The 57,671-nt window shown below is 74.1% G+C and carries 40 protein-coding genes, 1 other RNA gene and 4 pseudogenes (2 of these 45 running past the window's edge); 29 read left to right on the top strand and 16 right to left on the bottom strand.

All coding sequences use genetic code 11. The features are described 5' to 3' along the window. Together GL259_RS39330 and GL259_RS16165 are read right to left on the bottom strand one after the other, a co-directional pair. Positions 1-1,369: pseudogene (locus GL259_RS39330) on the bottom strand (glycosyltransferase) (it extends 235 nt beyond the left edge of the window). Positions 1,370-1,582: 213 nt separating this feature from the next. Beyond that, the gene (locus GL259_RS16165; RefSeq protein ID WP_159533399.1) at positions 1,583-2,251 is read right to left on the bottom strand and encodes a DUF4097 family beta strand repeat-containing protein; all 669 of its coding nucleotides are present in this window, start codon (positions 2,249-2,251) and stop codon (positions 1,583-1,585) included. 223 nt (positions 2,252-2,474) lie between these two features. On the opposite strand from GL259_RS16165, the gene GL259_RS16160 reads away from it, so the two are divergent. Next, complete coding sequence (locus GL259_RS16160) at positions 2,475-3,230, top strand: helix-turn-helix domain-containing protein (protein ID WP_159533397.1); 756 nt, start codon at positions 2,475-2,477, stop codon at positions 3,228-3,230. A gap of 181 nt (positions 3,231-3,411) precedes the next feature. Here the strand turns inward: GL259_RS16160 and GL259_RS16155 are convergent, their stop codons facing one another. Next, a complete protein-coding gene (locus tag GL259_RS16155) occupies positions 3,412-3,828 on the bottom strand; it encodes a MarR family transcriptional regulator (RefSeq protein WP_159538682.1) in 417 nt (138 codons plus the stop codon). A 241-nt stretch (positions 3,829-4,069) separates the two neighbouring features. On the opposite strand from GL259_RS16155, the gene GL259_RS16150 reads away from it, so the two are divergent. Then, positions 4,070-4,483 carry an organic hydroperoxide resistance protein gene (locus GL259_RS16150; RefSeq protein ID WP_159533395.1) on the top strand — a complete coding sequence of 138 codons (414 nt, stop codon included), beginning with the start codon at positions 4,070-4,072 and terminating at the stop codon, positions 4,481-4,483. 24 nt (positions 4,484-4,507) lie between these two features. Here the strand turns inward: GL259_RS16150 and GL259_RS16145 are convergent. From GL259_RS16145 to GL259_RS16105, 9 genes and pseudogenes are all read right to left on the bottom strand, one after another. Further along, positions 4,508-6,105: pseudogene (locus GL259_RS16145) on the bottom strand (hypothetical protein). 108 nt (positions 6,106-6,213) lie between these two features. After that, positions 6,214-7,482 carry a hypothetical protein gene (locus tag GL259_RS16140; RefSeq protein ID WP_159533393.1) on the bottom strand — a complete coding sequence of 423 codons (1,269 nt, stop codon included), beginning with the start codon at positions 7,480-7,482 and terminating at the stop codon, positions 6,214-6,216. Then, complete coding sequence (locus GL259_RS16135) at positions 7,479-9,779, bottom strand: bifunctional glycosyltransferase family 2 protein/CDP-glycerol:glycerophosphate glycerophosphotransferase (protein WP_243762313.1); 2,301 nt, start codon at positions 9,777-9,779, stop codon at positions 7,479-7,481. Before GL259_RS16135 ends, GL259_RS16140 begins: the two co-directional genes overlap by 4 nt. Positions 9,780-9,786: 7 nt before the next feature. After that, positions 9,787-11,997 carry a bifunctional glycosyltransferase family 2 protein/CDP-glycerol:glycerophosphate glycerophosphotransferase gene (locus tag GL259_RS16130; protein WP_159533391.1) on the bottom strand — a complete coding sequence of 737 codons (2,211 nt, stop codon included), beginning with the start codon at positions 11,995-11,997 and terminating at the stop codon, positions 9,787-9,789. 149 nt (positions 11,998-12,146) lie between these two features. After that, positions 12,147-14,417 (bottom strand): bifunctional glycosyltransferase family 2 protein/CDP-glycerol:glycerophosphate glycerophosphotransferase, encoded by a 2,271-nt coding sequence (locus tag GL259_RS16125; RefSeq protein ID WP_159533389.1) that lies wholly within the window; start codon positions 14,415-14,417, stop codon positions 12,147-12,149. 150 nt (positions 14,418-14,567) lie between these two features. Continuing rightward, positions 14,568-15,482: a carbohydrate ABC transporter permease gene (locus GL259_RS16120; protein ID WP_159533387.1), complete on the bottom strand. Its 915-nt coding sequence runs from the start codon at positions 15,480-15,482 to the stop codon at positions 14,568-14,570. Beyond that, positions 15,479-16,828: a sugar ABC transporter permease gene (locus tag GL259_RS16115; protein WP_166461505.1), complete on the bottom strand. Its 1,350-nt coding sequence runs from the start codon at positions 16,826-16,828 to the stop codon at positions 15,479-15,481. The genes GL259_RS16120 and GL259_RS16115 overlap by 4 nt, the downstream gene beginning before the upstream one ends. Positions 16,829-16,835: 7 nt before the next feature. Next, positions 16,836-18,257, bottom strand: coding sequence for an ABC transporter substrate-binding protein (locus tag GL259_RS16110; RefSeq protein ID WP_166461504.1), 1,422 nt, complete (start codon positions 18,255-18,257; stop codon positions 16,836-16,838). 290 nt (positions 18,258-18,547) lie between these two features. Next, positions 18,548-22,159, bottom strand: a complete 3,612-nt coding sequence (locus GL259_RS16105) for an FHA domain-containing protein (protein WP_159533385.1) — start codon at positions 22,157-22,159, stop codon at positions 18,548-18,550. A gap of 454 nt (positions 22,160-22,613) precedes the next feature. Here GL259_RS16105 and GL259_RS16100 point away from each other — a divergent pair. The 4 genes and pseudogenes from GL259_RS16100 (at position 22,614) to GL259_RS38740 (ending at position 27,874) form a co-directional block, all read left to right on the top strand. Next, positions 22,614-24,313 (top strand): annotated as a pseudogene (locus tag GL259_RS16100) (serine/threonine-protein kinase). Between the two features lie 158 nt (positions 24,314-24,471). After that, a complete protein-coding gene (locus GL259_RS16095) occupies positions 24,472-25,719 on the top strand; it encodes a serine/threonine-protein kinase (protein WP_159533383.1) in 1,248 nt (415 codons plus the stop codon). A gap of 68 nt (positions 25,720-25,787) precedes the next feature. Next, the gene (gene prfB / locus GL259_RS16090) at positions 25,788-26,894 is read left to right on the top strand and encodes a peptide chain release factor 2 (protein ID WP_159533381.1); all 1,107 of its coding nucleotides are present in this window, start codon (positions 25,788-25,790) and stop codon (positions 26,892-26,894) included. 308 nt (positions 26,895-27,202) lie between these two features. Then, entirely contained in the window at positions 27,203-27,874 is a 672-nt protein-coding gene (locus GL259_RS38740) for a hypothetical protein (protein WP_243762312.1), read from the top strand. A 95-nt stretch (positions 27,875-27,969) separates the two neighbouring features. On the opposite strand, the gene GL259_RS16075 is transcribed toward GL259_RS38740, so the two are convergent. Continuing rightward, the gene (locus GL259_RS16075; protein WP_159533375.1) at positions 27,970-28,161 is read right to left on the bottom strand and encodes a hypothetical protein; all 192 of its coding nucleotides are present in this window, start codon (positions 28,159-28,161) and stop codon (positions 27,970-27,972) included. Between the two features lie 254 nt (positions 28,162-28,415). Between GL259_RS16075 and ftsE the strand changes: the two genes are divergently transcribed. From ftsE to ssrA, 5 genes are all read left to right on the top strand, one after another. Further along, the gene (gene ftsE / locus GL259_RS16070) at positions 28,416-29,105 is read left to right on the top strand and encodes a cell division ATP-binding protein FtsE (protein ID WP_159533371.1); all 690 of its coding nucleotides are present in this window, start codon (positions 28,416-28,418) and stop codon (positions 29,103-29,105) included. Between the two features lie 52 nt (positions 29,106-29,157). Beyond that, positions 29,158-30,075, top strand: a complete 918-nt coding sequence (gene ftsX, locus GL259_RS16065; protein ID WP_159533369.1) for a permease-like cell division protein FtsX — start codon at positions 29,158-29,160, stop codon at positions 30,073-30,075. Positions 30,076-30,143: 68 nt separating this feature from the next. Continuing rightward, positions 30,144-31,304, top strand: coding sequence for a S41 family peptidase (locus GL259_RS16060; protein ID WP_159533367.1), 1,161 nt, complete (start codon positions 30,144-30,146; stop codon positions 31,302-31,304). A gap of 70 nt (positions 31,305-31,374) precedes the next feature. After that, positions 31,375-31,854, top strand: a complete 480-nt coding sequence (smpB, locus tag GL259_RS16055; RefSeq protein ID WP_159533365.1) for an SsrA-binding protein SmpB — start codon at positions 31,375-31,377, stop codon at positions 31,852-31,854. Positions 31,855-32,022: 168 nt separating this feature from the next. Then, positions 32,023-32,426, top strand: a transfer-messenger RNA (tmRNA) gene (gene ssrA, locus GL259_RS16050). A gap of 48 nt (positions 32,427-32,474) precedes the next feature. On the opposite strand, the gene GL259_RS16045 is transcribed toward ssrA, so the two are convergent. Together GL259_RS16045 and GL259_RS16040 are read right to left on the bottom strand one after the other, a co-directional pair. After that, on the bottom strand, positions 32,475-33,482 hold the full coding sequence (locus GL259_RS16045) for a LacI family DNA-binding transcriptional regulator (protein WP_159533363.1): 1,008 nt from the start codon (positions 33,480-33,482) through the stop codon (positions 32,475-32,477). 103 nt (positions 33,483-33,585) lie between these two features. After that, the gene (locus GL259_RS16040; RefSeq protein WP_159533361.1) at positions 33,586-34,932 is read right to left on the bottom strand and encodes an MFS transporter; all 1,347 of its coding nucleotides are present in this window, start codon (positions 34,930-34,932) and stop codon (positions 33,586-33,588) included. A gap of 83 nt (positions 34,933-35,015) precedes the next feature. On the opposite strand from GL259_RS16040, the gene GL259_RS16035 reads away from it, so the two are divergent. From GL259_RS16035 to GL259_RS15975, 13 genes and pseudogenes are all read left to right on the top strand, one after another. After that, positions 35,016-35,984: a LysR family transcriptional regulator gene (locus GL259_RS16035; RefSeq protein ID WP_159533359.1), complete on the top strand. Its 969-nt coding sequence runs from the start codon at positions 35,016-35,018 to the stop codon at positions 35,982-35,984. Positions 35,985-36,163: 179 nt separating this feature from the next. Continuing rightward, on the top strand, positions 36,164-37,525 hold the full coding sequence (locus GL259_RS16030) for a hypothetical protein (protein ID WP_243762631.1): 1,362 nt from the start codon (positions 36,164-36,166) through the stop codon (positions 37,523-37,525). Beyond that, a complete protein-coding gene (locus GL259_RS16025; RefSeq protein ID WP_159533355.1) occupies positions 37,525-39,726 on the top strand; it encodes a glycosyltransferase in 2,202 nt (733 codons plus the stop codon). The genes GL259_RS16030 and GL259_RS16025 overlap by 1 nt, the downstream gene beginning before the upstream one ends. Continuing rightward, positions 39,723-41,057: an acyltransferase gene (locus GL259_RS16020; protein WP_159533353.1), complete on the top strand. Its 1,335-nt coding sequence runs from the start codon at positions 39,723-39,725 to the stop codon at positions 41,055-41,057. Before GL259_RS16025 ends, GL259_RS16020 begins: the two co-directional genes overlap by 4 nt. 121 nt (positions 41,058-41,178) lie before the next feature. Continuing rightward, entirely contained in the window at positions 41,179-42,072 is an 894-nt protein-coding gene (locus GL259_RS16015) for a hypothetical protein (RefSeq protein WP_159533351.1), read from the top strand. Positions 42,073-42,281: 209 nt separating this feature from the next. Next, positions 42,282-43,666, top strand: a pseudogene (locus GL259_RS16010) (nitrate/nitrite transporter). 131 nt (positions 43,667-43,797) lie between these two features. Beyond that, positions 43,798-44,949 carry a uroporphyrinogen-III synthase gene (locus tag GL259_RS16005; RefSeq protein ID WP_159533349.1) on the top strand — a complete coding sequence of 384 codons (1,152 nt, stop codon included), beginning with the start codon at positions 43,798-43,800 and terminating at the stop codon, positions 44,947-44,949. Positions 44,950-45,102: 153 nt separating this feature from the next. Beyond that, the gene (locus GL259_RS16000) at positions 45,103-45,696 is read left to right on the top strand and encodes a CGNR zinc finger domain-containing protein (RefSeq protein WP_159533347.1); all 594 of its coding nucleotides are present in this window, start codon (positions 45,103-45,105) and stop codon (positions 45,694-45,696) included. A 301-nt stretch (positions 45,697-45,997) separates the two neighbouring features. Beyond that, on the top strand, positions 45,998-46,582 hold the full coding sequence (locus GL259_RS15995; RefSeq protein WP_159533345.1) for a sigma-70 family RNA polymerase sigma factor: 585 nt from the start codon (positions 45,998-46,000) through the stop codon (positions 46,580-46,582). A 74-nt stretch (positions 46,583-46,656) separates the two neighbouring features. Then, the gene (locus GL259_RS15990; RefSeq protein WP_279578624.1) at positions 46,657-47,421 is read left to right on the top strand and encodes a zf-HC2 domain-containing protein; all 765 of its coding nucleotides are present in this window, start codon (positions 46,657-46,659) and stop codon (positions 47,419-47,421) included. A gap of 60 nt (positions 47,422-47,481) precedes the next feature. Next, positions 47,482-49,779, top strand: coding sequence for a UvrD-helicase domain-containing protein (locus GL259_RS15985; RefSeq protein ID WP_159533341.1), 2,298 nt, complete (start codon positions 47,482-47,484; stop codon positions 49,777-49,779). A gap of 444 nt (positions 49,780-50,223) precedes the next feature. Continuing rightward, a complete protein-coding gene (locus tag GL259_RS15980) occupies positions 50,224-51,633 on the top strand; it encodes an NAD-dependent malic enzyme (protein ID WP_159533339.1) in 1,410 nt (469 codons plus the stop codon). 414 nt (positions 51,634-52,047) lie between these two features. Further along, positions 52,048-52,329, top strand: coding sequence for an HU family DNA-binding protein (locus tag GL259_RS15975; protein WP_003990598.1), 282 nt, complete (start codon positions 52,048-52,050; stop codon positions 52,327-52,329). A gap of 167 nt (positions 52,330-52,496) precedes the next feature. Here the strand turns inward: GL259_RS15975 and murA are convergent, their stop codons facing one another. Beyond that, a complete protein-coding gene (gene murA, locus GL259_RS15970; RefSeq protein WP_159533337.1) occupies positions 52,497-53,837 on the bottom strand; it encodes a UDP-N-acetylglucosamine 1-carboxyvinyltransferase in 1,341 nt (446 codons plus the stop codon). A 252-nt stretch (positions 53,838-54,089) separates the two neighbouring features. Between murA and GL259_RS15965 the strand changes: the two genes are divergently transcribed. From GL259_RS15965 to GL259_RS15945, 5 genes are all read left to right on the top strand, one after another. Beyond that, positions 54,090-54,662: a YqgE/AlgH family protein gene (locus GL259_RS15965; protein ID WP_166461503.1), complete on the top strand. Its 573-nt coding sequence runs from the start codon at positions 54,090-54,092 to the stop codon at positions 54,660-54,662. Between the two features lie 30 nt (positions 54,663-54,692). Continuing rightward, complete coding sequence (locus tag GL259_RS15960; RefSeq protein ID WP_159533333.1) at positions 54,693-54,974, top strand: DUF3039 domain-containing protein; 282 nt, start codon at positions 54,693-54,695, stop codon at positions 54,972-54,974. 223 nt (positions 54,975-55,197) lie between these two features. Further along, positions 55,198-56,490 carry an extracellular solute-binding protein gene (locus GL259_RS15955; protein ID WP_159533331.1) on the top strand — a complete coding sequence of 431 codons (1,293 nt, stop codon included), beginning with the start codon at positions 55,198-55,200 and terminating at the stop codon, positions 56,488-56,490. A 28-nt stretch (positions 56,491-56,518) separates the two neighbouring features. Next, a complete protein-coding gene (locus GL259_RS15950) occupies positions 56,519-57,451 on the top strand; it encodes a sugar ABC transporter permease (protein ID WP_243762574.1) in 933 nt (310 codons plus the stop codon). A 29-nt stretch (positions 57,452-57,480) separates the two neighbouring features. Beyond that, a protein-coding gene (locus tag GL259_RS15945; RefSeq protein WP_159538679.1) for a carbohydrate ABC transporter permease crosses the window boundary here: on the top strand, positions 57,481-57,671 show its beginning. Its footprint extends 655 nt past the window's final position; the window shows 191 of its 846 coding nt (coding positions 1-191); the start codon lies at positions 57,481-57,483; its stop codon lies off the right edge, out of view.

Raw genomic sequence — 57,671 nt, 5'->3', positions numbered from 1 at the left:
GTGCCCGTGCCGATCGCGGCCAGCCGGTCCGGCGGTACGGCCGTCTCCGCGGACCAGGTGCCCCCGGCGGACGCCCGCAGGGGAGCGTGCGGCGCAGGGCCGTGCCGCCCCGCTCGCGGTGCCGCCACTCCACCTCCACCGTCTCCGGTCCCGCCCCGGCCACCCGGCCGTACAGCTCGTGCAGGCGCAGCCGCAGCCCGAAGCCGCCCCGCGCGCGCGGGCGCAGTTCCGCGTCCACGGCGAGCGGCAGCAGGGACACGGGGCGGGTCAGCAGGGACTCCAGGGTGACCCCGGGCAGGTCGGCCGACCAGCAGGGCGTGCCGTCCCCGGCGCGGGCGTAGGGCGGGCACAGCCGGGCCGGGCGGGCCGCCAGGTCCCGCAGGCGGGGCAGGTCGCGCGGCTCCGGGGAGGCCAGCACGACCCGTCCGATCAGCCGGCCCGGTGCGGCCGGGTCGCGCGCCCAGTCGTCCGCGTCGAAGTCCGCGAGGAAGTCCCGGGTGTGCGTCCACCACTGCCGCCGGTGGTCCTCGTCGCGCAGCGGCAGCTCGCGCACGTACATGCGCAGCTCGTGGTCGAGGAACTTGGCCCGCGCCCCGCGCGCCAGCCGTTTCTGCCCGGCGTCCAGCAGGACGGCGTGGGCCGTGCGGCACGCGTGCGTGCGGGCCCGCCAGTTGTCGACGCCCGCGCGGTCCAGCGAGATCGACAGCCGCCGGGCGGACCGGCGGACGTGCCAGACGTACACCCGGTCCGGGACCAGGGCGACGCGCGGGGCGGCGGCCCACACGCGCGCGGTGAAGACGAGGTCCTCGTAGGGGAAGCGGCCCTCGGGGAAGCGGATGCCGTGCTCGCGCAGGAAGGCCGTGGCGTAGAGCTTGTTGACGCAGAGGGTGTCGTGGAGCAGGCGCGGGCGGTGCGCCGGGTGCGCGAGCACGGCGGGCGCGGCGTACAGGCCCGGCTCCCACGGCACCTCGCGCCCCGACGGCAGCTCCCGCCGTACGCACAGGCCGCCCGCGACCTGCGCGTCCGCCCCGGTCGCCGCGGTGAGCAGGGCGTCCACGGCGCCGGGCGGGAGCACGTCGTCGCTGTCCAGGAACATCACGTACGGCGAGGTCACCGCGGAGAGCCCGGTGTTGCGCGGGGTGCCGCAGCCGCCGCTGTTGACGGGGAGCCGGATCACCCGCAGGCGCGGTTCGCCGGCGGCCAGCCGGTCCAGCAGATCGGCGCTGCCGTCCGTCGAGCGGTCGTCGACGGCGACGACCTCGCGCACGGCCGGTCCCTGCCCGAGGGCCGAGCGCACGGCGTCGGTCACGTGGGCGGCGTCGTCGTGGCCGATGACCACGACGGAGACCCGGGGGTGAGGGGAGTGCATGGCGTCCTTGGGGCGTTATGGGTCGGTCATCGACCTTTTGCCCGCTTGAGGACGTTCCGTACACGTGGTGGCGGCTCCGGACTCCTCCTTCCGGCCCCGGCCCGGCCCCGGCCGTGAAGCAGTGGCCGGGGCCTCCTCCCGCTCGCCGTGGAGCCGCCGGACGGGCGCGGCCCGTTCACCGCGACGGCCGGGTCCGCCGTCACCGGTGCTCCTTCAGAGGCTGCGGGCGTCGATGTCGCCGTGGTCGGTGGTCGCCCGGATGTTCAGGCCGGCGGCGCCGTCGGTGTTCCTGAGCGCGTTGCGGATCCGGCCGTGACCGGTGCCGGCGTCCAGGGAGGCGGAGACCCCGGCGGCGGCGGTGACCGAGATGTCGCCGGAGCGGGTGCGGAGCACGACCGTGCCGCGCACGGCCTCGGCGACCCGGATGTCGCCCTGCTCGGTGCTGATCTCCGCGGAGCCGCCCAGGCGGCCGATCGAGACGTCGCCGTCGGAGGTGGTGACGCGGACGCCCGCGGTCTCATCGATCTTGATCGCGCCCTGCGCGCTCTCCAGGTCGACGTCGCCGAACCGTCCGACGCCCCGGAACTCGGCGCGGGACGACGTCACCTCGACCCGGGAGCCGGCGGGCAGCCGGACCGTGACCTCGACGGATCCGGAGGGGCCGAAGTACTGGTTCTTCGCCGCCGGGGCCTGGATCCGCAGGACGCCGTCGCCGTAGGCGACCTCAAGCTGCTCCGCCGCCTTCACGTCGCGCCCCTTCGAGGCGTCCGCGGGCAGGGCCTCGACCGTGGTGTCGGCCCGGTCGGCGGCGATGAGCTGCACGCGCCCCGCGGGGATGTCCAGGACGGCGGAGATCGGGGCGGGGGTGTCGAACTTCTGCATCGTGCTCTCCTTCTGCGCTCCTCGTTTCTGACATCGAAAACGCTACGTTGCCTTTCTGGATTCGACAACAAGCTTGTTGCATGCAGCTGGGATATATGCAGTTCAGAGGCGCATGATCGTTGCAATGGTCTGTTCTCAACGCAACGTCGGTCACCTCGTTCGTTGCATTGAGTGGAGGGCGAACGCTATGCTGGAGGTCAAGGGAGCCCGGAGGGAGACCGCGGTGCCGGGAGGCAGACTCACTCAGCAGGAACGCCGGCAGATCGCGCTGGGCCTGGCCGACGGCCTCGCCTACGCGGAGATCGGCAGGCGTCTCGACCGCCCCACCTCGACGATCACGCGCGAGGTGATGCGCAACGGCGGCCCCACCGCCTACCGCGCCGACCTGGCCCACCGCGCCACCGAGCAGCGCGCCCACCGGCGCAGGCCGGCCGCCCCCCGCGGGTCGCGGGCCCCGGCGCAGGACCACGGACGTGACGCCGGGGCCGTGCGCGCGTACGAGGAGGTGTTCACCACCCTCCTGATGCAGCAGGGCCTGCCCAAGATGATGTCCCGGGTGCTGACCTGCCTGTTGACCACCGACGCGGGCAGCCTGACCGCGTCCGAACTCGTCCGGCGCCTCCAGGTCAGCCCGGCGTCCGTCTCCAAGGCGGTCGCGTTCCTCGAGAGTCAGGGCCTGGTCCGCCGGGAACGCGACGAACGCCGCCGCGAGCGCTACCTCGTCGACGACGACGTCTGGTACCAGTCCATGATGGCCACCGCCCGCGGTGGCGCCCAGCTCGCCGAGACCGCACGGCAGGGCGTCGGCGTCCTCGGCCCGGGCACTCCGGCCGCCGCCCGCCTGGAGAACATCGCCCGTTTCGTCGACTTCGTCTCCGAGAGCATCACCCGCGCCGCGGAGCAGGCCCGCGAGATCCTCCACACGCGACCCGGAGCGACCCCGGGCGACGCGGCCGCGCCGCGTCCGGGCGGCGAGTAGACGGCCGTCCCGGCGGCCGCGTCCGGTGGCGCCCGCACCGGACCCGCCGATCCGGACCGGTCCCGTCGCGCACCCGCCGGACGGCCCCGTCCGTGCGGGGGCCGGTGAGGCCGGCGGGCCCCTCGCCGCGGCTCCCGGCCGACCGGGGGGCGGTGTCCGTCGGGGCGCGGGTGCGGGGTCCTTACGCGCCCTTGGCCGCGGCCGCGTCCAGGGCCGTGGTGAGCCGGTCGAGGCGGGTCCGCAGGGCCTGGATCTCGTCGATCCGGAAGCCGGTCGCGGCGACGATCCGCTGCGGCACCTCCAGGGCCCGCTCGCGCAGCGCGGCGCCCTCCTCGGTCGGCCGCACCTCCACCGAGCGCTCGTCGCGCGCACTGCGCTCCCGGCGCACCAGGCCGGCCGCCTCCAGCCGCTTGAGCAGCGGGGACAGCGTGCCGGAGTCGAGCCGCAGGTGCTCACCGAGCTTCTTCACGGGCAGGGCGCCGTGCTCCCACAGCACCAGCATCACCAGGTACTGCGGATAGGTGAGCCCGAGGTCCTTGAGGATCACCCGGTAGACGCCGTTGAAGGCCCGGGACGCGGCGTTCAGGGAGAAGCAGATCTGCTGGTCGAGGCGGAGCCAGTCGTCGGCGGAGCCCGGCGCGGCGGGGGCCGGCGAGCCCGGGGGCGCCGGGGCCGCGGGGGCGGGGCGGGAGTCGGTGTCATGCCTCCAGGGTAGCTCCAGGAGGCCATTCAGTTGTGCGCAATTGAATCGTGTGCTCTACTTGTGGTCGTGCGACGGCCGGAGCCACCACGGAACCGGCCGTCCCGTCCCACCATCCACCGAGAGGGAAGGTCTCCCCATGGACGCGCTCTACACCGCTGTCGCCACCGCCACCCACGGCCGCGAGGGCCGCGCCGTCACCTCCGACGGCAAGCTGGACGTCGGCCTGAGCGCCCCCGCGGAACTGGGCGGCGACGGCCGGGGCACCAACCCGGAGCAGCTGTTCGCGGCCGGTTACGCGGCCTGCTTCGGCAGCGCCCTCGGCCTGGTCGGCCGGGCGGCGAAGGTCGACGTCAGCGACGCCTCGGTGACCGCCGAGGTCGGCATCGGCAAGCAGGGCGAGGGCTTCGCGCTCGCGGTGACGCTGCGCATCGAGCTGCCCGAGGGCGTGGACGAGACGACCGGCCGCAAGCTGGTCGAGCAGGCCCACCAGGTCTGCCCCTATTCCAACGCCACCCGCGGCAACATCCCCGTCGACCTCGTCATCGAGTAACCGCCGGACGGCCCCGGCCGGGGCTCACCCCCCGATCCGCGCCAGCACCTCCCCCGTCCGCCGGCTCCAGGTCACCACCACCGCCTCCTCGGGCACCCGCTGCCGGGGCGTCAGCAGCAGCCAGCGCGCGTGGTACCGGCGGACGATCGCGGCGCGCCCGGCGCGGGTCGAACCGGGGCCGAGGTACGCCCGCACGTCGGCCAGCCGCCGCGCCCGCTCCCGTTCGTCCAGGGCCGCGTCGGGCCAGGCGGGCGCGGCCAGGTTCGGCCCGTACCCGGCGATCGCGTGCACGGCGTGGTAGCCGTCGGTGATCACCACCTCGCCGGGCCCGATGTGCCGCGCGGCCCACTCGTACGTCGGCCAGTCGGGCGGCTGCTCGAAGCCGACCGGGTCCACCGCGCGCGGCACCACCGCCCCGGCCTGCACGGTCAGGAACCCGGCGCAGGCCCCCGCCGCCGCGGCACCGCCCAGCGCGCGCCGCCACACCGGCCACGGCCGGGCCGCCGCCAGCTCCACCGCGAGCGCGAACTGCGGCGGCACCAGCGTCAGCCCGAGGATCCTGCCGTAGGTGTAGTGGCCGCTCACCCAGCCGTACGCCACCACCAGGCAGTCCAGCGCGAACATCAGCACCAGCGGATCGCGCCACGAGGCGCGCCGCGCCCGCAGCCACAGCGCCGGGAGCCCGAGCAGCGCCAGCCAGAACCGCCCGCCGAGGTCCAGGTACAGCCGCCGGTGCATCGCGTCGACGCTGTCGTCCCCGGCCAGCGCGAAGACGTCGAAGTACGGCCAGGACGCGGCGACCGCCACCGTCACCGCGCCCGTCAGCGCCCACCGCCCCACCACCGCCGGCCTCGCCCGGATCCCCGGACCCGCTCCGGCCGGGGGACCCCCGTCCCGCGCTGCCACCCGGCGACCAGCGCCACCGCGCCCAGCGCCGCCGCCACCGCGGTGATCGGGTGCACGAGCAGGACCAGCCCGTACAGCGCGCCCAGCGCCGCGTACCCGGACGGCGGGCGCAGCCCGCCCGGGCCGACGTACCGCACGGCCGCCGCGTCCCGGGCCCGCGCCCCCGTCAGCGCCCAGGCCCAGAAGGTGAGCCCGGCCGCGAACGCCGACGGGTACGGCAGGGTGCCCGTCATCGACATCAGACCCAGGTAGCCGCTCCACCACGCCCGCTCCGTGCCCCACAGCAACGTCATCGCGGCGAGCGCGAGCACCGGCGCCCAGGGACGCGGGGTCAGCACGCGGACGAAGCGGCCGATCCCGGTCAGCAGCACCAGCAGGTTCAGCGGCCCGGTGAGCCTGACCACCTCCCAGCCGCCCAGCCCGGTCAGCCGGGCGAACACGCCCTGCGCCAGGGCGAACGGCGAGTAGTAGGGGCTGCCCGCGCCCGGCAGGTCTGCCGTCGGGTGCCGGGGACGCAGCAGATCGGCCCTGAGGCGTTCGACGACCGCCGCGTGCTGCCCGGCGTCGCAGCACAGCGGCACGCGCCAGTACGCCAGCGACATCACGAGCCAGAACAGGAAGCCGAAGAGCTGGTACGGAGTGGGGCGCCAGGCGCCGCCGCCGCGCAGCGCCGTGGCACCGCCCACGGTCCGCCGGGTGAGGACTCCGGCGCTCATCGGAGGGCGGGGAGGAGGGGCGTCTGAGGCATTTGCCCTATGTTCCCGCCGGGGTCGGCGGCATGACCCGGCGTCACCTCATCGGGTGAGGCCGAACGGCCGGCCCCGTCAGCGTGCCGGCTCCAGCGGGGCCCCCTGCGCCGGCAGCGCCACCCGCCCCCGGACCACCGGCTCCAGCAGCTGCGGCACCCCCAGCACCGGCAGCAGCCACGCCAGCACGATCAGCCGGTCGCCCCAGATGTTGATGTCCGGGTGCCCGGCCTGGTTGAGGAACCCGGTGCCGGCGGCGGCGACCAGGAAGGCCCCGGACACCGGCCGTCGCCACGCCCCCCGGGCACCGGCCGCCACCCCCGCCAGCAGCACCGGCTCCCAGAACTGCCGCCGCAGCCACTCCGTCCAGAAGTTCCCCTGGAGCTGGAAGAACTCCGGCCACGGACGCTCCCGGTCGGGCCGGGCGAAGTGGTCGGTGAGCAGGTCCTGCACGCTCTCCGTCACCGACGGGTAGTGCAGCAGCCGGGCCAGCAGCACCGTGCCGAGCACGCCCGCGCACCCCACCCCGGCGAGCGCCGCCGCCGCGCGCCCCGGCGGCGGGCCCCGCCGCCGTCGCCGTACGGCGACCGCCGCGCCCGCGGCCGCCAGGCCCAGCCCGAGGAACAGCGCCTGCGAGTGCTTGACGGTGAACAGCGCGAGCAGCGCGCCGGCCGCGAGCGCGACGCCCGCCCGGACCCGCCGTCCCGTCAGGGCCAGCGCGCAGCCCCACAGCGCGGCCAGGGTGAGGGCCAGCAGCAGCCCCTCGGTCATCGGGCGCATCGCGGTCGTCCCGCACGGCAGGACGTAGAACAGCGCCTGCCCGGTGAGCGCGAGCGGCACGGGCACCGACAGGGTGCGCAGGACCAGGAAGGCGAGCACCCCGCCCGCGCACGCGACCACCACGCCCGCCGCCCACACGCCCCAGGTCACGCCGAGCAGCGTCACGAACGGCACCAGGAACACCGGATAGCCGGGCCGCACCTCGAAGATCCGCATGAAGCGCTCCGGCATGAACGGCACGGTGCGCCCGCCGGTCTGCCCGGCCGCCAGCCGGCCCTCCACCTGCCGCCACTCCCGGTCCCGGCACTCCCGCACCACGCGCGGGGCGGGATCCGGGGCGTGGAAGCGCACCACGTGCACGTTCTGCTCGCGGTGCGCGATCGACGCCCGGCCCGCGCAGACGTACTCGATGGTGGCGGACGCCGCCTCCCGCTTGCCCTCGCCGCTCAGGCTCAGGGCGTACGACAGGTAGTTCTTGGTGTCGGGGGTGTCCCGGCCGGTGACGTTCGCCAGTTGCAGCACCGCGAAGACCGCGGCCAGGAGCAGCACCCGGGAGCGCGGCGTCACGGGGACGCGGGCAGCACGTCGCGGCCGCCGGGCGAGGAGGGTCCCCCCTGCGCGGGGGGACGCCCCCGCCCGTGCGGAACCGGCAGCGGGGCGGAAGCCGGACGCGTGGGGGAGGGCACCCGGACCGGGCCCGCGGCCGGGGCGTCCTCCGGCATCGGCTCGCCCAGCATCACCGTGCGCACCACCCGCTCGGCGGCCCGGCCGTCGTCGAACGCGCAGAACCGCTCCCGGAAGGCGGACCGCAGCCGCGCCGCCTCCTCGTCCCGCCACGTCCCGGAGGCGAACAGCCACGCCAGCTCGCGGTAGGAGCGCGAGACGTGCCCCGGCGGCTCGGCCGTGACGTCGAAGTAGAACCCCCGGCTCGCCGCGACGGCGTCCCGGTCGTCGGCGTGGATCACGATCGGCCGGTCCAGGAGGGCGTAGTCGAACATGACCGACGAGTAGTCGGTGACCAGCACGTCGGCGGCGAGCATCACGTCCTGCACGTGCGGCTCGTCCGTCGCGTCGACCAGCACGCCCCGCCGGTGCAGCTCCGCGAGGCCCAGCCCGCGCGCCGGTCCGTCGGCCAGGGACGGGTGCAGGCGCACGACGAGGGTGTGGCCCGGGCCCAGGTCCGCGGCGAACCGGGCCAGGTCGATCCGCTCCACCAGCCCGCCCCGGCGGTAGTCGCGGCGGGCCGGCGCGTACAGCACCACCGTGTCCCCGTCCGGGACGCCGAGCCGGGCGCGGGCCGCCCGCCCCCGCCCGGGCCCGGCGCCGACCAGCACGTCGTTGCGCGGACTGCCGCTGCGCAGGGAGGTGAAGTGGCAGGGGAAGGCCCGCTCCCACACCAGCTCGGAGTGGAGGTTGGCGACCAGGCTGTAGTCCCAGCGGTCCGCCCGGCGCAGCATCTGCGGCACGTCGAAACCGAGCCGGGCGCCGGGCTTGTGCAGCAGGTCGGCGCCCGCGTACAGCAGCGGGGTGCCCAGGTGGGTGTGGACGTGCACGCTCCCCGGGCGTTTGACCAGCGCGCCGGACCAGTTGACGTTGTTGACGAAGTAGGTGGCCCGCTCGGTCACCCTGCGGTAGGCGGCGGAGTCCGGCAGCACGTACTCGACGTCCGGCTCCAGCCCGGCCGCCTGCTCCTCGTCGGCCAGCACCCACACGCCCCGGATGTGCGGGGCGAGTTCGCGCGCCGCGTGGAAGACGGCCGCCGGGTCGCCGAGCACGCCCCGGTGCGAGAACGCCGAGTACACGGCGAGGTCCGGGTCCAGCGGGCGGCGCGGGTGCAGCGCGGACCGGGCCCGGGCGGTGCGGGCCGACGCCGCGGTGCGCGCCTGCCGGGCCCGCCGCCCCAGCTCCCGGCCCGCCCGCCCGGCCTGCCGGCGCAGGACGTAACCGGCGTAGCTCCCCTCCAGCACCCGCAGCTCGGCCGGGATCCGGGCGCCCTCGGGCCGGTGCGCCCGGAACATCTCGGCCGTACGGCGGAAGAACTCGCCCCGGTCGGACGGGGGCAGGCGGTCCGGCTTGGCGAGGACGTCCAGACAGTGCTCGCCCATCTTGGCGTGCAGGAAGGGCCGCCAGTGCGCCAGCGCCGGGCGGGCGTCGACGAACCGGAAGACCCGCGCGTACTGCTCGTGGATGTCGAAGTGCCTGCGGCTGGTGGTGGACAGGATGCTGCCCCGGCGGCGCTGCCGGTAGTACAGGCAGATCCGGTCCAGGGTCGCGATGCGCTCCGCGCTGAGCAGCACCGGGAAGGTCCAGGGCGTGTCCTCGTAGTAGCCGGGCGGGAAGGCGAAGCCCTCCCGTTCGACGAAGTCGCGGCGGTAGACCTTGTTCCACACCACCATCAGCAGGTCGAGGATCTCCGGCCGCTCGGCGGCCGTGAAGGTGCCGTCGTCGGCCAGCAGGTGCGCCAGCACGTTGCGGCGGGTGCCGCCCCACCAGTGGGTGCGGGCGTAGTCGAAGACCAGCACGTCCGGGTCGCCCGTCTCGTCGAGGCGGTCGGCCAGCGCGCGCAGCGCGCCCGGGGTGAGGGTGTCGTCGCTGTCGAGGAAGAACAGGTAGTCGCCGCGGGCGTGCGGCATCCCGGCGTTGCGGGCGCGGCCCAGACCCACGTTCTCGGGCAGGTGCAGCACCCGGACGCGCTCGTCGCGGGCCGCGTACGCGTCGAGGATCGCCGGGCAGCCGTCCGGCGAGCGGTCGTCGACGGCGATCACCTCGAGGTCGCGGTACGACTGCCCGAGCACCGAGTCGAGGCACTCCTGCAGGTACCCCTGCACCTTGAAGACGGGGACGATGATGCTGAAGCGGGGCACTGCTTCGTCAGCTCCTCACCAGGGGGGCGGCCGCCGGGGCCGGGACACGTTCCGCGAGCGGGATCACGGGCGGGAGCGCCTCGGGCGGCTCGCCGAGCAGCACCCGGCGCACCACCCGCTCGGCGGCCCGCCCGTCGTCGAACGCGCAGAACCGCTCCCGGAACCTGGCCCGCAGCGCGGCCGACTCCGCGCCCGCCCAGGAACCGTCCCGGAACACCAGGGCCAGCTCCTCGGGCGTGCGGACCACCGGGCCGGGCGGCTCGGCCGTCAGGTCGAAGCAGACGCCCCGGGTCTCCCGGTAGACGTCCCAGTCGTCGGCGTACACGACGATCGGGCGGTCCAGGTTGGCGTAGTCGAACATGATCGACGAGTAGTCGGTGACCAGCGCGTCGGCGGCCAGGCACACGTCCTCCGAGGAGCGGTGCGCGGTCACGTCGATGACCCGGCTGCCCCGGCCGCCGGTGCGCGGCCCGCCCCGGTCGTAGAAGTAGTGGGCGCGCAGCAGGACGACGACGTCCTCGCCGGCCGCCTCGCAGAACGCCTCCAGGTCCAGGCCGGCCTCGAAACCGGTGCGGTGGTCGCGGTGGGTGGGGGCGTACAGCACGGCGGTGCTGCCCTCCGGCACGCCGAGCTCGGCGCGGATCCGGGCCACGTCCTCGGCGCCGGCCGTGCAGTACACGTCGTTGCGCGGATAGCCGTACTCCAGCTGCTCGTAGGAGCCGGGGAAGGCGCGCTCCCACACCCGGGTGGAGTGCGGGTTGGAGGAGAGGTTGTAGTCCCAGCGGTCCACCCGGCCCAGCAGCTTGGTGAAGCTGCCGGTCGCCGCGGCCACCACCGGGTACGTCGACTGGTCGACGCCCATGGTCTTCAGCGGGGTGCCGTGCTGGGTCTGGAGGTGGACGCTGCCGGGGCGCTTGACCACGCCCTCCGCGAAGTTGGCGTTGTTGACCAGGTACGTGGCGCGGGCCAGGACCTCCCAGGCGCGGCGGCTGCCGATGACGGCGTACTCGACGCCGTCCGGCAGGGTGTGCTCCCGGCCGGCCTCCACCAGGAACACCGACCGGATGTGCGGGGCGAGTTCACGGGCCCGGGCGTGGATCGCGGCCGGGTTGCAGGCGTAGCCGCGGCCCCAGTACGCGCAGTACACGGCGAGGTTCGGGTCGAGCGGCCGGCGCAGGTGCATCCGGTACAGCAGCCGGGTGCGCACGCCCCGGGGGCGCGGTACCGGCGCCACCGCCCGGGCCGCCGCGCGACGGGCGCCGCGCAGGGCGGTGAACGCCGCGTAGGAGCCGGCCGCCAGCAGCCGGTGCTGCACGCCGAGGCTGCCGCCCGGGGGCCGGTACCCGGCGGGGCGGTGGCGGCGGTGGAGCAGGCTCGCCCGGCGGAAGAACGCGCGGCGTCCCGCCGTCAGCCGCCGGGGATGGGCGGCCGTCTTCAGCACGGCGGCGAAGAGCTGGTCGAACAGCGGCCCCGACCGCTCGGCGGGCAGCCCCAGTTCGGCCGCGCGGACGAGCACCAGCTCGGTCTGGTCCAGCAGTTCGGCGTGGTGCGCGCCGGGGAGGTTCAGCCGGCTGCCCTGCCGGCGCAGCAGGTGCCGCACGACGACCGCGCGCAGCACCGCCACCCGCTCGGCGCTCAGCATCGCCAGGCCGCCCCAGCCGACGTCCGTGAAGTGGCCCTCGGGGAACGCCAGCCGGCGCTCGGTGACGAAGGCGCGGCGCCAGGCCGCGCTCCACGCCGGGAGCTGCACGCCGGTGAGGTGCGGGGCGCGGCCGGGGCGGAACGCGCCGTCCGGTGCCTTCGCCAGCAGCGGAGCGGCCGGGTTGCCCGGCTCGCCCTCCCACCAGGGCGTGCGCTCGTGCTCGAAGTACAGCACGTCCACCGGTCCGGTCCGGGCCAGGCGCGCGTCCAGGGCCGCCAGCGCGCCCGGGGCGAGGGTGTCGTCGCCGTCGAGGAACAGCAGGTACGACCCGGTCGCCCCGCGCATCCCGGTGTTGCGCGCCCCGGCCAGTCCGGCCGACGGCGGCGCGTGCACCGGGGCCACCCGGGAGTCCCGCTCGGCGTACCGGGCGGCGACGTCGGACGCGGGGGACGCGGGTGCGTCGCAGACGGGGATCAGCTCGAAGTCACCGAAGGACTGGGCGAGCACCGAGTCCAGCGCCTGGGCCAGCCGGCCTGCGACCCCGTGGGACGGGACGATGATGCTGAAGCGGGGCATGCTGCTCCTTCCGTAGGGGTTCTCGTGGCCCGCCGCCTCAGCGGGCGGGACGCCGTCCGGGCCGTCCCGTCGGCCGCCGGGCGGGCGGCCGGGTCGGAGTGGGCCGCGACGAGCCGGGGGACATGGTCACTCCCGAGGGGGAACGGCGGTCAGACGCGGTCGGTGACGGCCTGCGGGCCGCCGGGCTGCTGCTGCGGCACGGTCGCGAGCGGCGGCGGGGCCTCGGACGCGGCGGCGGCCGACGGCACCGGACGGCGTTCGTGCAGGGGGACGACCGGGGGCAGGCAGGTCTCCCCGAACACGACCCGGCGGGCCACCCGTTCGGCGGCGCGGCCGTCGTCGTGCGGGCAGAAACGGGCGCGGAACGCCGCGCGCCGCCGGTCGGAGTGGGAGCCGCGCCAGTGGCCGGTGGCGAAGATGTCGATCAGCTCCTCCTCGCTGCCCGCCACCGCGCCCGGCGGGAACGCCCGCAGGTCGACGTAGGTGCCGCGGGCCGCCTCGTACGCCTCCCGGTCGTCGGCGCACAGGACGATCGGCCGGTCCAGGCCCGCGTAGTCGAACATCAGCGGGGAGTAGTCGGTGACCAGGGCGTCCGAGGCCAGGCACAGGGACGTGACGCTCGGGTGCCCGGTGACGTCCAGGACCCGGCCCGAGGAACCCGCGGGCGGTCCGCCGAGCGGGTGCCGGGTGCGGGCCAGGACGACGAACCGCGGGCCCAGGCGGCGCGCGACGCGCTCCAGGTCGAGCAGCGGGCGCTGGGTGCGGCGGTAGTCGCGGTGGGCCGGCACGTACAGGACCGCCACCGCGCCCTCGGGGACGCCGAGCGCCTCCCGCAGCCCGGCCACGTCCGCGCCGGTCGCCGTGTGGAACCGGTCGGTGCACGGCCGGCCGTACTCCAGGGTGGTGTAGCGGCCGGGGTACGCCCGCTCCCAGACCAGGGTGGAGTGGCGGCTGGCGGAGACGACGTAGTCCCACCGGTCGACGTCCTCCAGGAGCCGCGCGAAGTCGGTGTCCCGGGCCGCCGCCGGGCGTTCCAGGAGGTCCAGGCCCGTGTGCCCGAGAGGGGTGCCGTCCTGCGTCCGGACGACGACCTGCCCCTTGCGCCTGACCGGACGGGGGCCGAGGCCGGTGTCGCCCACCAGGTACGCGGAGCGGGCGAGCGCGCTCCAGTGGGCGGCCGTGCCGGGGACCAGCGGGCGTGCGCCCGGCGGGACGGCGTGAGGGTGCCCGGGGCGCACCACCCAGGCGGTGCGCAGGTGCGGGGCGACGGCGCGGAACGCGGACTCCAGGGCGCCCGGGTCGCCGCCGTGGCCGTCGTCCCCGTGGGGGGTGAAGACGGCGTGGTCGGCGCGCAGCGGGAGCAGCCGCTGGACGCGGTAGTGCAGGAGCAGGGCGGCGGAGCGCAGGGCGCCCAGCAGCCTGCCGGAGAGCCGGACCGCCCCGCGGCGCAGGGCCGACGCCAGCCGCAGGGCCCGGTAGGTGCGGTGCAGGCCGAACCGGATCAGCGCGTGGTGGATCCGGGCGCGTGCGGGGACGGGCGCGCCGGGCGCGCGGTGGCGCCGGTAGTGGGAGCGGGCCCGGCGCAGGAAGGCGGCGTGCGTCCCGCGCGGCAGCCGGTCCCGCCGCGCGTGCACCGTCACGAGGTGGTCGACCATGCGGCGGAACAGCACCGGCCGCCAGCACGCCAGCCCGGGGTGCTCGTCGAGGTACGCGAACACCCGGTCGTACTGGTCGAAGACGTCGAAGTGCCGCTCGCTGGCGGTGCGCAGGATGCCGCCGGCCCGCCGCTGCCGGTAGTGCACGCACACCCGGTCCAGGGTCGCGATCGACCCCGCCGTCATCAGGACCGGGTACGTCCACGGGGTGTCCTCGTAGTAGCCGGGCGGGAAGACGAAGCCCGCGTGCTCCGTGAACTCCCGCCGGTAGGCCTTGTTCCAGGCCACCATCAGCAGGTTCAGCAGCCCCGGCCGGTCCGTCAGCCGGAACGGCGCCGGGCCCCGTTCGGTGAGCTCGGCGGCGGCCCGGTTGCGCACGGTCTCGCCCGACCAGTACGTGCGCGCGTAGTCGTAGACCAGGACGTCCGGGTCGCCGGTCTCCTCCAGCCGGCCGGCGATCGCCAGGAGCGCGTCGGGGGCGAGGGTGTCGTCGCCGTCCAGGAACACCAGGTAGTCGCCGGTCGCCCGCTCCATCCCGGCGTTGCGGGCCGGGCCGAGGCCCGTGTTCTCCGGCAGGTGCACGGCCCGCACGCGCGGGTCGCGGGCGGCGAACTCGTCGATCACCGCGCCGCACGCGTCCGGCGAGCAGTCGTCGACGGCGATCAGTTCGAGGTCGGCGTACGACTGGGACAGCACCGATTCCAGGCACTCGGGCAGATACGCCTGAACCTGGTACGCGGGGACAATGACACTGAACCTGGGCAAGGGGGCATCCATCGGTCGGTGCGGGCGTTCGGCCCGGCAACGGCCACTGGGCCGACTTGGTTACGCCGTGTGCGGCATCCGGGGGAATCCGGTCACCCGGAGGGGCGGACCCGCACCGGTCCGCCCCTCCCGCTCCCTCGCCGGTGCGGGCTACTTCACCGCGCCCGCCATCACGCCGGAGACGAACTGCCGCTGGAACGCGAAGAACACGACCAGCGGGACCACCATCGAGAGGAACGCGCCCGGCGCCAGCACGTCGATGTTGTTGCCGAACTGCCGTACCTGCGTCTGCAGGGCGACCGTGATCGGCTGGCTCCCGGCGTCCGAGAAGATCAGCGCGACCAGCAGGTCGTTCCACACCCACAGGAACTGGAAGATGCCGAGCGCGGCGATCGCCGGCCCGGCGAGCGGCATCACGACCCGGACGAACAGGCGCAGTTCACCGGCGCCGTCCAGCCGGGCCGCCTCCAGCAGCTCCCTGGGGATCTCCGCGAAGAAGTTCCGCAGCAGGAACACCGCGAACGGCAGGCCGAAGCCGACGTGGAAGAGGACCACCCCGGTCAGGGAGCCGAAGACGCCGAGGGCGCCGAAGAGTTCGGCGATCGGGATCAGCGCCACCTGCACCGGCACCACCAGCAGCCCCACCACGGCGAGGAACCACCAGTCCCGGCCGGGGAACTCCATCCAGGCGAAGGCGTAACCGGCCAGTGAGCCGATCACCACCACCAGGACGGTCGACGGCACCGTGATGTACACCGTGTTCAGCAGGGAGCTCGTGATGTCGCCGTTCTCCAGGAGCGTCTCGTAGGCGCCGAAGGTGAGCTGCGAGGGCTCGGTGAGCACCTTCCACCAGCCGCTCGCGGCCATGTCCTGCGGGGTGCGCAGGCTGGCCAGCAGCAGCCCGAGCGTCGGGACCAGCCAGAACACTCCGACGACGACCAGGAAGACGCGCACCAGGCCGCCGCCCGCCCGCGCGGTGAGCCTCGAGCCCAGCGGCCGTCCGGCCCTGACGGGGACGACGGGCGGTGCGCCCGCCTCGCTGACACCGCCGGCGTCCGCGCTCATCGCCGCACCTCCCGCCGCAGCCTGCGGATGTTGAACCACATCACCGGGACGACCAGCAGCAGCAGGAACACCGCGATGGCGCTGGCGATGCCCGGCTGGTCCGCCGCGAAGCCCTTGCGGTACAGCTCCAGCGCGAGGACGTTCGCGTCGTCCTGGGAGGAGCCCGGGGCGATGATGAAGACCAGGTCGAACACCTTCAGCACATTGATCATCAGGGTGACGGTGACGACCGCGAGGACGGGCGCGAGCAGGGGCACCGTGATCCGTCTGAACACCTGCCACTCGTTGGCGCCGTCCACCCGGGCGGCCTCCAGCAGCTCCCGGGGCATGCCCGCGAGCCCGGCCGCGATCAGCACCATCGCGAAGCCCGCCCACATCCAGATGTACGAGCCGATGATGGCGGGCGTGACCAGCGACGGGCCCAGCCAGTCCAGGCCGTTGTAGGGCTCCTCGAAGTTGCTCGCCGGGAGCCGCAGCCGCGCCCCGTCCGCCTTCGACGAGAAGGAGAAGGTGCCGTCGTCGCCCGCCGTGGCCGTCTCCACCACCTCGCCGTCCTTCACGGCCTCGATCCTCATCCCGGCGTAGCCCAGCTCCGAGGCGTCGACGCCGTTCAGCGTGCCGACGCCCTTGCCGCGGGTGAAGTCCTGCCAGGTGGTGCCGGTGATCCGGCCGTCCTCCGGCTCCGGCGGCGCCGCCCGCCGCGCGTCGTCCGGCATCAGGTCCGGGGCGACACCGACCAGCGGCAGCGTGACCGTGTCGCCCGCGCTCACCGTCGCCCTGGTGACGAACGCGCCCCCGTCCGCCGGCTCCAGCGGCGACTCGCGCCCCGGGTGCGCCTTCGGGAACGCCGAGGACTGGGCGAAGGTGTCGTGCACCCCCACCCACACCGCGTTCGCCACGCCCTTGTCCGGGTCCTGGTCGTACACCAGCCGGAAGATGATGCCCGCCGCGAGCATCGAGATCGCCATCGGCATGAAGACGACCAGCTTGAACGCCGTTCCCCAGCGCACCCGTTCGGTCAGCACCGCGAAGACCAGGCCGAGCGCGGTCGCGACGGTCGGCGCGAACACCACCCAGACGATGTTGTTCTTCAGGGCGGTGCGGATGCCGTCGTCGGTGAACAGGGCCCGGTAGTTGTCGAGTCCGGCGAAGCCGTCGCCGGACTGGTCGTAGAAGCTGCGGACGACGGAGTACCCGATCGGGTAGACCACGAGCGCACCGAGCAGGACGAGCGCGGGCAGCAGGAACAGCGCCGCGACGGTGGTGCGGGTGCCGGTGACGCTCCTGCGCGACTTGGGAGCGGCGGGGGCCGCCTCCGGGGGCCCCGCCGCCGTGTCCGACGCCATGGCCGGATCAGTCCCCGTACGCCGCGGCCGCGTCGGCCTCCAGCCTCTCCTGGGTCCCCGCGACGTCCCGCGGGTTCTTCAGGAAGTCCTGCAGCGCCTTCCACTCGCCCTTGCCGGGCGTGCCGCCGAAGACCTGCGGGGCCTGGTCGGACATGTCGAAGCGGAAGTCGTCCCCGGCGTCGACGAGCGCCTTGGCCATCTTCCGCTGCACCTCGTTGGGGTACGCCGAGTTCGGCACGTTCCTGTTCGGCGACAGGTAGCCGCCCAGCTTCGCCTGGACGCCCGCCGCGTCCGGGGAGGCGAGGAAGGTCACCAGCGCCTGCGCCGCCTTCGAGTCCTTCAGGATCACCGCCGCGTCGCCGCCGGACACCACGGGCGCGGTGTCGCCGACCGCCGGGAACGGGAACACCTTCGCGTCCGTGCCGACCTCCGCCTCGGTCTCGCCGATGTTGACCTGCACGAAGTCGCCCTCGTAGACCATGGCCGCCTTGGGCTGGTCGCCGCCGGTGAAGGTCTGCGTCACGGACTCGGGGAACGCCGTCTGCAGCGCGCCGCGCGCGCCGCCCGCGACGTAGTCCTTCCTGCCCCAGATCTCCGCCAGGGTGGTCAGCGCCTCCTCGACCGACGGATCGGTCCACTTGATCTCGTGCCGGGCGAGCCGGTCGTACTTCTCCGGGCCCGCCTGGGAGAGGTAGACGTTCTCGAACCAGTCGGTCAGCGTCCAGCCGTCGGCGCCGCCGACCGAGAAGGGGGTGACGCCGGAGTCGTACACCGTCTGCGCGGTGGTGAGCAGTTCGTCCCAGGTCTTGGGCTCGCTCGCGCCGGCGTTCTCGAAGACCTGGGTGTTGTACCAGATCAGCGACTTGTTGGCGGCCTTGTAGTAGACGCCGTACTGCTCGCCGTCGACCTTGCCGATGTCCTGCCAGCCCCGCGAGTAGTTCTCGGCCAGTTCCGCCCGCGCCTCGGCGCCCAGCGGCTTGGCCCACTTCTTGTCCACCGCCTGCTTGATGGCGCCGGGCTGCGGCAGCAGCGCCACGTCCGGCGGGGCACCGCCCGCGATCTTCGAGCCGAGGAAGTTGATGATGGGGTCCTGGGCGGGCACGAAGGTCACCTTGGCGCCGGTGCGCTTCTCGAACTCCGCGAGGACCTTCTTGAAGTTGGCCTGCTCGGCGCCGGTCCACACGGCGGCCACCTGGAGGCTCTCGCCGTCCAGCTCGGGGAGGGTGACGGTGGTGCCGGTGTCCTCGGCGCCACCGCCCTTGTCGTCGGTGCCGCCGTCGTCGTCGCCGCCTCCGCAGGCGGTGAGCGAGACCGCGAGCACACCCGCGGCGACGGCGGCTGCGGCTCTCGCGGTTCCGCGGGTGCGGGGAACCCGCGTGGAGCCGTCGGGCGACCTGCGTGTCCGGATGATCCTGCTCGTCCTGCGCATCACTGCCCCGTTCTTCGTACCTCGTCGAACGTCGAGCACTGTCCCGTGCGCTCTGGTCTACGCCCGGGGGATCGGGGAGGCAAGAGCGCGTCCGGCGTCAAGTCCGCGATTGTGATCGCTTCGTGACGCCGCGTCATGGGGCGGACGCGGCCGCTTCGGCGACGAGCGGACCGCGGCGCCGCGACCCGCGGCGAGAAGCACGGGACGTACGAGGGGCGCACACCGGGAACGGGTTCCACGGAAGGGCGGGCGACCCGGGCCGGAACCCCGGACCCCGGGCCGGGGGCGCGTCACAGCAGTGACGGCACCTCGGCCGCGGAGACCTGCCGGGCGGCGCGCTCCAGCGCGCTGGCGAGCAGGGCGAGGTCGGTCGGGCCGTTGCCCAGCTCCCGCACCTGGCGGCGGGCCGGGGGGTCGCCCATGCGGTGCCACTCCAGCGGCACGACCGTGGGGCGCAGGGTCGCCGTCCGCGGGATGCGGCCGGTCACCCGCCCGCCCTGGAACGCGGTCGTCCGGCCGTCCGGGTGGGCCAGCCGGCCGCGCCCCGGCGCCGGCGCGTCCGGGCCCGGGGGCGCGGGCGCGTCGAGCGTGACCCGCACCGTCGCCCGCCGCGCCGGCTCGGTCCGGGCCGTACGGGCGCACGGGCCGGTGGCCGCGACCAGGTGCACGCCCAGCCGCTCCCCGTCCCGCGCCACGGCCTCCAGCGCCCGCATCACCGATCCGGCGGCGGGCCGTCCCGGCGCGCCGAGCGCGGGGGAGACCAGCGCGTCCAGGTCGTCCACCACGACCACCAGCCGGGGCAGCGGCGGAGCGGCCTGCGCCTGGCGCCGGGCCGCTCCCGGCCGCAGCCGGAGCGTCGAACTGGGCGGGGACTCCAGGTCCCCGTCGTGCTCGCCCCCGGTGCCCGTCGCGCCGCGCCGCGCGGCCGTGCGCTGCGTGACCATCCGGTCCGACAGCTCGCGCCCGGTGTGCCACTCCGTGAAGTCGGACCGGCCGAGCAGCTCGGCGCGCCGCTTCAGCTCGGCGCTCAGCGACTGGGCGAACTCCCGCATGCGCACCGGGTCGTTGGCGGTGAGGTGGGTGGTGACGTGCGGGACGTCCGTGCACACGCGCAGGCCCTCGCCGGGTCCGTCGTCCGTCGCGGGGCCGCCCCGGCCGTCGACCAGCACGATGCTCAGCCGGTCGGGCCGCTCGGCGGCGGCCAGCGAGGCGACGACCGCGCGCAGCAGCTCGGTGCGGCCGCTGCCGGGCACCCCCTCGACCAGCAGATGCGGCCCGTCGGCGGCGAGATCGGCGACGACCGGGCCGCGCGGCCCGGCGCCCAGCACGGCGGTGACGCGGCCGCCGAGCGCCTGGGTGTCGTCGGCCGCGTCCGCCCAGCGGGCCATCAGGGAGGCGGGGGTGGCCCGGGCCAGGCCCAGTTCGTCCAGCAGCCGCGCCGACTGCGGCAGCGGCGCCGACACGCGCGCGTGGTGCTGTCCCGCGGTGCCGTCCGTGCGCAGCGGCGCGAGCGCCCGCGCGAACCGCTCGGCCCAGGCGGGGGAGACCGCGTCGACCGTGGCCACGGTGCCGTGGCCGACCGGGCCGGAGGGCGCCCGGGAGCCGGTCCGGGCCACCCGCACCAGCCGCAGGGCCGTCGCCACGTCGCCGCTGAGCAGGGCGACGGCACCGCACTCCCGGAACGCCGGCGCCACCGCGCACGCCGTCTCGTACGTCTCCGCCACCGGGGACGCCGGGGAGGCGGCGGCCGTCTCGGCGAGGCACACCAGGTGGATCCCGGCCCGCGGTCCCTCCACGGCCAGGCGCGCCAACGCCTCGCGCAGCTCGGTGCCCCCGGGGTCGCCGTCCACGACGACCACGGTGTACGGCCCCGCGAAGCCGCCCGCCGCGTCGGTGCCGCCGTCGCCGTCCCGGGCCCAGGAGGGGCGCCGGTCGGCCGGAGCGGGCTGCTCCGGCACGGCGGACCGCTCCGGCGCGAAGGGGGCCGCGTCCGCCCCGGCCGCGTGGCCGTGGTCCTCCAGCCGGCGCAGCAGTTCCCCGGTGCGGGCGGCGGCCTGTTCGGCGTCGTGCGCGAGGAGCAGGCGGCAGTCCTGGCCGTGCCCCGGGCGCACGTGCGGCAGCCAGCCCAGCCACGACCACTCGGCGGTGCGCTCCTCCAGGGGGCGGGAGCGGTCCGCGGCGATCAGGACGATCTCCAGGAAGTCGGGGGAGTGCAGCGCGGCGAGCTGGGCCAGCACCGCGCGGGCCAGCCCGGCGAGCCGTTCGCGCGGACCGGCCAGTCCCAGTGCGCCGACCTCGCGCAGTCCCGACGTCACCGGTACGGCGGGCAGCAGGCCGGAGCCGTCCGGCGCCGCCCGGTCGGCCGTACCGAGCCGCACCGCGAGCGCCTCGGGGTGGCCCGGCCCGCGCTCCCACAGCCGGGGGCCGGGGCCCAGCGCGGTCAGCAGCAGCGTGGCGGGGTCCGGCCAGGTCTCGGGGAGGGCGGGGGCGGCCGCACCGGGTCCGGGTGCGCCGCCGGCCGCCTCCTCGCCGTGGGTGTCCCGCGCGTCCGCCGGCTGCTCCTGCCGCCCGCCGGCCAGCCGCCGCGCCCAGGCGGTGAGCCCGCCCCGCCTGCGTCCCCCCGGGGGCTGGGGGAGGTCGGTGCCCCGCACGGGGGTGCCCTTGCGGGTGGCGGGGCGCGGAGCGGGGACGGTGCCGGCCGCGGGGCCGACGGCCGGCGCGGCGGGGACACCGCCGGCACCGGGTCCGGTGTGCGCGGCGCCGGGCATGTGGCCGGTGGCGGGTCCGGTGGTCGGGCCGGAGGGGCGGCCGGAGGCGCTGCCGGGCACCGGGCCGGTCGCCCCGCCGGCGCCCCGGCCCGGGGCGCCGCCACCGGCCGTCGCGTCCCCGGCGGGGCCGGGCTCCCCCGGGCCCCGGTGCGCGCCGGAGCGGCCCGCGTGGGTGTCCCCGTCCGCGGGCGGCTGCGAGACGCGGCGGCCCCGGGGCATGTGCGGTACGTCCCCCCGGGCGGCCGTGCGCACCGCGCGCCCCGCGGGACCCGGGCCCGTCCCACGGCTCTCGCTGTCCGGCGCCCCGCCCTGCCCCGGCACCCGCGGAGCCTCGCCCGCGCCGTCCCCGTGCCCGCTCCGGGCGGGCACGGCCCAGCCGGCGGGGCCGCGGGCGTGGTGGGTGGGAGCCGCCGGCGCCGCCACGCGCGCGCGGTCGTCCGCGCCGCCGGGCCGCGCCTGCCGGGGCGACGGCACGCGCACGTGCCCCTCGCCGTCCGGCGTCGCCCCCGCCGGCGCCGCCGGCCCCGCGGACGGGGTGAGCCGCAGGGCGGACTCCCCGATCCGCAGCAGCGCGCCCGGTGCGAAGCGCACCGGCCGGGTGCCCACCCGCCTGCCGTCCAGCGTCGTGCCGTTGGTGGAGCCGAGGTCGGCGACCGAGACCCGGCCGTCCGGGCCGACCGTCACCGCGCAGTGCAGCCGGGAGACGTCCGGGTCGTCGAGCGGCACGTCGGCGTCGGCGGAGCGGCCTATGCGGATCTCGCCGCCGTGCAGCAGGTGCACCCCGCCCGCGTCGGGACCGGCGACCACGTGGAGGCGGGTCGGGGCGTCGTCCAGCTCGGGATGCGGCTCCGGCTCGCCCGGGGCGCCCACGGCCAGCACCGCGCCGTCGATCAGCGGCGGCTCGCCGAGCGTGCAGCGCTGGGCGTCCAGCCGCCGGTCGCCGGCGTACAGCACCGGGGCGCCCGAGGAGCCGGACGAGCCGTCGCCGCCGGAGACCGCCGAGGCCAGCGCGGAGGCGACCGCGGCCAGGGCCGTGCCGGCGGGCGCCGTGACCAGCACGTCGCGGCTCGCGGCCCGGTCCCGCGCGGGGGAGGAGGGGCCCAGCGGGTCAACGACGGTCAGCCGGATCTGCATCGCCGTCAGCGATCCCTTCTGCGCGGGCGCCCGCGACACGGGGGACGAAGCCGCCCCGCGGTCCCCCTCCGCGGACTTCCCCCACCGCCACACGCGCACGTACGGCCAGTACTGGGAGGCATCCTCGCACCTGCCACCGACAACGCGCCCGCCGTCCGGCATCGAATGATCTTGATTGGTCGGCTCTGCCCGCAAAAATGCCTGACCAGTACGGAGCCGGTGATCGTTCCGGGGCCACTTGAGATCGGTCACGTCCGGCATCCGGCAACCAACGGACCGGGTCGAGCGTCTTTCCTTCGAACACGGACGGGCACCGGTGCGCGGCAGGGCCCGCGGGAGGAAGACGCCGAACTCGGCAAGCCGGTACAGCGCGCCGCGGCACTACAGTGGGTCGGAACATCCGTAGCACGGTGGACCACGGTCTACGCCAAGCAAGCAGCAGGGAGCGCATGACGTGCGGCCGGTAGGGAGCAAGTACCTGCTCGAGGAGCCGCTGGGACGCGGCGCCACGGGCACCGTCTGGCGCGCCCGCCAGCGGGAGACCGCGGGCGCCGAGGCGGCCGTGCCCGGACAGCCCGGCGAGACCGTCGCGATCAAGGTCCTCAAGGAGGAGCTCGCGAACGACGCGGACGTCGTGATGCGGTTCCTGCGCGAGCGCTCCGTCCTGCTGCGGCTGACCCACCCCAACATCGTCCGGGTCCGCGACCTGGTGGTCGAGGGCGATCTGCTGGCCCTGGTCATGGACCTCGTCGACGGTCCCGACCTGCACCGCCACCTGCGCGAGAACGGCCCCTTCACCCCGGTGGCCGCCGCGCTGCTGACCGCCCAGATCTCCGACGCGCTCGCCGCCAGCCACGCCGACGGCGTGGTGCACCGCGACCTGAAGCCGGCCAACGTCCTGCTCAAGCAGGAGGGCGGCGAGCTGCACCCGATGCTGACCGACTTCGGCATCGCCCGCCTCGCCGACTCCCCGGGCCTGACCCGCACCCACGAGTTCGTCGGCACGCCCGCGTACATCGCGCCCGAGTCCGCCGAGGGCCGCCCGCAGACCTCCGCCGTCGACGTCTACGGCGCCGGCATCCTGCTGTACGAGCTGGTCACCGGCCGCCCGCCGTTCGCCGGGAGCTCCGCCCTGGAGGTGCTGCACCAGCACCTGAGCGCCGAACCCCGCCGCCCCTCCACCGTCCCCGACCCGCTGTGGACGGTCATCGAGCGCTGCCTGCGCAAGAACCCCGACGAGCGGCCCAGCGCCGAGAACCTCGCGCGCGGCCTGCGCGTCGTCGCCGAGGGCATCGGCGTGCACGCGAACTCCGCGCAGATCTCCGCCGCCGAGAACGTCGGCGCGCTCCTGGCGCCCGACCCGGCCCCCGCGCCGGTGCCCGGCGCGTCCGGCGACGCCGACCCGACGCAGGTGCTGCCGCACGGCGCGGGCGCCCACGACCCCAACGGCGTGACCAGCGTCCTGCCGCACACCGGCGCCGCCGACCCCACCGCCGTCCTCCCCCACCGGGGTGCGGCCGACCCGACCGCCGTCATGCCGCCGGTGCCCCCGGCCAGGGCGGTCAGGGAGACCCGGGGCGGCCCGGACGGCCGGGTCCGGAGGACCCGCACCCCTGGCAGAACCAGCTGCGCGCGGCCCGCGACCGCAACGAGCAGACCCAGGTCCAGTACCTCGACCCCAGCCAGGACCCGCTGCGCCGCCGCCCCCAGCGGCAGGTCGCCCGGCCGCAGCAGCCGCAGCAGCCGCCGCAGCGGCGCCCGCAGGCCCAGCCCGGCCCCGGCCAGGGCTACCCGCAGCCGCAGCCGCCGCAGCGCTACGCCACGCCGCAGCCCCAGCAGCCGCAGCCGCAGCCGCCCCAGCGGTACGCGCCCCCCGCCCGGCCGGAGCCCCAGCAGCCCCGGCGCGAACCCCGGCCGCCGCGCCGGCGCAGCGCCAGCCCGATGAGGATCCCCGGGCTGGGCTGCCTCAAGGGGTGCCTGTTCACGCTCGTCATCCTGTTCGTCGCCGGATGGCTGATCTGGGAGCTGAGCCCGCTGCAGGACTGGATCGGCACCGGCAAGGGCTACTGGGACCAGCTCACCGACTGGTTCGGCACGGTGACGGGCTGGATCGAGGACCTGGGCGGATCCTCGGACCCCTCCGGGTCGAACTGAACCGTCCGGCCCGGGTCGGTCCGGTCCGGGCCGACCGCACCGGACCCCGGCGCGTTTGCTGATTTGTCGACACCTGAGGGTTGATTTCGGGATCCGTTGTGAAGCCCGGCTCCCCGGACGCGTAGTTTTAGCGACAACACGCGTCGGTAGGAGCAGTCTTGGCACGGAAGATCGGCAGCCGGTACACCGCCCACCAGATCCTCGGGCGGGGCAGCGCCGGCACGGTGTGGCTGGGCGAGGGCCCCGAGGGGCCCGTCGCCATCAAGCTTCTGCGTGAGGATCTCTCCTCCGACCAGGAGCTGGTCGGCCGCTTCGTGCAGGAGCGGACGGCGCTGCTCGGTCTGGAGCACCCGCACGTCGTCTCCGTGCGCGACCTGGTGGTCGACGGCAACGACCTCGCCCTGGTCATGGACCTGGTCCGCGGCACGGACCTGCGCACCCGCCTCGACCGCGAGCGGCGGCTCGCGCCCGAGGCGGCGGCGGCGATCGTCGCCGACGTCGCGGACGGGCTGGCGGCGGCGCACGCGGCGGGGGTCGTGCACCGGGACGTCAAGCCGGAGAACGTGCTGCTGGACATGCAGGGCCCGCTGGGGCCGGGCGGCTCGCACCGCGCGCTGCTCACGGACTTCGGTGTGGCCAAGCTCATCGACACCCCGCGCCGCACCCGGGCCACCAAGATCATCGGGACGCCGGACTACCTCGCCCCGGAGATGGTGGAGGGCCTGCCGCCGCGCGCGTCGGTCGACATCTACGCGCTGGCCACGGTCCTGTACGAGCTGCTCGCGGGCTTCACGCCGTTCGGCGGCGGGCACCCCGGAGCGGTCCTGCGCCGCCACGTCACCGAGACGGTGGTCCCGCTCCCCGGCATCCCCGACGAGCTGTGGCAGCTGCTGGTGCAGTGCCTGGCGAAGGCGCCGGCGTCGCGGCTGCGCGCCTCCGAGCTGGCCGCGCGGCTGCGGGAGCTGCTGCCGATGCTGGCGGGGATGCCGCCGCTGGACGTGGACGAGCCGGACACCGGGCCGGCGGAGGAGCCGGCGGAGGACGACCGGGCGCCCGGCCCGGTCCCGGCCGCCGGGCGGCCGGTGCGGCGGCGCGGCGCGGTCCCGCTGGTGCCGGGCGCGCGCCCGGCCGACTCCAACCGCGACACCCACACGTCGATGAGGGTGCCGGCCCCCGACGAGCTCGCCGGCGGCGCCCGCGGCACGGCCCGGGCCCCCCGCGCGGCCGGTGCCCCCCGCCCCGGCTCGGCCCGCAACCGCGCGATCGCCCGCCGGCGCCGCCTGGCCCTGGCCGTGGCGGCGGCGGTCCTGGCGGCCGCGGCGGGCGTCGGCACCTGGCTGGCCACCGCGGACGACGGCGCGGCGCCGCCCGAGGACACGAAGAACTCCGCCCCGGCCGCCCCCTGACCTGGTACGCCCTCCCCGCGGCCCGCGCCCGGCGTGGGTCGCCCGGCGGAGCCGTTACGCTGGAGGGCGTGGCAGTCGTCGATGTATCCGAAGAGCTCAAGTCCCTCTCCTCGACCATGGAGTCGATCGAGGCCGTCCTGGACCTCGACAAGCTGAGGGCAGACATCGCCGTGCTCGAGGAGCAGGCGGCCGCGCCGTCCCTGTGGGACAACCCGGACGAGGCGCAGAAGATCACCAGCAAGCTCTCCCACCTCCAGGCCGAGGTGCGGAAGGCCGAGGCGCTGCGCGGCCGGATCGACGATCTCGCCGTGCTCTTCGAGATGGCCGAGGAGGAGGACGACCCGGACACCCGCGCGGAGGCCGAGTCCGAGCTCGCGGCCGTCAGGAAGGCGCTGGACGAGATGGAGGTCCGGACGCTGCTCAGCGGCGAGTACGACTCCCGTGAGGCGCTCGTCAACATCCGCGCCGAGGCCGGTGGCGTGGACGCGGCCGACTTCGCCGAGAAGCTGCAGCGGATGTACCTGCGCTGGGCGGAGCAGAAGGGCTACAAGACCGAGCTCATCGAGACGTCGTACGCCGAGGAGGCCGGCATCAAGTCGACCACCTTCTCCGTCCAGGCGCCCTACGCCTACGGCACCCTCTCCGTCGAGCAGGGCACCCACCGCCTGGTGCGCATCTCGCCCTTCGACAACCAGGGCCGGCGCCAGACCTCCTTCGCGGGCGTCGAGGTGCTCCCCGTCGTCGAGCAGTCCGACCACGTCGACATCGACGAGTCCGACCTGCGCATCGACGTCTACCGCTCCTCCGGCCCCGGCGGCCAGGGCGTGAACACCACCGACTCCGCGGTGCGCATCACGCACCTGCCCACCGGCATCGTGGTCTCCTGCCAGAACGAGCGCTCCCAGATCCAGAACAAGGCCACCGCGATGAACGTCCTCCAGGCCAAGCTGCTGGAGCGGCGCCGCCAGGAGGAGCAGGCCAAGATGGACGCCCTCAAGGGCGACGGCGGCAACTCCTGGGGCAACCAGATGCGTTCGTACGTGCTGCACCCCTACCAGATGGTCAAGGACCTGCGCACGGAGCACGAGGTCGGCAACCCCGAGGCCGTGTTCAACGGTGAGATCGACGGCTTCCTGGAGGCCGGAATTCGCTGGCGCAAGCAGCAGGAGAAGTAACCCTCCGCGCGAACAGCGCTTTGTCGACAAGGCAACTGCCGCCTTCCTGGTGGCAGTTGCCTTTTCCGTGCCGGGGATGTCTGGGTTTTACATCACACTCACGCCCCCGGTGTTCGGCAAAGCGTGCGTAGCAGGACATCGCGTACGCAACGGCCTTGACGTTCTTTTGAAAAATCGGAAGGGTGAAGCGTGGCATGCGTATCTCTGGGGCGCATGTGAACCGGGGGGCGTTTCACCGCAGTCACCCCCGTTGATCACGGCCCCGAGCGCCGCCTCATTGACGATGAGCTACTGGGGGTAGCAACCACATGACCAAGAAGACGCGGATCCGTGTCGCTCGGATCGCGGCCGGTGCCGTGATCGCGGCCGGTGCCTCGCTGACCGCGGCCGGCGCGGCCTCCGCCCTCGAGATCGGCGTGAGCGCCTCGGCGGGCGAGGGCGGCGTCGGCCTCGGTGTCGACGCGGACCTCGACGGCGACGAGCCGGGCGACGACCCCACCGATCCGGAGACCCCGCCGGTTGAGATCCCCACCGAGCCGGAGGTCCCGACCGACCCGACGGACCCGGAGGTGCCCACCGACCCGACGGACCCGGAGATCCCGACCGACCCCGAGGTGCCCACCGACCCGACCGAGCCGGAGGAGCCCACCGAGCCCACCGAGCCGGAGGAGCCCACCGAGCCGGAGGAGCCGGGCAACGGCAACGGCAATGGCAACGGCAACGGCGGCGGCAACGGCGGCGGCAACGCCGCCGACCCCGACGGTGGCGCCTCCACCCAGGAGGAGGGCTCCTCGGCGCTCACCGACACCGGTGACGACGCCCCGGCCCCCGCGGCCCAGGGCGACGGCAAGGAGCTCGCCGAGACCGGTGCCATGGAGACCACCTTCCTGGTGATCGGCGCCGCCACGATGATCGCCGGCGGCATCGGCTTCCGGGTGCTGCCGCGCCTGATGACCGGCCGCGGCGGCGCCGCCGCCTGACGGTGGCCGCGCGCGTACGCAGCGTGAGGACGGCGTAGACCGAGGGGCCCGGAGCGCAACCGCGCTCCGGGCCCCTCGTGCGTTCGGGTGGGGCGTCAGGCGGTCTGGTGGGCGAGCAGCGCCACCGCCGCGACCAGCACCGCCAGCAGCGCGATCAGCGCCGTGGGGTTCAGCCCCGCGAAGAAGTTCTCCTGCTGCAGCCGCTCGCGGTTCGCACGGCACACCGGGCACCGGCCCTCGCTCACGGGCGCGGCGCAGTTCGCGCACACCAGCCGGTCATACGTCATGCGCTCGCCCTCCTCCCACCGGTTCCATCGTCATAACGCCCACGACCACGCGAACGTTCCCCTCCCACTGTGCCAGGTTCCGCGGTAAACGGCGCGGTCCCCCGTATCCTGCCCCGGCGGCGGGACCGCGCGGCAGCGCCGTACATCCGTCACAAAGGGAACAAGTGCCGCGCAACCCCGGACGGTGACTGCGGTCGTCCTTCCGCTTCGCGTATGGTCACGCTCATCTACCCCCGGCTACCCGTGGTGCATCCGTGATCCGATTCGACAACGTGTCCAAGGTCTACCCCAAGCAGAACCGTCCTGCCCTCAGGGACGTCTCCCTGGAGGTCGAGAAGGGCGAGTTCGTGTTCCTCGTGGGGTCCTCCGGCTCCGGAAAGTCCACCTTCCTGCGGCTGGTCCTCCGCGAGGAGCGGGCCAGCCACGGACAGGTGCACGTCCTGGGCAAGGACCTCGCCCGCGTCTCCAACTGGAAGGTGCCGCAGATCCGGCGCCAGCTGGGGACGGTGTTCCAGGACTTCCGCCTGCTGCCGAACAAGACGGTCGCCGAGAACGTGGCCTTCGCGCAGGAGGTCATCGGCAAGTCGCGCGGCGAGATCCGCAAGTCCGTGCCGCAGGTGCTCGACCTCGTCGGCCTCGGCGGCAAGGAGGACCGGATGCCCGGTGAGCTCTCCGGCGGTGAGCAGCAGCGCGTGGCCATCGCGCGGGCCTTCGTCAACCGGCCCAAGCTGCTCATCTGCGACGAGCCCACCGGCAACCTCGACCCGCAGACCTCCGTCGGCATCATGAAGCTGCTCGACCGGATCAACCGGACGGGCACCACCGTGGTGATGGCGACGCACGACCAGAACATCGTGGACCAGATGCGCAAGCGCGTCATCGAGCTGGAGCAGGGCCGCCTCGTCCGCGACCAGGCGCGCGGCGTCTACGGCTACCAGCACTGATCACCTCCGATCGCGCCCCCTCGCGTCCACGGAAAGGCCTGAAGGACCCGCCATGCGCGCCCAGTTCGTCCTGTCGGAGATCGGCGTCGGTCTCCGCCGCAACCTGACGATGACCTTCGCGGTCGTCGTCTCCGTCGCCCTGTCGCTCGCCCTGTTCGGCGGGTCGCTCCTGATGAGCGACCAGGTCAACACCATGAAGGGCTACTGGTACGACAAGGTCAACGTCTCCATCTTCCTGTGCAACAAGAGTGACGCCGAGTCCGACCCGAACTGCGCCAAGGGCGCGGTGACCGAGGACCAGAAGAGCCAGATCAAGACCGACCTGGAGAAGATGTCGGTCGTCGACACGGTCACCTACGAGTCCCAGGACGAGGCGTACAAGCACTACAAGGAGCAGTTCGGCGACTCCCCGCTGGCCAGCTCCCTCACGCCGGACCAGATGCAGGAGTCGTACCGCATCAAGCTGACGGACCCGGAGAAGTACCAGGTCATCGCGACCGCCTTCGACGGGCGCGACGGCGTGCAGTCGGTGCAGGACCAGAAGGGCATCCTGGACAACCTCTTCGGGCTGCTGAACGGCATGAACTGGGCCGCCCGCGCGGTGATGGCGCTGATGCTGGTCGTCGCCCTGATGCTGATCGTGAACACGGTGCGGGTCTCGGCGTTCAGCCGCCGCCGGGAGACCGGGATCATGCGCCTGGTCGGCGCCTCCGGCTTCTACATCCAGGCGCCGTTCATCATGGAGGCCGCGGTCGCCGGGCTCATCGGCGGCACGCTCGCGTGCGGGTTCCTGGTGGTCGCGCGGTACTTCATCATCGATCACGGTCTGGCCCTGTCGGAGAAGCTGAACCTGATCAACTTCATCGGCTGGGACGCCGTGCTGACGAAGCTGCCGCTCATCCTCGCCACGAGCCTGCTGATGCCCGCGTTGGCCGCGTTCTTCGCGCTGCGCAAGTATCTGAAGGTGTGACTCTTGCCCAGTGGGGGCGCACGGCCAACCGGCCGTGCGCCCCTTCGCGTTGTCCTAGACTCACCGGCATGTCAGGTCGTGACCCGTTCTGTCAGCCCCGCCGCATCGGCCGCGGAGCCGCCCTGACCTTGGTGTTCGCGAGTGTGCTCGTCGCCGGTGCCGCCACCGGCAACCTGCCCGAGTCCGACCGGAGGGCGGCGGCCGACGACGCCCGTCCGGCGGCGCACTCCGGGCGCCACGCGGACGTCGCCCGGGCGGCCGAGGAGGCCGCGGCCGACGGCGCGTCCCCCCTGGAGGCCGCCGAGCGCGCCGTCAGCCGCAGCGGGGACCGCTGGGCCGCCGTCTACTCCCCGGGCGAGTACGAGGAGTTCGAGGAGTCCCTGGACGGCCGGTACACCGGTGTCGGGCTGTGGGCCCGCGAGCGGGACGGCCGCATCGAGGTGGCGAAGGTCGGCAGCGGCACCCCCGCCGCCGACGCCGGGATCCGCGCGGGCGACCGGCTGCGCAGCGTCGACGGGGAGAAGGTCGACGGACGCCCCGTCACCGAGGTGGTCTCCTTACTGCGCGGCGACGGCACCGGTGAGACCGCCGGCACCACCGTCCGCCTCGGTCTGGAGCGCGGCACGCGCGCGTGGAGCCAGACCCTGCGCCGGGCCCGGCTGTCCCGCGACACGGTCACCGTCCGCGAGACCGCCGGCCGGGTCACCGTCGTCAAGGTCACCGCCTTCACCAAGGGCTCCGGCGAGAAGGTCCGCGCCGCCGTGCGGCGGGCCCCGGCCGGCGCCGGGATCGTCCTGGACCTGCGCGGCAACTCCGGCGGCCTGGTCGCCGAGGCGGTCACCGCGGCCTCCGCCTTCCTCGACGGCGGCCTGGTCGCCACCTACGACGTCGAGGGCGAGCAGCGCGCCCTGCACGCCGAGCCCGGCGGCGACACCGCCAGGCCCCTGGTCGCGCTCGTCGACGGCGGGACGATGAGCGCGGCCGAGCTCCTCACCGGCGCCCTCCAGGACCGCGGGCGGGCGGTCGTCGTGGGCTCCCGCACCTTCGGCAAGGGCTCGGTCCAGATGCCGACCCCGCTGCCCGACGGCTCCGTCGCCGAACTGACCGTCGGCCACTACCGCACCCCCTCCGGCCGGAGCGTCGACGGCCGCGGCCTCGTCCCCGACCTGGAGGCCGACGACGGGGCGCTGGAACGGGCCGGGACGGTCCTGAGCGGACTGGGCCGGTAGCGCCGTCGCCGCGCCGGAGCGATAATCGGCTTCCCGCGGACCCCCTCCGTAGTGCGAAAATGGCGGCACTATGGCTAAGGAAAAAGGGCGCAAGCTGATCGCGCAGAACAAGAAGGCGCGGCACGACTACCTCATCATCGACACCTACGAGGCCGGCCTGGTCCTCACCGGGACCGAGGTGAAGTCGCTGCGCCAGGGCCGGGCGTCGCTGGTCGACGGCTTCGTCCAGCTGACCGACCACGAGGCGTGGCTGCACAACGTGCACGTCCCGGAGTACAGCCAGGGCACGTGGACCAACCACAGCGCGCGGCGCAAGCGGAAGCTGCTGCTGCACCGCGAGGAGATCGACAAGCTGGAGTCCAAGTCCCAGGAGACGGGGCACACCATCGTGCCGCTGTCCCTGTACTTCAAGGACGGCCGCGCGAAGATCGAGATCGCGCTGGCCAAGGGCAAGAAGGAGTACGACAAGCGCCAGACGCTGCGCGAGAAGCAGGACCGGCGCGAGGCCGAGCGGGCGATGTCGGCGGTCCGCCGCAAGCAGCGCGCCTGAGCGGGAACAACCCGGCGCCGGGCGGCGTTGAACCCGGTGCCACGGCGGGACGACGGCCGCGACAACGGGTCGTGTCGGACGCCGGGAACACGGTGGCATCGTCGGGTGTCGGTCACGTACGATGGCATCTGCACCCCACCGCGGGTGCGCACCTTGAGAAATCAACATGGGGATGATCGGTTTCGACAGCGGCTGTCGAAGCAGGGGAAGCGTGTCGAGGAAGCGGCCATGATCTCGTAAACCACAGGCCGAAAAAAATAATCGCCAATTCCAAGCGATCCATCTCCCAGGGCGAGCTCGCCCTCGCTGCCTGATCTTCAGGTAGCGAGCAGCGGCTCCCCTACTTAAAGGGAGTGTCAGCCCGGGGGTGTTCCCGACCCGGATCCTGGCATCAGCTAGGGAACTAAACCTTGATCCCGGTCACGGGGTGAAGAGGGAAACCACACAGTGACTGGGCCCGTCGGAGACTTGTCGGCGTGATCTCCGGGGCCGAGAAAGCACAGCCGACTGCACACGGAGAAGCCCTGGTTCCGCACCGTTGGACGCGGGTTCGATTCCCGCCATCTCCACTCCACCCCATGTGGGCACAGGCCCCGTCGCCTCGAGCGACGGGGCCTGTGTCATGCGGGCGCCCGCACCGCCGTGCTCGCCCGTTCCGTCAGGCGGGGCGACAGCAGGGTGCTGTGCGGCACGGGCGCGCCGGACAGCTTCCGCACCAGCAGGTGCACCGCGCGGGTGCCCAGCTCCGCGGACGGCACGGCGACCGAGGTGACCGGGACGCGGGCCGACGCGGCGACGGGGGCGGGGCAGACGGCGACGAGGGACAGGTCGCCGGGGACGCGCAGGCCCAGCCGCTCGAAGGCGTCGATCAGCGGGTCGAGGAGCGGTTCGTTGTGCACGACCACCCCGGTCAGCGCCGGCTGCTCGCGCAGCAGCCGCTCGGCGACCGCCCGGGCGGCGTCCCGGCCGGTTCCGCACGGGTGCACCGCGGAGGCCAGCCGGTGCCGGTCGGCGGCGGCCGTGAAGCCCTCCACCAGCCGCCGTGCGAACGCGGTCCGCCGCACGTACACCTCCGGCGGCGAGCCGACCAGCGCCACCGCCCGGTGCCCCAGCCGCACCAGGTGGTCCACGCACAGCTCACCGGCCGCCCGGAAGTCCAGGTCGACGCAGGTCAGCCCGTCCGGTTCGGCGGGAACACCGATCAGCACGGACGGCAGGGACAGCGAGCGCAGCAACGGCAGCCGGGGGTCCTGGAGCTGCACGTCCATCGCCACCACCGCGTCCGCCAGCCCCGCGTCCGCGACGCGCCGGATCCCCTCCTCGCCCTCGCCCTGGGTGAGCAGCAGCACGTCGTGGTCGTGGGCGCGGGCGGCGGTGACCACCGCCACCGCGAACTGCGTGACCACCGGCACGTGGACGCCGGAGCGCACCGGGACCGCGAGGGCCAGCACCCTCGACCGGCGGGCCGGGGGACGGGCGCCGGCGTGCGGACGGTAGCCCAGCTCGCGGACGGCGGCCTGGACGCGCCGCCGGGTGGCGTCGGAGATCGGACGCTTGCCGCTGAGCGCGTACGAGACCGTGCTCGGGGAGACCCCGGCGCGCCGGGCCACGTCCGTGATCTTCACCATCGGGGGTCCTCGTCTGGCACTGTCCGTGGGGGATGCCGAAGGGGGCACGCGGTGTTCGTCGAAGCGCTTCGACGGGTGAAGGTATGCGCGGGGCGCGGGGCCGTCAATGGGGTGCGCGGGAATCCGCGGGGCGGTTCGGCGGCTCGGACGGGAAGCGGTTCGACCGCCCGAACAGGGCGACGGAGACGGCCAGGGCGGTCGCGGCCGCCGCCACCGGGACGCCGTACCCGGCCGTCACCGAGACGTGTTCCACCACCCAGCCGCCGGCCGCGCTGCCGCAGGCGATCCCGCCGAGCAGACCGGTCACCGCGAGCGTCATGCCCTCGTTCAGCCGGCCCTCGGGGGTGTACCGCTGGACCAGGGTCATGGCGGTCACCATCGTCGGGGCCGTGGCCATGCCGGCCGGCAGCAGCGCCCCCGCCAGCACCAGGAGCGAGCCGGTCAGGCCGGCCGCGAGCAGCGGCAGGGCCATCAGCGCGGTCATCGCGGCCAGGCACCACGGCAGCCGGGCCCGCGCGGACCCGGCGGGGCGCACCGCGCCGTACAGCAGGCCCGCCGCGCAGGAACCGGCCGCCTGGAGCGCGAGCACCGCACCGGCCGCCGAGCGGTGCCCCCGGTCGTCCGCGAAGGCGATGGTGACGACCTCCATCGAGCCGAACACCGCACCCGTCGCCAGGCACACGGCCAGCAGCGGCCGGATGCCGGGGGCCCGGAAGGGGGCGCGGCCGGTTGTGCGCCGCCCGGCCGGCGGCTCGGTGGACCGCTGGGCGGTGAACAGCACCACGCCCGCCAGCAGCAGCACGGCCCCCACGAGGGTGCCCGCCTCCGGGAAGAACGCCCCGCACAGGAAGGCCGCGAGCACCGGGCCGAGCATGAAGCACAGCTCGTCCGCGGCCTGTTCGAAGGAGTTCGCGGTGTGCAGGGCCTCGGCGTCCCCCTTCAGCAGGTGGGCCCAGCGGGCCCGGGACATCCCGCCGGTGTTGGGGGTCGTGGCGGTGGCGGCGTAGGAGGCGAACAGGGTCCAGTCCGGGGCGCCGTGGCGCACGCACAGCAGCAGGGCGAGGGAGCCCAGCACGGCGAACACGGTGGCGGGCAGCGCGACGCGGGCCTGCCCGTACCGGTCGACCAGGCGCGCGGTCCACGGGGCGACCACCGCGGTCGCCGCCAGGCCGGTCGCGGTGACGGCGCCGGCGAGGGCGTACGAGCCGCGCGTCCCGGCGATCATCACGACCGCGCTCACGCTGAACATGCCCATCGGCAGCCGGGCGACGAGATTGCCGGCCGTGAACGCCCGGGTGCCGGGCAGGGTGAGGAGACGGCGGTACGGGCCCTTCTCCCGGCCGCCCGCCGGGTCGCCGGACCGGCGGGCGCGCGGGCCGAGGTCGGCGGCGACGAGGGTGTCGGAGGTGACCGTGAGCAGGACGGTGTCCCGGGGGTTCGGCTGAGGCATGCCCCCACCGTCGCCCGTGGCCGCGCGGACGGTCCAACACCTTCTCGGCGCCGATTCACGCACCCGTGTTGTAGGTTCGCGGGGTGTCCGCCCCCGCCCACCTCGACCCCCGTCTCCTGCGCGCCTTCGTCACCGTCGCCGAGGAACTGCACTTCACCCGCGCCGCCGCGCGCCTCTACGTCGCCCAGCAGGCGCTCAGCCGGGACGTGCGGCGGCTGGAGCGGGAGCTGGGCAGCGAGCTGTTCGTCCGGACCACCCGCCAGGTGACGCTCACCGCCGACGGCGAGCGGCTGCTGCCGTACGCGCGCCGGGCGCTCCAGGCGCAGGACGACCTGCTCGCCGCCGCCGGGCAGGCCCGGCCCCTGCTCGTGGACCTCAACTCCGCGGGCCTGGAGACCCCGCGCCGGGTGCTGCACCGGGCCCGCGGACTCGCCCCCGGCCACGAGCTGATGGCCCGCTACGAGAGCGGACTGACCTGGGCCGCGGGGGAGGTGCTCGCCGGGCGGCTCGACGCGTCGTTCGGGCGGTTCGCGGGGCTCGCCCCGGCGCTGCGGGCCGGGCTCGACCAGCAGCCCGTGCGCTACGAGCCGATGGCGGTCGTGCTGCCCGAGGACCACCCGCTGGCCCCGCTGCCCGAGGTGCCGCTCGCCGCGCTGGCCGGCGAGACGGTGTACGCCGGGGCCGGGAACCCGCGCACGCCGGAGTGGACGGACCTCGCCCGGCTGCTGTTCGAGGGGCGGGGCATCGCGCTCGCGCCACCCGTGCCGCTGGCCGTCGGGGACGAGGAGTTCCAGCGGATCATGGCGAGAACGCGCCATCCGATCCTCGCCGTGGTGGACTTCCCGGAGCTGCCCTCGACCGTGCTGCGCCCCCTCGTCGACCCGGTCCCGCTGTCACCCGTGTCACTGGTGTGGCGCAAGGGTCTGGTCCACCCCGCCCTGGAGGTGCTCCGGCGGGCCGCGGCCGTCCTCGCCGCGGAGGAGGGCTGGCTGGAACGACCCGAGGAGGGATGGATTCCGGCCACCGACTCCGTCGTGATGACGTCCGTGTGATGTCTCACCCTCGCTACGAAAGGGCACAGGGCGAACACGCATCCTCCGCGTGCGCTACATTCGTCGCCCGAGCATTGTGTGGTAGACGGGGCGCTCGGAGCGGGTGGGGGCCCGGTCCGACGGCGAGTGCTCGGGTCGTGCGCGCACCCGGAACCATCCCTGGGGGGAAGTGCGTGCGCGTGGAAAAGTGGCGAGAAGACGCCCAACCGGAACGGCTCGGAGCCGCAGGGGCGTTCGAGGAGTTCCCGGAGAACGACGAGGACCGGGACCTGGGCGACACGCGGCTCCTCCCCGAGGACGGCTACTTCGCCGGGCCCGGCGCGAGGGGCGGTGCGGAGATTCACGACGCCGACGCCGGGGCCGGGACCGGCTTCGACTCCCTTGAGGACCGCTGGGCCCGCCTGGGGGTCCTCCCCACCGGGAACGACGGGAACCGGGCCCCGGGCGGCGCCTCCCGCGGCGCGGATCCCGCCGCCCGGCCCGGGACGCGGCCCGGCGACGCCCGGCGGGCGGGGGCCGCGTTCACGGCGGGGACCCCGGACGGCACGGCGCCCGCCGACGGCCGCGAGGACCGCACCGCGGCCGCGCGCGAGGGCCGGGCGGACGATCCGTGGGACGCCGAGCGCACCACGGCCCTGCGGGTCCCCCGCCCCCGGACCGGTGCTCCCGGGGCCCCCGGCGGCCCCGGCGCCAGGGTGACGTGGCCCTCCTCCCCGGAGGGGACCCGCACCCCCGCCCGCGACCCCTGGCAGGAGGAGCCCGCCGAGACTGCCGCGGCCACCCACGACGCCACCCACGACCCGCACGAAGTGACGGTTCAGCTCGACGCCGTGCAGTTCGGGGACGGCGGCGTGCTGCGCCGGTCGCCGGACCGGGTGGGCGGCGGCCAGGACGCCTCCGCCGGACCCGTGTTCGTCGACGAGTCCGGCCGCCGGGTCCGGCTCTACCGCCGGATCGGCCTGGCCGTCGGCCTCGCCTGCGCGGGATACGCCGTCGTCATGGTCGCCACGCTGCTGTCCGGCAACTCCGACGCCCCCTGGATGCCCGTCCCCGGCCAGCAGGAGCGGCCCGCGGGGAAGGTCGAGACCTCGCCGCGGCCCGCCGAGACGGACGCCGCCCCCGGCTCCGGCACCAGCCTCTCCCCGGGGGCCACGCCGGCCACCGGCGCCCCGACGGCGCCCGGGTCCGGCGTCACCGCCCCCGGGTCCGGCACGGCCGGCGCCGCGGACGAGCCGGGCACGGGCGCCGACCCGGCGCCGGCGCAGACCCCGAAGACCCCCGTGAACCCGGGCACCGGCGACGACGACGTCACCCCCACGACCCCGGACGAGACCCCGACCGCCCCGGTCCCCGACCCCACGGTGACGGACGACCCCGCTCCCGGCACGACCGCCCCCACGGGCGGCGGTGACGGCGGTGACGCCGGCACCGACGACGTCGCCGGCGCTCCCGCCGGTCCGCCGGTCGTCGCCGAGGGCCCCGCCGCGCAGTCGGAGCCGTCCGCCACCCCCGCCGCACCGTCCCCGGAGAACGTCCTCTGATGGCATCCCGCTCCCACCGTCGCGGAGCCGCGCGCCCGGCCCGCGACGGCGCCCCGCGCCGCCGCGTGCCCCTGCGCCTGCTGCTCCCGCTGCTCGTCCTCGTCGCCCTGGCCGCGATGCTCATGCTGCGCGGGTACGTGCACAGCGAGATCCTCGCCGACCACCGCGTCGGGAAGCCCGCCCCCACCGACCGGGTGCCGAAGGAGATACTCGAGGGCGGTCCGGTCATCGACGCCCGCGCCGGCCGCACCGAGAGCCTGGGCGTGCCCGACCACCGCCTGGTCCTCACCTTCGACGACGGCCCGGACCCCACCTGGACGCCGAGGGTGCTGGACGTGCTGAAGAAGCACGACGCGCACGCGGTCTTCTTCGTCACCGGCACCATGGCCTCCCGCTACCCGGACCTCGTCGAGCGCATGGTCGACGAGGGCCACGAGATCGGCCTGCACACCTTCAACCACCCCGACCTCTCCCTCCAGTCCAAGAAGCGCATCGACTGGGAGCTGTCGCAGAACCAGCTGGCGATCACCGGCGCCGCCGGCATCCGCACCTCGCTCTTCCGCCCGCCGTACTCCTCGTTCTCCGCCGCCATGGACAACGAGACCTGGCCGGTCACCCAGTACATCGGCAGCCGCGGCTACCTCACCGTCGTCAACAACACCGACAGCGAGGACTGGAAGCGGCCCGGCGTCGACGAGATCATCCGCCGCGCCACGCCCGAGGACGGCGAGGGCGCCATCGTCCTGATGCACGACTCCGGCGGCGACCGCAGCCAGACCGTCGCGGCGCTGGACCGGTTCCTGCCCGACCTGAAGGAGCAGGGCTACGAGTTCGACAACCTCACCGAGGCCCTGGGCGCGCCCAGCGCGCACAGCCCGGTCACCGGCGCCGACCTGTGGAAGGGCAAGGCGTGGATCTTCCTGGTCCAGGCCTCGGAGAAGATCACCGGCGTCCTGGTGGTGGGCCTGGCGATCATCGGCACCCTGGTCATCGCCCGCTTCGTGCTGATGCTCCTCCTCTCCGGCGCCCACGCCCGCCGGGTCCGCCGCCGGGGCTTCCGCTGGGGCCCGCCGGTCACCGAGCCGGTGACGGTGCTGGTCCCGGCGTACAACGAGGCCAAGTGCATCGAGAACACCGTCCGTTCCCTGATGGCCTCCGACCACCCGATCGAGATCCTCGTCATCGACGACGGCTCCACCGACGGCACCGCCCGGATCGTCGAGTCCATGGGCCTGCCCAACGTGCGGGTGATCCGCCAGCTCAACGCGGGCAAGCCGGCGGCGCTCAACCGCGGCCTGGCCAACGCCCGTTACGACATCGTGGTGATGATGGACGGCGACACGGTCTTCGAGCCGTCCACCGTCCGCGAGCTCGTCCAGCCCTTCGGCGACCCGAGGGTGGGCGCCGTGGCGGGCAACGCGAAGGTCGGCAACAAGGACAGCCTCATCGGCGCCTGGCAGCACATCGAGTACGTGATGGGCTTCAACCTGGACCGCCGCATGTACGACGTCCTGCGCTGCATGCCGACCATCCCGGGCGCCGTGGGAGCCTTCCGGCGCTCGGCCCTCGAACCGATCGGCGGCATGAGCGACGACACGCTCGCCGAGGACACCGACGTCACCATGGCGCTGCACCGCGCCGGCTGGCGCGTGGTCTACGCCGAGAACGCCCGCGCCTGGACCGAGGCCCCGGAGACCGTCCAGCAGCTGTGGTCCCAGCGCTACCGCTGGTCGTACGGCACCATGCAGGCGATCTGGAAGCACCGCCGCGCCGTGATCGAGAAGGGTCCCTCGGGCCGCTTCGGCCGCGTGGGCCTGCCCTTCGTCTCCCTGTTCATGATCGTGGCCCCGCTGCTGGCCCCGCTGATCGACGTCTTCCTGCTCTACGGCATCGTCTTCGGCCCGACGCAGAAGACGATCGTGGCGTGGCTGGGCGTCCTGGCCATCCAGGCGGTCTGCGCGGCGTACGCCTTCCGCCTCGACCGCGAACGCATGACCCACCTGATCTCGCTGCCGCTGCAGCAGATCCTCTACCGCCAGCTCATGTACGTCGTGCTGCTCCAGTCCTGGATCACCGCCCTCACCGGCGGCCGCCTGCGCTGGCAGAAGCTGCGGCGCACCGGCGTCGTCGAGGCACCCGTCACCGGAGCGGTGCCGGGCCGGCGCGACCGGCGCAGCGATGATCGGAGGCCCGTGGCATGACCCACGGATACACGACCGGCACGGGCCCGGAGCCGGCCGGCCCGTACGGAACCCCGTACACGGGGGACGCGAACGGGACCACGGGGATGCCGCCCGCCGTCCCGCGGCAGCGCACGGCCGAGCCCGCACCCCCGCCGGATCCCGCCGCCGCGCCTGCCGCCCCCGGGAAGCCGGGCCGTGACCGGTACCTGGACCTGCTGCGCTCCATCGCCCTGGTCCGCGTCGTGGTCTACCACCTCTTCGGCTGGGCCTGGCTGACGGTGCTGTTCCCGTCGATGGGCGTGATGTTCGCGCTGGCGGGCTCGCTGATGGCGCGTTCACTGAAGCGTCCGGCGATGGGCGTGATCCGCGGCCGGATCCGCCGTCTCCTGCCGCCCATGTGGGCGTTCGCCGCGGTCGTGCTGGCGATGATGCTCGCGAACGGCTGGAACCCGGTGGAGGACCCGGACCACGGCGACACCTGGGGCCTGATCGGGCTGTTCAACTACATCGTCCCGATCGGCGCCCCGCCCTACCCCTGGCACATCGGCTCCCCGTCGGGCCTGCTGGAGGACACCTGGGCGGTGCAGGCCGCGGGGCCGCTGTGGTACCTGCGCGCCTACCTGTGGTTCGTCGTCGCGTCGCCGCTGCTGCTCTGGCTGTTCCGCCGGGCCCCCTGGCCGACCCTGCTCGCCCCGCTGGGCCTGACGGCGATCGTCGGCACGGGCCTGGTGACCATCCCCGGCGAGACGGGCAACGCGGTCACCGACTTCGCGGTCTACGGCGGCTGCTGGGTGCTGGGCTTCGCCCACCAGGAGGGCCTGCTGAAGCAGATCCCGCGGTACGTCTCCGTCTCCTGCGCGTCCCTGGTGATGGCCTTCGGCCTGTGGTGGGCCTCGAACCACCTGGGCCCCGACGGCTGGGACCTCAACGACATCCCGCTGGCCCAGGCCACCTGGTCGTTCGGCTTCGTCGTGATCCTGCTCCAGTACTCCCCGTCGTGGCAGGAACTCCCGGGACGCCTGGCGAAGTGGGAGAGGCTGGTGACCCTCTCGAACAACCGGGCGGTCACCATCTACCTGTGGCACAACCTGCTGATCATGGCGACGGTCCCGGTCATCGACCTGCTGTACCGGCTCCCGTTCATGCAGAGCGAGCGCGCGACGGCCGCCCTCGACAGCTCGTACACGATCTGGATGTTCGCCCTGGTCTGGCCGCTCATCGGCCTGATGGTCCTCGCGGTCGGCTGGGTCGAGGACCTCGCGGCGAAGCGGAAGCCACGCCTGTGGCCGAACGGCGCGAAGCGCTCCACCGGCCGGCGGAGCAGGGCCGGTGCGGCCCACCGGGGCTGACGTCACGTCCGCCGGAGGCCGGGGACCGCTCGGGGCCCCGGCCGCGCTACCGCGTCGGCGTGCCCCGTGGAAAACTGCCCCTGTTGCGGAAGTGAACAGGGCGGCCAGGGGGCGGGTGCGGATGGGCGAGCGGCAGACGCGGAGGATGCTGCGGCTGATGGCGAGCGGGGAGCCGGTGGAGCTCACCAGCCCGATGGCGTCCGTGAAGAAGCTCGCCCGGCTCGCCTTCGTGGCCCAGCAGTTCGGGTACGAGTACGCGGACGTGCGGCAGGGCGGGAACAACGGCCGGCTCAAGATGCTGATCGTGCCCGACCCCTCCCCGCAGGCGCGGGCCCGGGCCGCGCGGAACTGGGCGCGGTACCCGAACGCGGGCGACGGCGTCTCGCTGCCGCCGCTCGTGCCGGACGCCCTCGAACTCCTCAGGGCCCGCATCAACTTCGACCTCACCGGCAAGAGCGCCGAGAAGCGGATGGGCTACGGGGCGCTCGGCGTCACCGTCGGCTGCGCGGTCCTGGCCTTCCGGGCCGGGGGCGCGTCGTCCGACTTCGTCCTGGCCGGCGTGATCTGGCTCGCCCTCCTGGCCTTCCTCGGCATCGGCCTCGTCGTCACCCGCGGGCGCAACGCGAAGTTCGCGGCCCGGTTGCGGGCCGCCGGGTTCACGCCGGTGACGGACGAGACCGGCCGGGTGCGCCACCTGCCCCCGGGCGGGCAGCTGCCGGGACACGGCAACCCCTTCGGCGGCCCGTACGGGGCCCAGGGTGCGGGGATGCCGGGCGCGGTCCCCGGGCAGCCTCCGATGCCGTACCCCCGGCAGGCCCCGGGCCCGTACGCCCAGCCCGCCCCGGCCGGCCCGTACGCCCAGCAGCCCCCCGTCCCGGCCCCCGGCGGCCCCTACGCCCCGCCGCAGCCGCCGCACGGGCAGCCGGCCCAGCCGCCGTACCCCCAGCACCCCCAGCAGCCGCAGGCGCCCCAGCACCCCCAGCAGAACCCCTACCGGCAGCCCCCGCGGCGCTGAACCGGACGGAACCGGCCCCCGGGCCCGCACCGCGCCTCACCGCCCCGTCCCCGCCCGGTGCCGGACACCTCTCACCCCGTCCCCGCCGGAGGTGAGAGCAACGTTCCCCGCCGGTCACCGTGGGCCACAGACCGGAAACGCTCCCTCCCTACCTTCGGGACCAGCCCCTCGCGGCACCGTCCGCACCCCCGGAGAACAGTGGAGGCGTCATGACAGCCCCGAGCCCGGCCCCCGCGCCCCCGAACAGGGGCGGCCGCTGGATCCAGCACTGGGATCCGGAGGACGAGACCTTCTGGAACACGACCGGGGAGAAGGTCGCCCGCCGCAACCTCGTCTTCTCCGTGCTGTCCGAGCACATCGGCTTCTCGGTCTGGACGATGTGGTCCGTGCTGGTGCTCTTCATGGGCCCGGAGTACGGGCTCACCCCGGCCGACAAGTTCCTGCTGACGTCCATGGTCACGCTGGTCGGCGCCGTGGTCCGCGTCCCGTACACCTTCGCCGTCGCGGTCTTCGGCGGGCGCAACTGGACGGTCGTCTCCGCCGGGCTGCTGCTCGTCCCCACGGTGGCCGCGTTCGCGGTGATGGAGCCGGGGACGTCCTTCTCCACCTTCCTGCTGGTCGGCCTGCTGGCCGGCATCGGCGGCGGCAACTTCGCCTCCTCCATGACCAACATCAACGCCTTCTTCCCGCTCAGGAAGAAGGGGTGGGCGCTCGGCCTGAACGCCGGCGGCGGCAACATCGGCGTGCCCGTGATCCAGCTCGCCGCCCTCGCGATCATCGGGGCGAGCGGCGGGCCGCGGGTGCTGCTCGGCCTCTACATCCCGCTGATCGTCGTGGCCGCCACGCTCGCCGCGCTGTACATGGACAACCTCGCCTCGGTGAAGAACGACACCGGTGCCGCCAAGGACGCCGCCCGGGACGCGCACACCTGGATCATGGCGTTCCTCTACATCGGCACCTTCGGCTCGTTCATCGGCTACAGCTTCGCCTTCGGGCAGGTGCTCCAGAACCAGTTCGACCGCACCCCGCTCGAGGCCGCGTACGTCACGTTCGTCGGCCCGCTGCTCGGCTCCCTGATCCGCCCGGTGGGCGGATCGCTCGCCGACCGGTACGGCGGCTCGAGGATCACCCTGTGGAACTTCGTCGCCATGGGCGCGGCGACCGCGGTGCTGATCGCCGCCTCCATGCAGAAGTCGCTGGCGCTGTTCACCGTCGCCTTCGTGGTGCTGTTCGTGCTGAGCGGCCTCGGCAACGGCTCGACGTACAAGATGATCCCCGGCATCTTCCAGGCCAAGGCCCAGGCCAAGGGGCTCACGGGCGAGGAGGCGGCCGCGTACGGGCGGCGGCTGTCCGGGGCGTCGATGGGGCTGATCGGCGCGGTGGGCGCGCTCGGCGGGGTCGGCATCAACCTGGCCTTCCGCCAGTCCTTCCTCTCCTACGGCTCCGGCACCGGCGCGTTCGTCGCGTTCCTCGCCTGTTACGGGGTCTGCTTCGTGGTCACCTGGGCCGTATACCTCCGCCGCCCGGCGGCCCGCCAGGGGGCGCCGGCACCGCCCCGGAGGAGAAGCCGCAGCTCAGCTACGCCGAGGTGTGACGGGAAGTGACGTAACACTGGTGACATCAAGCCGAACCGAGCCTGTCACGGATCGTTGACAGGCTCGGTCCGGCACGGAGGTGGAGCCGCACCTCCGTGCGGTACGCCGACTCGAGTGCGGGACGAGAGCCATGGACGACGAACGACAGCGACCGGACCACGGGCCACTCGCGGGCTTCACCGTGGGGGTGACCGCGGCGCGCCGGGCCGACGAACTGGGCGCGCTGCTGGAGCGGCGCGGAGCCGTCGTGCTGCACGCCCCCGCCCTGCGGATCGTGCCGCTGGCCGACGACAGCGAACTCCTGGCCGCCACCAAGGAGATCATCGGGCAGGCCCCGGACATCGCGATCGCCACCACCGCCATCGGCTTCCGGGGCTGGGTGGAGGCCGCCGACGGCTGGGGGCTGGGCGAGGACCTGCTGGCGAGGCTGCGCGAGGTGCGGATCCTGGCGCGCGGCCCCAAGGTGAAGGGCGCGATCCGGGCCGCCGGACTGACCGAGGAGTGGTCGCCGGCGTCGGAGTCCCTGGCGGAGGTGCTCGACCGGCTGCTCGAGGAGGGCGTCGACGGACTGCGCGTCGCCGTGCAGCTGCACGGCGAGCCGCTGCCCGGGTTCGTGGAGTCGCTGCGGGCCGGGGGAGCGGAGGTGGTGGGGGTGCCGGTCTACCGGTGGCTGCCGCCGGAGGACCTCGGCCCCGTCGACCGGCTGCTGGACGCCGCCGTCTCCCGGACCCTGGACGCGGTCACCTTCACCAGCGCGCCCGCCGCGGCCTCCCTGCTGTCCCGGGCCGAGGAGCGCGGCCTGCTCGACGACGTGCTCGCCGCCCTCGGCCACGACGTCCTGCCCGCCTGCGTCGGCCCGGTCACCGCGCTGCCGTTGCAGGCCCGCGGCGTCGGCACCGTCCAGCCCGAACGCTTCCGGCTCGGCCCCCTCGTCCAGTTGCTCTGCCAGGAACTGCCCGCCCGGGCCCGCACGTTGCCCGTCGCCGGGCACCGGGTGGAGATCCGCGGGCACGCGGTCCTGGTGGACGACGAGCTCAGGCCCGTACCGCCGGCCGGCATGTCCCTGCTGCGGGCGCTCGCCCGGCGGCCCGGCTGGGTCGTCGCCCGCGCGGACCTGCTGCGCGCGCTGCCGGGAGCGGGCCGCGACGAGCACGCGGTGGAGACCGCCATGGCCCGCCTGCGCAGCGCCCTCGGCGCCCCCAAGCTGATCCAGACGGTCGTCAAGCGCGGCTACCGGCTCGCCCTGGACCCGCAGGCGGAGTCGAAGTACGCGGACGCCTGAGCGTGCCGGCCGGCCCGGCGGGGCGAGGGTGCCGTGCGGGGGGTTCCGGGCGCGGGAGCGGGCAGGCACTGTAGGGAGAGGACTTCCCGGCCCCTCACGCGCATCACCCCGGTCCCGCGCGGCCGGGGTGAAACCCTAGGCGGTGACAGGCACATGGCACTGGGTACGGCCACGGCGCCCCACGAGCTGCGGTTCGACACCGGGCGGGTCTGTCTGGATCTCCTCGCGACCACGCACCCCGTGGAACGGCTCGGCTCGGTCGAGGTGCTGCGGGCCTGGATCACCGGCTCGGGACTCGTCCCGCCGGGCACCCCGCTGGCCCACGCCGACCCCTCGTGGCCGGCGGCCTTCCGCGAACTGCGCGACCGGATCGGCCCGTTGGTGCGCGGCCGGGCGGCGCCCGGCGTCCGCGCGTACGACCTCGCGCTCGCCCGGGTCAACGACCTCGCCCGCGCGGCGCCCCCGGCCCCGCGCGCGGTCCCCGGTGACGACGGTGTGCTGACGCGCCGTCTCGACGGCCCGCCCGGCCGCGCCGCACTGCTCGCGGCGGTCGCGCGGGACGCCGTGTACCTGCTCACCGACCCCGTCGCGCGCGCGGGTCTGCGGCAGTGCGAGGGCGACAACTGCCCGATCGTGTACCTCGACACCTCCCGGGGCCACCGGAGGCGCTGGTGCTCCAGCGAGGTCTGCGGGAACCGCGAACGCGTGGCCCGCCACCGCCGCCGCGCCGCCCTCGCCCGCGCCTGAGGCGCCCGGCCCCCGCCCGGCCGCCCTGAACGGCCGCCCCCGGTACGGCTTCCGCGCGCCGCCCGCGCCGGGACGCCGCGGTGACGTCCCTCACGCCCCGCGCGCCGCCCGCGCTCCACGGGCGGCGCGCCCGTCCTCGCCGCCGTGTCGGAAACGTGAAGGGAAAGCGGGGGGAATGTGACCTCATGTCCCGGTCCTCGCGCCGCCCCGCAGAAAACTGTCCCCTCGCTTTGAACACCCGGCGCCCCGTCTGCGTACCGGTTGTCGAGCGACCGGCTGGGGGAACCCCCGGACATCGGAGGTGGGCGTGCGCAAGGATTCCGTCGTGGCCAATGACCGTGCATCGAGGGCCCGACATCGCATGCCCTCAGCGCCGTCGGAACCCGACGAGGAGCTGATGCGTGCGCTGTACCGCGAGCACGCCGGACCCTTGCTGGCCTACGTCCTGCGGCTGGTCGCCGGAGACCGGCAACGCGCCGAGGACGTCGTGCAGGAGACGCTCATCCGTGCCTGGAAGAACGCCGGTCAGCTCAATCGGGCGACCGGTTCGGTACGCCCCTGGCTGGTGACGGTCGCCCGGCGCATCGTCATCGACGGCCACCGCAGCCGGCAGGCCCGGCCGCAGGAGGTCGATCCGTCGCCGCTGGAGGTCATCCCCGCGGAGGACGAGATCGACAAGGCGCTGTGGCTGATGACGCTGTCGGACGCGCTCGACGACCTGACCCCTGCCCACCGGGAGGTCCTCGTCGAGACGTACTTCAAGGGGCGTACCGTCAATGAGGCGGCGCAGACACTCGGCATACCCAGCGGCACCGTCCGCTCCCGGGTGTTCTACGCCCTGCGGTCGATGAAGCTGGCTCTGGAGGAGCGGGGGGTGACGGCGTGATGAGTGTGTACGGGGGAAATCAGGGATTCGGCACGGGCGGTGCGGGTATGTCTGGGGCCATGCAGGGATCACCGGTGCCGAACGAACACGAGACCGTCGGCGCCTACGCCCTCGGCATCCTCGACGACGCCGAAGCAACCGCTTTCGAGGCGCACCTCGCGACCTGCGAGTGGTGCGCCCAGCAGCTCGACGAACTCGCGGGCATGGAACCGATGCTGGCCGCGCTCGCGGACCTGCCCGGTGCCGGGACGCCCGACATCGGCGAGTCGCTGTCCGCCCGGCCGAGTCCGCGCGTGGTGGAGAAGCTGGTCGACGAGGTCGCCGAGCGCCGCGCGAGGAAGCGCCGCCGCAACTTCTACATGGTGGCCGCGGCGGGCGCGCTGATCGTCAGCGGCCCCTTCGTGGCCGTGGCGACCACCGGCGGGGACGACGGCGGCGGTGGCGGTGGCGGCGGCACCGGCCGGACGCTCGCGGCGAACCCGGCCAAGGAGACCTTCGACAAGACCCCCGACAAGGTCTCGGCCACCGATCCGGGCACCAAGGTCTCCGCGACCGTGGCGCTGGAGAAGAAGGCCTGGGGCACCCAGACGGTCCTGGAGCTGAAGAATGTCACGGGTCCGCAGAAGTGCTCGCTGGTCGCCGTCGGGAAGAACGGCGAGCGGGAGACCGTCACGTCCTGGTCGGTCCCGGACTGGGGCTACGGCCTGCCGGACGCCGAGGCGGACAAGGCCAAGCAGCCGCTGTACGTCCAGGGCGGCGCCGCGTTCGAACCGAACGAGATCGATCACTTCGAGGTGATGACCTTCGACGGCAAGCGGCTGGTGGAGGTCGACTCGTAGCCTCACGGGGCTCCCTTCGCGTACGGTTGACGGCTGCCCAGCACGTCAGAAGGGGGCCCGGTGGCCGCTCAGGCTCAACAGGAAACCGCGGTCGACCCGGTTCACGACTCCGTTCGCGACCGGGAGATCCGCGTCGAACAGGAACACCTGGACCGGGTGTACCGGCGCCTCGAGGAGAAGATCCACGAGGCCGAGTTCCTCATGCGCGACGCCGCCCGGCGCGGCCAGGTCGGCACGCCCGGCGCCCTCGCCGAGCGGGACGCCCAGGTCTTCCGGGCCGGCGTCCACCTCAACCGGCTGAACAACGAGTTCGAGGACTTCCTCTTCGGCCGGATCGACCTGCTGCCCGGCAAGGACGGCAGGAAGGGCCCCGACGGCGCCTACACCGCCGTCGAGCCCGCCGAGGGCGCCGTGCGCCCCGACAACACCGCCGACATCGCCGAGACCCTGCACATCGGCCGCATCGGCGTCCTCGACGAGGACTACGCCCCGCTGGTCATCGACTGGCGGGCCCCGGCCGCCGCGCCCTTCTACCGGTCCACGCCGGTCGACCCGGGCCGGGTCGTGCGCCGCCGCGTGATCCGCTCCAAGGGCCGCCGCGTCCTCGGTGTCGAGGACGACCTGATGCGCCCGGAGCTGACGGCGTCCCTGGACGGCCACGAGCTGCCCGTGATCGGCGACGGCGCCCTGATGGCCGCGCTCGGCCAGGCCCGCACCCACACCATGCGGGACATCGTGGCGTCCATCCAGGCCGAGCAGGACCTGGTGATCCGCGCCCCCGCCGCCTCGGTGACCCACGTCGAGGGCGGCCCCGGCACCGGCAAGACCGCCGTCGCCCTGCACCGGGCGGCCTACCTGCTCTACCAGGACCGGCGCCGGTACGCGGGCGGCATCCTGATCGTCTCGCCCACCCCCCTGCTGGTCGCCTACACCGAGGGCGTGCTGCCCTCGCTCGGCGAGGAGGGCCAGGTCGCGATCCGCGCCGTCGGCTCGCTCGTCGAGGGCGTCGAGGCGACGCTGTACGACTCCCCGTCGGTGGCCCGTGCCAAGGGCTCGTCGCGCATGCTCAAGGTGCTGCGGAAGGCCGCGCGCGGAGCGCTGGAGGGGAACGGTTCACCGGCCCGGCTGCGGGTCGTCGCCTTCGGCCGGCGCCTGGAGCTGGAGGCCGGGGAGCTGGCGGAGATCCGCCGCACCGCCCTCGGCGGCACCGCCCCGGTCAACCTGCTGCGCCCCCGCGCCCGCAAGCTGCTGCTCGACGCCCTGTGGGAGCGCTCCGGCGCGGCGGGCCGGCACACCGACCCGGAGCTCGCCGCCGAGCTGCGCTCCTCCTTCGACGAGGACGTCACCTCCGAGGACGACTTCACCGCCTTCCTCGACGCCTGGTGGCCCGAGCTGACCCCGGCCGCCGTCCTCGGCGCCATGGCGGACGAGAAGCGCCTGGGCCGCTGGTCCCGCCGCGTCCTCAACCCCGGCGAGGTCCGCAGGGTCGCCCGCTCGCTGCAGCGGGACGGCCGCTCCGTGCACGACGTCGCGCTGCTCGACGAGCTCCAGGCGATCCTCGGCACCCCGGCCCGCCCCCGCAGGAAGCGCGAGATCGACCCGCTGGACCAGCTCACCGGCCTGGAGGAGCTGATGCCGGTGCGCGAGGAGTCGCAGCGCGAGCGGGCCGAGCGGCTCGCCCAGGAGCGCGTCGAGTACGCCCACGTGATCGTCGACGAGGCCCAGGACCTCACCCCGATGCAGTGGCGCATGGTCGGCCGGCGCGGGCGGCACGCCACCTGGACGGTCGTCGGCGACCCGGCCCAGTCCTCCTGGTCCGACCCCGACGAGGCCGCCCAGGCCCGCGACGAGGCCCTCGGCACGCGGCCCCGCCGCCGCTTCGAGCTCACGGTGAACTACCGCAACCCGGCGGAGATCGCCGAGCTGGCGTCGAAGGTGCTCGCCCTCGCCATGCCCGGCTCGGTGTCCCCGCGGGCGGTGCGCTCCACCGGCGTGGAGCCGCGCTTCTCGGTCGTGACGGAGTCGCTGGGCGCGACCGTGCGCGCGGAGGCGGCGCGGCTGCTGGAGCAGGTGGACGGCACGGTCGGCGTGGTCGTCGCCATGCAGCGCCGCGAGGAGGCCCGGCGCTGGCTCGACGGGCTGGGCGACCGCGTCGTGGCGCTCGGCAGCCTGGAGGCCAAGGGCCTGGAGTACGACGCCACCGTCGTCGTCTCCCCGGCCGAGATCGCCGACGAGTCGCCGGCCGGGCTGCGCGTCCTGTACGTCGCCCTGACCCGGGCCACCCGGCAGCTGACGGTGGTCTCGCAGGAGCGGGACGAGCCGGACGCGGCCGGGGTGCCGGACCTGCTGAGGGACTGAGCCCGGGGGGGCCGGCCCCGGGGTGCCGGTCCCCGCGCGGGAAAACCGTCCGCGGTACGGGAATGGCCCACCGGGATCCTTTGTTAGCCTTGGTGTGGCACCGGCCCGATCCAAGCCCCCGGGCCCAACCTTCGTCGCTACGAGCGACCACTTGCCGCGAGGCGAGCATGGCGGGTCGGTGTCACCAAGCGTTCCGGAGGCCCACGTCACCTGGTGTGACGTGGGCCTCTTTCGCTGTCCGGGCCCCTTCACCGATCCGGACCACCTCTCGTATGGTGGAAGAAGCTTTCCGAAAGACGCCGGAGATACCCGCCCCGGGTGCGAACAAAACGTTCGCAACTCGAAGCGACTACCGCGTACTCGGCGGTAGGTGCGACGATCGGACGGCACAACGCTGTGCCACACAGCGAAGCAGCGACACGGTGAAAGCAGAGGAAGTCGGCCATGGCAACGGCGCCCAGCGTCTCCTACTCGATGACCATCCGGCTGGAGGTGCCCGCGAGCGGAACCGCGGTCTCCCAGCTCACCACGGCTGTCGAGTCCCACGGAGGCTCGGTGACCGGCCTCGACGTCACGGCGTCCGGCCACGAGAAGCTCCGCATCGACGTCACCATCGCGGCCACCTCCACCGCCCACGCCGACGAGATCGTCGAGCAGCTGCGCGGCATCGAGGGCGTCACCCTGGGCAAGGTCTCGGACCGTACGTTCCTGATGCACCTCGGCGGCAAGATCGAGATGGCGTCGAAGCACCCCATCCGCAACCGTGACGACCTCTCCATGGTCTACACCCCGGGTGTCGCCCGGGTCTGCATGGCGATCGCCGAGAACCCCGAGGACGCGCGCCGCCTCACCATCAAGCGCAACTCCGTCGCGGTCGTCACCGACGGCTCCGCCGTGCTGGGCCTGGGCAACATCGGCCCCAAGGCCGCGCTGCCGGTCATGGAGGGCAAGGCGGCCCTGTTCAAGCGCTTCGCCGGCATCGACGCCTGGCCGATCTGCCTGGACACCCAGGACACCGACGCGATCGTCGAGATCGTCAAGGCCATCGCCCCGGGCTTCGCCGGCATCAACCTGGAGGACATCTCCGCGCCGCGCTGCTTCGAGATCGAGGCCCGGCTGCGCGAGGCGCTCGACATCCCCGTCTTCCACGACGACCAGCACGGCACCGCGATCGTCGTCCTGGCGGCCCTCACCAACGCCCTGCGGGTGGCCGGCAAGGGGATCGAGAACATCCGCGTCGTCATGTCCGGTGCCGGCGCGGCCGGCACGGCCATCCTGAAGCTGCTGCTCGCCGCGGGCGTGAAGAACGCCGTCGTGGCCGACATCCACGGCGTGGTCCACGCGGGCCGTGAGGACCTGGTCGGCGCCGCCCCCGAGTCGGCCCTGCGCTGGATCGCCGACAACACCAACCCCGAGGGCCTGACCGGCACGCTGAAGGAGGCGGTGCGCGGCGCGGACGTCTTCATCGGCGTCTCCGCCCCGAACGTCCTCGACGGCGAGGACGTGGCCGCGATGGCCGAGGGCGCGATCGTGTTCGCGCTCGCGAACCCCGACCCCGAGGTGGACCCGGCGATCGCCCGCCAGACGGCGGCCGTCGTGGCCACCGGGCGCTCCGACTTCCCCAACCAGATCAACAACGTGCTGGTCTTCCCCGGCGTGTTCCGCGGCCTGCTGGACGCCCAGTCCCGCACCGTCAACACCGAGATGATGCTGGCCGCCGCGCAGGCCCTCGCGGACGTGGTGACCGAGGACGAGCTGAACCCGAACTACATCATCCCGTCCGTCTTCAACGACAAGGTCGCGGGCGCGGTGGCCGGCGCGGTGCGGGAGGCGGCCCGGGCGGCCGGGGCGTAGGGTCCCGTGGGCCCCGCGGCCGCTCCGGCCGCACCGGGGCTGTGAGGATCGCCACGGCCGGGTTCACACCGGCGCGTCGTGGAACCCGTGGCTCCTGGCGTCCCTCTAGGGTGGCGGCCAGGCCCGGGCGCAGGCCCCTGCGGTCCGTCGCCGGAAGCGTACGGAACGTCACCTTATCGGGGTCGTGGCGTTCCTCGTGTGACTCCCTCGGGTGTTCTCATGACTCCTGCGGGTGCCGGATTGGCTTTACCGCCGCAGGTGGAGGCAGGATGCGTCTCTGGGCGCGAGGGTCTGACGACGGACCCGGGTCCGGGGACTCACCGAGGAACCTGGCAGCATCGGCTTCGCCGTGCCCGACATGCGGCTCCGCCGCGTGGCACGCCTCAACGGCAAGAAGAACACGGGAGTAACAACATGAACCGCAGTGAGCTGGTGGCCGCGCTGGCCGACCGTGCCGAGGTGACCCGCAAGGACGCCGACGCCGTGCTGGCCGCGTTCGCCGACGTCGTCGGCGACATCGTCTCCAAGGGCGACGAGAAGGTCACCATCCCCGGCTTCCTGACCTTCGAGCGCACCCACCGTGCCGCTCGTACCGCGCGCAACCCGCAGACCGGTGAGCCGATCCAGATCCCGGCCGGCTACAGCGTCAAGGTCTCCGCGGGCTCCAAGCTGAAGGAAGCCGCCAAGGGCAAGTGACCCCGCCCCGTGCGCCCCGGGACGGCGTACGAGGCACGGTGACAGCGAAAGGGGCGGCCACCCGGTGAGGGTGGCCGCCCCTTTCGGCGTGCGCGGCGGTGCCTGCCCGGGGGAGCCCCCGGGCCCCCGGCCGGGCGGTGCCGCCCGGCCGGGACGAGGAGGCCGGGTCAGGCGAGGGCCTTGCCCGGGAGTTCGGCCTTCGCGCCGAGCTCCACCAGCTTCTCCATGAAGTTCTCGTAGCCGCGGTTGATCAGGTCGATGCCGTGGACGCGGGACGTGCCCTGCGCGGCGAGCGCGGCGATGAGGTAGGAGAAGCCGCCGCGCAGGTCGGGGATGACCAGGTCGGCGCCCTGCAGCCGGGTGGGGCCCGAGACGACCGCCGAGTGCAGGAAGTTGCGCTGGCCGAAGCGGCAGTCGGAGCCGCCCAGGCACTCGCGGTAGAGCTGGATGTGGGCGCCCATCTGGTTGAGCGCGGAGGTGAAGCCGAGGCGGGACTCGTAGACCGTCTCGTGGATGATCGACAGGCCCGTCGCCTGGGTCAGGGCGACCACCAGCGGCTGCTGCCAGTCGGTCTGGAAGCCGGGGTGGACGTCCGTCTCCAGCGCGATGGACTTCAGCTGGCCGCCGGGGTGCCAGAAGCGGATGCCCTCGTCGTCGATCTCGAAGGCGCCGCCGACCTTCCGGTAGGTGTTCAGGAACGTCATCATCGAGCGCTGCTGGGCGCCGTGGACGTAGATGTTGCCCTCGGTCGCCAGCGCCGCGGACGCCCACGAGGCGGCCTCCAGGCGGTCGGGCAGGGCGCGGTGGGTGTAGCCGCCGAGCTTGTCCACACCGGTGATGCGGATCGTCCGGTCGGTGTCCATCGCGATGATGGCGCCCATCTTCTGCAGGACGCAGATCAGGTCCTCGATCTCCGGCTCCACCGCGGCGTTGGACAGCTCGGTGACGCCCTCGGCGAGCACCGCCGTCAGCAGCACCTGCTCGGTCGCGCCGACGGACGGGTACGGCAGCCGGATCTTCGTGCCGCGCAGCCGCTGCGGGGCCTCCAGGTACTGGCCGTCCGCCCGCTTCTCGATCGTCGCGCCGAACTGGCGCAGCACGTCGAAGTGGAAGTCGATGGGCCGGCCGCCGATGTCGCAGCCGCCCAGGCCGGGGATGAACGCGTGCCCGAGGCGGTGCAGCAGCGGGCCGCAGAACAGGATCGGGATCCGCGAGGAACCCGCGTGGGCATCGATGTCGGCGACGTTGGCGCTCTCCACGTACGTGGGGTCGAGCACCAGCTCGCCGGGCTCCTCGCCCGGGCGGACCGTCACGCCGTGCAGTTGCAGCAGACCCCGTACGACGCGGACGTCGCGGATGTCCGGAACGTTGCGCAGGCGGCTCGGAGCGCTGCCCAGCAGCGCGGCGACCATGGCCTTCGGTACGAGGTTCTTCGCACCGCGGACACGGATCTCGCCCTCCAGCGGGGTTCCGCCGTGGACAAGCAGGACATCGTCGTTGACGGTCATGAATCTCGCGTTCCGTGGAGTGGGGCAGGGGCCAGGAGGCAAAGGGTAATAGCCCCGCGCCCCCCTTCCGTAAGCCCGCGGAGCGCCCGGCGGTGTCAAGACCGTGTCACAACACGAACCGTTCCGGCGCGGACACGCCCGGTCACCGGTCCGGCCGTGCGCCGGGCGTGCTCCCGGTCGCCCTGAGCTGCGTTCACTCCCATACCCCCGTTGCCTCCCCACGCGGGGGGAAGATGCGGGATCATGTCTGGCATGACCGAGGTGTCCTCGCTCACAGGGCGGCTGCTCGTGGCCACGCCCGCCCTGGCGGACCCGAACTTCGACCGCGCGGTGGTGCTCCTCCTCGACCACGACGAGGAGGGCTCGCTCGGTGTCGTCCTCAACCGTCCGACCCCGGTGGACGTGGGGGACATCCTGGAGGGCTGGGCCGACCTCGCGGGCGAGCCCGGCGTGGTGTTCCAGGGCGGTCCGGTGTCGCTGGACTCGGCCCTCGGCGTCGCCGTCGTCCCCGGCGGGGCGGCCGCGGAGGCCGCGCCGCTGGGCTGGCGCCAGGTGCACGGCGCGATCGGGCTGGTCGACCTGGAGGCCCCGCCGGAGCTCCTCGCCTCCGCCCTCGGCTCGCTGCGCATCTTCGCCGGATACGCCGGCTGGGGCCCGGGCCAGCTGGAGGACGAGCTGGCGGACGGCGCCTGGTACGTCGTGGAGTCGGAGCCCGGCGACGTCTCGTCCCCGGCCCCGGAGCGGCTCTGGCGCGAGGTGCTGCGCCGCCAGCGCAACGAGCTGGCGATGGTGGCCACCTATCCGGACGACCCTTCGCTCAACTGATGGCTGTGAGCTTCAGTACCCTTGGCTGTTATGAGCACTCTTGAGCCCGAGCGCGGGACTGGTACGGGGACCCTCGTCGAGCCGACGCCGCAGACCTCCCACGGCGACGGTGACCACGAGCGCTTCGCCCACTACGTCCAGAAGGACAAGATCATGGCGAGCGCGCTCGACGGCACCCCCGTCGTGGCGCTGTGCGGCAAGGTCTGGGTGCCCGGCCGCGACCCGAAGAAGTACCCGGTGTGCCCCATGTGCAAGGAGATCTACGAGTCCATGGGCGCCGGCGGCGACGACAAGGGCAAGGGCGACCAGTAGTCCCCCCCCCTCCTCCGCCGGTCTCGTCCGAAGGCCCCCGGGGCGCGTTTTGCGTGCCCCGGGGGCCTTTGTGCTGCCCGCGCGTTGCACGGGGTGCGCCGGCCGGTCACAGAGTGGTTGAGACCTCTTGTGGCGCGGTTCACCCAGTCCCTAGCCTCCGGTGTGTTGTGCACAGCGAAATCTGCGTTGCGCATGTTGCAACGCACCATCGGAGGAGCACTCCATGAAGCTGTCCGCCCGCCTGGTCGCCCTCGCGGCCGTCCTCGCCACCGCCGCCTGCGCGCCCCAGACCTCCGGCACCTCCTCCTCCGACGAGGACGAGAAGACCGGGACCCTGCGCGTCTGGCTCTTCCAGGAGGTCAACAACAAGCCCAAGGAACAGGTCGTCGACTCCGTCCTCGCCGCGTTCGAGAAGGCGCACGACGGCACCGAGGTCACCGTCGAGTACATCCCCGTCGAGACCCGCGCCCAGCGCATCAAGGCCGCCTTCAACGACCCGGAGTCCGCGCCCGACCTCATCGAGTACGGCAACACCGACACCGCGGGCTACGTGCGGGACGGCGGACTCGCCGACGTCACCGAGGAGTTCGGGGCCTGGGAGGAGACCGCGGACACCGACCCGACCGCCAGGCGGTCGGTCACCGTCGACGGCAGGGTCTACGGGGCCCCGTACTTCGTCGGCGTCCGCGCGCTGTACTACCGCACGGACGTCTTCGAGGAACTCGGCCTCGACGTCCCGAGGAGCCAGGCCGAGCTGATCTCCACCGCCAAGAAGGTCCGGGCCGCCAAACCCGGGATGTACGGCATCGCCGTCGGCGGCGCCTACACCTACGGCGCGCTGCCCTTCATCTGGGCCCACGGCGGTGAACTCGCCACCGGCAAGGGCGGCTCGTACGCCTCGGCCATCGACGGCGCCGACGCGCGCAGGGGCATCGAGGCCTACACCTCCCTCTTCGGCGACGACAACTGCCCGGCGGCCAAGTGCGCCGGGATGGGCGGCAACGACACGGTGACCGCCTTCGCCTCCGGCAAGGCCGCGATGGCGATCGGCGGCGACTTCAGCCACGCGGCCGTCGAGGCCGGGAAGGTCAAGGGCAAGTACGCCGTCGTGCCGCTGCCGGGCGTCGAGCCCGGCTCCGTCGCCCCCGCGTTCGCGGGCGGGAACAACCTCGGCGTGCTCAAGTCCACCTCGCACCGCACCCTCGCCGTCGACCTGATGAAGCGGCTCGCCTCCAAGGAGGCCCAGGGCAGGCTCTTCGAGGGCATGGGCTTCCTGCCGACCTTCTCGGACGTACGGCAGCGGGCGGCCGCCGAGGAGCCCTTCGTCAAGCCGTTCGTCGAGACCCTCGCCGCGGGCACCGAGTTCGTGCCGGTCTCGCCCGCCTGGGCGCAGATCGACTCCTCGCAGGTGCTGCCGACCATGTTCCAGGAGATCGTCAGCGGCAAGAAGGACGTGGGCGCCGCCGCCGAGGACGCGGCGGAGAAGATGAACGAGGCGTTCGGCTCGGCGGGCTGACCCGGTGACCGCACAGGACACGGTGGCCGTGGAGCACGAGCGCCCGGCGCGCTCCACGGCCCCCGCACCCCGCACCCCGCGAGGCCGCCGGCCGGGCCTCACCCCCTGGCTCTACCTCGCCCCCGCGCTCGTCGTCCTCGGCGCGCTGCTCGCCTACCCCATCTACCAGCTCGGCCTGATCTCGCTCTTCCACTACACCCAGGCCCAGGTCAGCGGCGGGGAACCCACCACCTTCGAGGGGTTCGGCAACTACGCCGAACTCTTCGCCGACGAGCGGTTCTGGCAGGTGCTGCTGGCCACCGTGCTGTTCGCCGCGGCCTGCGTGGTCTGCACGCTCGCCGTGGGCTGCGCGCTCGCCGTGCTCCTCACACGGGTGCGGGCCGTGCCCCGGCTCGCGCTGATGCTGGCCGCGCTGGGCGCCTGGGCGACCCCGGCCGTCACCGGCTCCACGGTCTGGCTGTTCCTCTTCGACGCCGACTTCGGCCCGGTCAACCGGGTGCTGGGCCTCGGCGACCACTCCTGGACGTACGGGAGGTCCAGCGCCTTCCTCCTCGTCCTGCTCGAAGTGGTCTGGTGCTCCTTCCCGTTCGTGATGGTGACGGTCTACGCCGGCATCCGCGCCGTACCGTCCGAGGTGCTGGAGGCCGCGGCCCTGGACGGCGCCTCGCAGTGGCGGATCTGGCGCTCGGTGCTCGCGCCGATGCTCCGGCCGATCCTCGTCGTCGTCACGATCCAGTCGGTGATCTGGGACTTCAAGGTCTTCACCCAGATCTACGTCATGACGAACGGCGGCGGCATCGCGGGCCAGAACCTGGTCCTGAACGTCTACGCCTACCAGCAGGCGTTCGCGTCCTCGCGGTACAGCCTCGGCGCGGCGATCGGCGTGGTGATGCTGCTGATCCTGCTCGCCGTCACGCTGGTGCATCTGCGGCTGCTGCGCCGCCAGGGGGAGGAACTGTGATGCTCGTGGACCGGGACGGGGGACGCCGGGTGAATCTTGTGCGCCGGTTCGTCCGGCGCCCGGGGCGGACGGTGGCCGAGGCGACGGCGCTGCTGACCGCCGCCGTGGTGGCCTTCCCGCTGTACTGGATGGTGCTCGGCGCCTTCAAGCCGGCCGGGGAGATCGAGTCGGCCGAACCGCGCCCCTGGACGTCGGCGCCCACGCTCGACTCCTTCCGGCG

This window comes from Streptomyces sp. Tu 3180, assembly GCF_009852415.1.
Lineage (GTDB): Bacteria > Actinomycetota > Actinomycetes > Streptomycetales > Streptomycetaceae > Streptomyces.
This window is presented reverse-complemented; position numbering and strand designations above follow the sequence as displayed.

Coding starts and splice junctions, on each gene's coding strand:
- murA (WP_159533337.1), bottom strand. CDS start 53,837: ATGACCGTCAACGACGATGTCCTGCTTGTCCACGGCGGAACCCCGCTG.
- GL259_RS16150 (WP_159533395.1), top strand. CDS start 4,070: ATGGACGCGCTCTACACCGCTGTCGCCACCGCCACCCACGGCCGCGAG.
- GL259_RS15960 (WP_159533333.1), top strand. CDS start 54,693: ATGAGCACTCTTGAGCCCGAGCGCGGGACTGGTACGGGGACCCTCGTC.
- GL259_RS16165 (WP_159533399.1), bottom strand. CDS start 2,251: ATGCAGAAGTTCGACACCCCCGCCCCGATCTCCGCCGTCCTGGACATC.
- GL259_RS16105 (WP_159533385.1), bottom strand. CDS start 22,159: ATGCAGATCCGGCTGACCGTCGTTGACCCGCTGGGCCCCTCCTCCCCC.
- GL259_RS38740 (WP_243762312.1), top strand. CDS start 27,203: ATGACCAAGAAGACGCGGATCCGTGTCGCTCGGATCGCGGCCGGTGCC.
- GL259_RS16045 (WP_159533363.1), bottom strand. CDS start 33,482: ATGGTGAAGATCACGGACGTGGCCCGGCGCGCCGGGGTCTCCCCGAGC.
- GL259_RS16110 (WP_166461504.1), bottom strand. CDS start 18,257: ATGCGCAGGACGAGCAGGATCATCCGGACACGCAGGTCGCCCGACGGC.
- ftsX (WP_159533369.1), top strand. CDS start 29,158: ATGCGCGCCCAGTTCGTCCTGTCGGAGATCGGCGTCGGTCTCCGCCGC.
- GL259_RS16130 (WP_159533391.1), bottom strand. CDS start 11,997: ATGCCCCGCTTCAGCATCATCGTCCCGTCCCACGGGGTCGCAGGCCGG.
- GL259_RS16120 (WP_159533387.1), bottom strand. CDS start 15,482: ATGAGCGCGGACGCCGGCGGTGTCAGCGAGGCGGGCGCACCGCCCGTC.
- GL259_RS15965 (WP_166461503.1), top strand. CDS start 54,090: ATGACCGAGGTGTCCTCGCTCACAGGGCGGCTGCTCGTGGCCACGCCC.
- GL259_RS16040 (WP_159533361.1), bottom strand. CDS start 34,932: ATGCCTCAGCCGAACCCCCGGGACACCGTCCTGCTCACGGTCACCTCC.
- smpB (WP_159533365.1), top strand. CDS start 31,375: ATGGCTAAGGAAAAAGGGCGCAAGCTGATCGCGCAGAACAAGAAGGCG.
- GL259_RS16115 (WP_166461505.1), bottom strand. CDS start 16,828: ATGGCGTCGGACACGGCGGCGGGGCCCCCGGAGGCGGCCCCCGCCGCT.
- GL259_RS15980 (WP_159533339.1), top strand. CDS start 50,224: ATGGCAACGGCGCCCAGCGTCTCCTACTCGATGACCATCCGGCTGGAG.
- GL259_RS15955 (WP_159533331.1), top strand. CDS start 55,198: ATGAAGCTGTCCGCCCGCCTGGTCGCCCTCGCGGCCGTCCTCGCCACC.
- GL259_RS16060 (WP_159533367.1), top strand. CDS start 30,144: ATGTCAGGTCGTGACCCGTTCTGTCAGCCCCGCCGCATCGGCCGCGGA.
- GL259_RS16000 (WP_159533347.1), top strand. CDS start 45,103: ATGGCACTGGGTACGGCCACGGCGCCCCACGAGCTGCGGTTCGACACC.
- GL259_RS16075 (WP_159533375.1), bottom strand. CDS start 28,161: ATGACGTATGACCGGCTGGTGTGCGCGAACTGCGCCGCGCCCGTGAGC.
- GL259_RS16025 (WP_159533355.1), top strand. CDS start 37,525: ATGGCATCCCGCTCCCACCGTCGCGGAGCCGCGCGCCCGGCCCGCGAC.
- GL259_RS16020 (WP_159533353.1), top strand. CDS start 39,723: ATGACCCACGGATACACGACCGGCACGGGCCCGGAGCCGGCCGGCCCG.
- GL259_RS16015 (WP_159533351.1), top strand. CDS start 41,179: ATGGGCGAGCGGCAGACGCGGAGGATGCTGCGGCTGATGGCGAGCGGG.
- GL259_RS15975 (WP_003990598.1), top strand. CDS start 52,048: ATGAACCGCAGTGAGCTGGTGGCCGCGCTGGCCGACCGTGCCGAGGTG.
- GL259_RS16005 (WP_159533349.1), top strand. CDS start 43,798: ATGGACGACGAACGACAGCGACCGGACCACGGGCCACTCGCGGGCTTC.